This window comes from Planosporangium spinosum (assembly GCF_049999945.1).
Lineage (GTDB): Bacteria > Actinomycetota > Actinomycetes > Mycobacteriales > Micromonosporaceae > Planosporangium > Planosporangium spinosum.
In genome coordinates this window covers 169,537-227,207 of the sequence record NZ_JBLYUB010000008.1, presented here as the reverse complement: position 1 = coordinate 227,207, position 57,671 = coordinate 169,537, and the positions used below count along the sequence as shown (strand labels likewise).

Below are 57,671 nucleotides of genomic sequence, written 5' to 3'. Positions count from 1 at the left end.
TCCTCCTGGGCGCGGTCGCCGTTGGCGTGCACGGCCAGCTGAAGGCCGGCCTCGGCCGTGCGCCGCAGCGCCTCGGCGAGCTGCTCGGCGCTCAGCGCCACCGCGCCGCAGTGGTGGCCGTGCGGGTCGAGCGCGTATGGCCGTTTCATGGCGGCGCTGGCGGCGGAGTACCCGCCGTCGGAGAACATCTTCACCCCCTGCACCCGGATCAGGTCTTCCGGCGAGTCGAATCGCAGCCACGAGCGGTGGTCGCACGCCTGGTCGAGCGAGACGGTGCCGGGCACCCACAGGTAGAAGTGCATGCGGGCGGCCAGCGTCCCGGCGGCGAGGTTGGCGTCGTAGTGGCGCATGCCGTCGACGGTCTCGGAGATCTCGCCGATGGTGGTCACACCGTGACGCGTGAACAGTTCCGTGATGCCCTCGGCGATGGCCGTGCGCAGTTCGTCCGCGCCGAGGCCGGGAAGCGGCAGGAGGTTGTCCATCTCCTTGACGATGCCGGTTGGCACGCCGCCCGCGTCCCGCTCCACCGTCGGCATACCGGTGATGCTGTGTGTCACCGCCTGGTAGTCGGCGTCGATGCCGGCGAGCTCAAGGGCCCGGCTGTTGAGGACGGTGAGGTGCCCGCCGCAGCGCAACGCGATGGCCACGGTACGGCTGACCGAGTCGAGCTCGGCACGGGTCGGGAAGCGCTTCTCGGCGAGCTTCTGGTCGTAGAACAGGTTGGCCTCGCCGACGAGCCAACCGTCACGCGCCTGCGGCAGCGCGTCGGTGAGCGTGTCCAGGACGTCGGAGATCGTGGCACACTCCGGGGCGCGGCAGTCGACGGTGAGGTACCGGGTGCGGGCCGCGACCTCGCTGTGTGCGTGTACGTCGACGAAGCCCGGCATTATCGTGCGCCGCCCGGCATCGAGGACCCGGGTGCGCGATCCGATGTGGTCCCCGGCGCGTTCGCGAGGGACGACGTCCAGGATCCGCCCGTCCCGGATGGCCACGGCCGCCGGACCGGAGATCTCCCGGCCGCCCATCGTCAGCACCTGGTCGGCGAAGATGACCTCGTCGGCTGCCTGCGCGTCTTGCTGCATCGATCCTTACCTGTCTTTCGAGATGTTCGGGTGTTCACCGCACGCGCGAAGCCGGCGGTCCGAATCCGACCGCCGGCGACGCGTGCGAACTGTTCGCCTTACAGCGCCACGACCTGGCGCTCCGCGCCCGAGCCACGCTGGTAGGACTCCGTGGCCCGAAGGTTCCGGCAGATCAGCAGGTACAGCACCCCGGCGACGAGCAGACCCACCACGAACGAGAAGTCCGCGCCGCCCAGCGCCTTCGTCACCGGCCCGACGTAGAAGCTCAGCGAGAAGAACGGGATCATGGCGATGAACCCGGCGAAGTACGCCGTGAGCCCCCGCCAGGACCACTGGCCGTACGCGCCACGTGGGTTGACGATGTCCTCGACGCTGTAGTGGCCGCGCCGGACGAGGTAGAAGTCCACCAGGTTCACCGCGGTCCACGGCACCAGCAGGTAGACCATGATGCCGAGGAACGTGTTGAAGGCGCCCAGGTAGTTCGCCGGCATGACCAGGGTGAGCACGGTGCCGATCACGCTGACGATGAGCAGGCCGACGATGCGCATCCGCAGCGTCGGATGCACGTGCCGGACACCGTCGACGATGGTCGCGCCGGTCAGCATGGCGCCGTAGGCGTTGACGCCGGAGGTGCCGACCATCGCGGGGATGGTGCTCAGCGCGATGATCGCGCCGAAGCCGGGGAACAGGTAGTCACCCACCTGGTGCAGCGCGCTGATCGCGTCCGGCTCCTTGATGTAGGCCCCGATCAGCGCCCCGAGGCAGCCCATCCAGCCGGCACCGACCATCGCGCCGACGAAGGTCCAGCCGATCAGCTTGCGCTGGGGAGTCTCCTCGGGCAGGTACCGGGAGTAGTCGGACACGTAGATGGCGTAGCTGATCTGGTACCCGCCCGCCGCGGCGAACTGCACCAGGAACGCCTTGAACGACCAGCCGCTGGCCACCGGGGTGGCGCCGTGCACGGGGTAGTGCACGATCATGACGATGGTGAGGATCGCGAAGACGACGATGATGAAGTAGCTCGACCACCGCTGGAAGGTGTGCAGCAGGTCGTGACCGACGATCGCGATGACGAGCGCGATGACCGAGAAGACGACGTACCAGACCTTGCCGCCGGGCAGCACCACCGAGATGGCGTCGCCGCACAGGATGAAGTAGAAGACGTTGTAGCCGATGTAGATGAAGACCGCCACCAGCATCGGGAACATCGCGCCGCGGGCGCCGAACTGGGCCCGGGACTGGATCATCTGGGGCAGCCCCAGGAGCGGGCCCTGGTTGGCGTGCAGCGCCATGAACAGGGTACCGAACGCCATGCCGGCGATGAGGGCGAGCAGCGTCCAGCCCAGCCCGAGCCCCATCGACGGGCCGATGAAGCCGATGAGCAGAGACGGCAGGACCATGCCGCCGGTCATCCAGAACGGCCCCTGCTCCCAGGCCTTGCCGTGGCGTTCGTTCAGCGGGATGTAGTCGATGGATCTGGTTTCGACACCCGAAATCCCCTGCTGTGCGCCCGGTCCGTTACGTGCCATCTATGTGTGCCCTTCATTGGTAAGAGTTGCCGCTTGCTTGGCCCGCGTTCACGACTCGCCGGTGTCCCGACGGAAGGTCTCCCGACGGCAAGATTCGCTAGCCCCACTCCAGTGAGCCGATCTCCCAGCCGTCCAGCCGGCGCGGGCGGCCGCGATGAACAGTCGCCGGGCCTCGGTGACGGTGATCCGCTCGTCGGCCTCGACCTCGGGGTTCGGAGTGGCTGCGCCGTGCCGGGCAGGGACGCCGATTACGCCCAGAGGCGGATTCCGGCGCCGATTCCGCGCAGGTCCCGCCCGCGCTCGGTTACGCTGACCGACCAGGCACGGTGTGCCAGCGCGGTCGCTACCGCGAGCCCCGTCAGACCGGCACCGGCGACTTCTACGTGCCCTCGCGTACTCAAGGTCAACTCCTGATCTTGGCACCGCCGGGACCGGTTGCCGGCCGCCGAACTGTAGTTCTACTTCAGTTCTCGAGAAATTACTTCAGTGAACTGACGCACACAAGACCCGCAACGGCCGAAATTTCCCGCATCCGCCGCGGGGGTGAAAAAGGCGCGCCGACCGGCACCGGCCATCTCGGGCGCGTGCCGCGTATCCGGCGCGGCGCCGGCGGCACTATGGTCGAATTGACACTCGCGTACCCCGACAGATCGGCTTCCCCTTGACCAACCAGACCCGTGGCCCTGCCCAGACGCTGGGACAGCGCATCCGCGAGGTGCGCCGGCGTAAGGACGTTACGCTGCGCAAACTCGCCGACGAGGTCGGGGTGTCCGAGAGCTTCGTCTCCCAGGTGGAGCGCGGCGTCGCCAACCCGTCGATGGCGACCCTGCGCCGGATCGCCGACGCCCTGGGCGAGAGCGTCGCCTCGCTGTTCGTCGGCACCGAGACGAGCGGAATGGTGGTCCGGGCCGGAGAGCGCAAACGGATGGCCCATCCGGCCGGCTCACTCGACGACTACCTGCTGACGCCGCCGGGCGCCAAGACGTTGCAGATCGTGTACTCCGCCATCGCGGTGGGCAAGGGTTCGGGCGACGAGCCGTACACGCACGCCGCCGACGAGGAGTGCATCATCGTTCTCACGGGACAGCTGGACGTGGGCGTCAACGGCGAGTCCCACCGCCTCGCCACGGGTGACGCGCTGCTGCTCGACCCCAAACTGCCCCACACGTACCACAACCCGGGGCCCGAGCCGACGACGGCGCTCTGGGTGATGACCCCGCCGGTCTACTGAAACCGCGGTTTACCGCACCCCGAGCAGGTCGACGACGAAGATGAGGGTCTCGCCGGGCTTGATGACGTTGCCCGCGCCGCGGTCGCCGTACCCGAGGTGCGGCGGGATGGTCAGCTGCCGGCGCCCGCCGACCCGCATTCCCTGCACGCCCTGGTCCCAGCCGGCGATGACCCGGCCGCCACCGAGCGGGAAGGTGAACGGTGAGCCCCGGTCCCATGAGGCGTCGAACTGCTCCCCGGTCGAGTGCGCCACGCCCACGTAGTGCACCACCACCTGGTCGCCCGCCTTCGCCTCGGCGCCCTCACCGACGACCAGGTCCTTGATCTGCAGCTCGGTCGGCGCGTCGCCCTCGGGGAAGTCAACCGTCGGTTTGGTCATACCGCCCACCCTAGATCACGAGCGGGTCGGCCGCCGCGAGCCGCCCTCTGGTTGCCGGGTCGGGCCGCGGGGCGCACGCTCGACGCATGGCGGTTTGCGAGGTATGCGGCAACGACTACCGGATGTCGTTCGAGGTCCGCACGGGATCCTCGGCCCGCCGGTCACCAAGACCGCCGCGCAGTGGAGCGCGGACGCGGGCAGCGGCAGCTGGACCAGCTACTGGGTGACCTCGAACGAAGACGTGGGCACCATCACCGACAAGGTGCTGTTCCACCCGTTCGTGTTCAAGGCCACCTACCAAGACAGCGGGACAGCGCTATCCAGCGACCACTTCATTCGGTGCGACTCCGCCGACTACTTCGCCGGCCGGCCGAAGGCGTACGTGATGTGGGACGTCGTGCCGCACCTGCAGTACCGGATCAACAACACGGACAGCACGCCAACCGACGTGCACGCCGTCGCCGAGCACATCAAGTTCGCGTTCGAGCATCCCAACGACACCTACCCGCGGATCCCGGGCCGCGACAAGCGCATCCCCGGCCGCTACGTCGGGAATCTGGACAACAACTACCTCGAACGCGTCTCGTACAACAGCCCGGATCGGCTCGCCAACAGCGCCGAGAAGGACCGGGCCTGCCAGCGGACCGCCCCGTGCCAGGACACCGGACTCCCCCAGCCACCCGGTCCCGGTGAGCAGTGTGACGAGTTCCCGTTCGCGTCAACCAAGCAGGGCGCGGCCAGCCCCGACTGGGACTTCTCGGTCCGCGCCGTACCGACTGGCAACAACGGAAAACAGGTATCGCACTGCGCATGTACTACAACGACGACCGTATCCTCTATTACGACAACGACTTCTTCTACGTCGAGATCAAGGACAGCTGAGCGTGACCGCCGTCGCCGGCCGCGTCGACTCGGATACGTCCACCGGCGGCGGACCAGGTCCCGATGCCAGCGCAGCAGCGTGCCCGGCCACACGAACAACCCGTCCCACAATCGGCGGGGCAGCAGCCGTGCCAGGCCGGCCCGCACCGCCCGGTCGGCCCAGTCCACCCGCGGCCGAGCGACCTGACGCCGCAGCACCACCACCTCGTGACGCAGCACCAGAAGCTCGACGTCTCTGGCCGCCGAGTCTCGGGCCAGCAACACCACCCACTGCATCAGCCGCGAGAACACCAGGTAGACCAGTCGCAGTGCCACACCCCGATCATCCCGACAAGCACCGGCCCCCGAAACCAAGCTCAGCTGCGACGGACGACTTTCTGGCACCCACAGGCCGAGCAGGTCGTGCTGTGCGAGCATGACCACAGCGGGACCAACCCGGTCGCGCCGGCCGTTATCGCCGCTACCGCTCGGACCGCGGATACCACGTCATTCTGGAAGGCATCCTCATACACCGGGTGGACCACGTCACGGGGACCCAGTCACCGGCGCTGCTCGGCGACGACAAGGACGCCTACGAGGCCGAGCTACGTCAGGCGTTGGCCGCAGCAAACCCGTCCGGCCGCTACACCCAGGTGATTCGGACCGAGGCGATCATCGTCACCAGGCCGGGATATCAGGCGTCACCCGACGCGGCACGTATGGATCTTCGCCTGATTGGCGTTGGCCTTGGAAGTCCACGCGCGTGATAGCCACTGGAGACTTCCAAGGTCGCGCAATAGGACCGGGGCCGCCTTCGCGTGGAAGGCGGCCCCGGCTTGCGCTTCCGTCGGATCAGCCGACGCTCTTCCACGGGCCGTTCGGCTTGCCGGGGAGCTGATTACGGGTCCACCACTGCGCGACGTACTTCTTGCCCTGGTAGACGACGGTGTCACCGGTGTCGAAGATGCGCGACGCGGTCCAGATGGCGGTGCCGTCAGCGGCGGTCGCCATCTCCTGCCACGGGCCGTAGGGGTCGCCCGGGGCCTGGTTCTGGGTCCACCAGAGGGCCTGCCACGTGGAGCCCTCGTAGGAGACCTTGTCGCCGGTGTTGTACACCTTCGAGGCGCTCCAGGCCGGCACGGGCGGCGTCACCGGCGCGTTCAGCCCGACGACGACCGGGTTGTGGTCCGACGCAGAGAACGGGTCGCTGCCGTTGAACAGCAGGGTGGCGTTGTAGTTGTAGCGGCTGTAGCCGTAGGCCACCGCCTCCTGGGCGTTGACCTGCCACACGTCCGCCCCGGTGACCAGCGCGCGTGCGGCCGCGCTGGCCAGCACGTGGTCGAGCGAACCCTGCAGACCGTTGTAGCCGTACGTGTACTCCGACGGGGAGAGGGTGGAGCCGAGGTCGGTGTAGCCCTTGTCGTACAGCACCCGCAGCGGGTCCTCGTGCGTGTAGGCGTTGAAGTCGCCGACCAGGAAGATCCGGTCCGTGCCCAGGCCTGCCGCCACCTGCGCGGCGAAGGCGGTCGTGTCCTGCGCCTCACGGACCCGGGTCGCGTTGTACGAACCCTGGTTCACCGCCGGCGAGGACGTGTCCTCGATGTCGCCGTCGTACAGCGGGGTCCCGCTGCCCTTCGACTTCCAGTGGTTGGCGACGACCAGGAACGCGTCGGCGTCGGTTGCGCCGGCCTTCTTGAAGGCCTGCGCCAGCGGCTGGCGAGCGATCGAGAACGGCTGGCCGGGGCCCGAGTCACCGGTGAGCACCACCGACGACCCGACGAGCGCGACATCCGCCGGCTTGTAGATGAACGCCATACGGATCACGTCCTGTTGGGAGAGCGGCGGCAGCTTGTCGTCGGCCGGGGAGGGCACGTACGCCCACACCTTCGAGCCGGCGGCGGCGTTGAGCGCGTCGACGAGGCCGGCGAGCGCGGCGTCCCGCGGCTGGCCGAACTTCGCGGCGTTCTCGACCTCCTCTAGCGACACGACGCTGGCACCGAGCCGGTTGATACCGGTGACGATCTTCGCCTGCTGCCGCTGGAAGTTGGCGTCGTTTGCGGCGCCGCGCGGGCCGGCGCTGTTGCCGGGGCCGCTGCAGGTCTTCACGGTGATGCGGTTGCCGGCCCGGTCGGTGTAGTAGGTGCAGGTGCCCAGGCCCTTGGCGACGTACGCCTCCCCGGTCAACGGGAAGTAGTTCTGGACGTTGAACGTCGCCAGGTGGACGTTCCCACCGACGGCGGCCGGCTGCTGGTTCGCCGCGCGGGTGTCGCTGAAGGTAGCGACCGCGTGGCCGTCGTCGGTCACCTGCTGGGTCGGCTGGAGGTTCCACAGCGAGAACCGGTAGTCGAGGATCAGCGGCTGGTGGAAGGTGACCTTCGAGCCGACGCGGACGGGGTTGTTCTGCGTGAGCCACGGCAGCGGCACACTGGTGTACGTGCTGCTGCTGTAGTTCCAGCTCGAGCCGTCGTCCAGGGTCACCATCCGGGCGGCGTTGTCCGCGACCACGGCCTGCGCCTCGGCGCTTCCAGCGGCGCCGACGTCGGTGGGCTGGCGCAGCGGACTGTCACCCGCGGCGAGGGTGAAGGAGCCGTAGTAGTTCGCGTTGTAGTTGTCCGCTATGGTGAAGTCGCCCTGGGGCGCGATCAGTTCGCCCTCGTGCGCCTCCTTCTGAGCATCCGTCGCGAGGTGGGACCACGCGATCACGAGCGGCTTGACGGGGGGCAGCGCCTTGGCGAGCTTCGTGACCGTCGGGAAGGTGATCTCGGTCTCGCCCTGGTACTCCGCAACAGTTCCGGTGACCTGGACGCTGTCGCCGATGCTGACCTGGCCGGCCGAGTCCGAGCCGAACACGAAGATCGCGTCGGAGGCGCCCGGCGTGGCGTCTTCCGCCTCGGTGCCGCCGGCGCCGCCAGTCTGCATGAAGAAGCCGTTGAACCCGCCGGTGGCATAGACAGCCGTCACGACGCCTTCGGTCGTCACGGTCTTGTCGACGTACGGCGACGTGTCGGTGTTCGTGCCCTGGACCTCTGCGATCGGCAGGACCTTCGTCTCGGACGCGACGTTGAAGTCGAATGACGCCGAGCCGCTCGCGCCGGTCGAGTCGGTCGCGGTGACCACGACCGAGGAAATGCCGGCCGCGGTCGGGGTGCCCGAGACGACCCCGGCCGAGGAGATCGCCAGGCCCGCGGGCAGCCCGGTCGCCGTCCATGTGTACGGCGCAGTGCCACCCGAGGCGCTGAGGGTCAGCGGCGCGATCGAGGCGCCGATCGCCGCATTCTGGGTGCCGGGGTTCGTCACCGTGACGGCCGCCGTGCCGCCGTCGGACGCCGCGTTCTGCGGCGTCGGGGTGGCAACGTGGAAGTCGGCAGCGTTGTTGTCCGTGTCCTTACCGGCCGCGTCACGCTGATAGCTCAGGACGACCGAGTTACCGGTCGCAGCGGTTCCCTCCGGGGAGTTGCTGTTACCCCAGCCGATCTTGTCGATGACGGTGATGTCGGTGGGGAGCACGCCCGAGGTGCTGGCCGCGATGAAGAGCGTGCCACCGGCCGCGCCCGGGTTGATGCTGCCGCCGGTGTTCAGGTCAGGCGCCGGCAGCGATTCGCCGCCGGCGCCGTTGCTCGGCAGTTGGATGAGGAAGTGGCCGTGCGCGGCCACCGTCCCCGACAGCGCGAACACCTGCGCACCGCTCGGCACGACGGTGCTCGTGGGGGCGCGGTACTGCAGGGTGTCGCCGGTGAGCGAGATCGCGCTCGACGTCGGGTTGTAGAGCTCGATGAACTTGTTGATGTAGCTCGCACCGGACGAGCCACCGTTGACGTACGCCTCACTGATGACCAGACCCGTCCCCGCCGTGTTGGCGGACGCCGCGGCGGCGAACAACGGGCTGGCTAAACCAGCTGCTGACAAGGACAAGGCGACGGTGACTCGCCCTATGAGCGCACGGGGCATGGGCTCGGACCTCCAGGTGGTGGGGATTCGGCACCGATGTTTGCGGGCCGACCTACGGAAGCTAGGCGTCCGATATTGACTCATGGCCAAATTTAAGTCGATCACCGGGTGACGAACCCAAGCAGCTTCGCGGAACTGATCTCAGCCCGCAACCCCCGCGCGACGACTTGCCCCGTTCGCCCCCGACAATCCGCTGTCGACCGCGGCACCGATCGAAGTCCCGACGCTGGCGCCATGATCAGCGGATACAGTGCCGTCGCGTCGATTTCCCGCGCATGGATGGCTTCGTGGATCGGCAACAGTGGGAGACGATCCACGGTGGACACCGCCGTCGGTCAGTCGCGCCGGTTCTCGCGCTCCCGGCGGCGCAACTCCTCCTCACGCCGGCGTAGATCCGCCTCCCACTTGGCGAACATCTCCTCGTCCTCGCGCCGGAGTCGAGACACGCTTTTCAGAAAGTCCGGGTCATCGTCGGGACCGACGGAGCGCGGTCGCTCGTACTCGGGGAACCCGTTGCCCGGTCGCCACTGACCGGCGCGTCCGACGCGACGGTCCTGCGGGCGCCCGGCAACGAACCAGACAATCGGGCCAACCGGCGAGAACAGCAGAACGATGAAGACCCAGGCCACCTTCGGCAAGTTGCGCACAGCATGCTCATCGGTTGAAAGGCAGTCGATCAACGCAACCACCGTCAGCACGAGATCGACAACGAAGAAGAGCCCGTAGAGACGAATCACGGTCCGATAATGCGGCAAGAGCGCAACCCTGTCCGCCCCGTGCGCGGGGAGCGGATGGGGAGCACGCGGCCGCCCTGAACTGCATGGAACTGCTCCGAACGGCGTCGAACTGCTGCGAACGGATGGCGCCGACCTGCACCGCCTCGCACTCGCCCTGGTCACAACACCGCAGCGTCCACGTTCGCACCGAAGAGGTCACTGGTTCGATCCCAGTATCGCCCACCAGCATTTATACAGGTCAAACGCCCGCTACCGGAGGCCCGGTAACGGGCGTTTCCCATTGTGTCCCTTATGTAGGGAGCAAATGGGAACACAAGATCATCTAGGGAGCGATGTAACCGGCTGCCGCAGGATCGTCCCCGTGCGCGGTGGTCATGCCGCGGCGGCCGGCCGCCCCCGCTCGGTCGGCGTTGACCGCAGGGACTCCCAGCGCCGTTGCAGCGCCTCGGTCAGGCGCTGCCGCATCGCCGGGGTGACGTGGCTGTAGATGCCCCGCGCGCCTGTGGGGCTCGAGAATCGGGTTACCTCGGTTGACCTGCAGTCCTATGCGTGCTTAACGTCTACGTAGCCGACACGATGGAGGCCATGAACGCGTCGCTTGTGTACCTGCTGATCCGCCAGATACTGCAGATGGTGACGCAGCTCGCCCGCGACGACGGTGCGGGGTTCCAGAACCCCGTCACCGCGGCTGACGTGGGAAAATATGGCGCTCAGGTGCGCCGTCAGGCGTCATCGTGACGCGTGTCGCTGCGCCTGATGTACCTCCTGTTCTTCCGCATTACCGGCTGGCTTGCTCTTCTGAGCCGTAACAGCGTGGCCAAGGACGTCGAGATCCTGGTTCTCCGCCACGAGAATGCGGTCCTACGTCGCCAGAACCCAAAGCCGCGCCTGGACTGGGCCGACCGAGCGGTGCTCGCCGCGATGATCAGGCTCCTGCCCCGGGGCCTTAACGATGTATCGGCTCGTCGCGCCGGCTACGGTCATGCGTTGGCATCGGCGACTGGCCGTCCGGCACTGGACCTTCCCCCACTGGTCCGGCCGGCATCCGATCGCCCCGGCCATCGTCGCCCTGGTCGAGCAGCTGGCCCGCGACAACCCCGGCGCCGCCAACATCACCTCGACGAATCAGGCCGGTCCGACGTCAAGCCGAACCGGCGGTCGACGTGCTTACCGGGTTCGATTAGCATGGCTGCGGCGTCCGGCGGGACCGAATATGAGGACACGGTGCCGACCGCGATGTCGGCCGGCTTTTGCGTCTCTCGACCATCGAGACACAATGGACATACGGGGGAGGATGCCGACATGGTCGAGGGCGTGGATTCGATTCATCGCCGGGTGGCCGTGGTGACGACCCTGTTGGCGGTGTGCTCACTCGCGTTTCTGATCGACGGAGTCATCGCGCTCGGGCGGCTTGCCAAGATCAGCTCGGTCGCGCCCGCAGTGCGTGCCGCGGCCGACGGGCGAGACAGCGAGGCGATAATCGCCTCGGTCCGGTCGCACATGGTGTTCAACGTCGCCGTCGGGATCGTCGGACTGGCCGTGTTGGCGGTGCTCGCCATGGCGGTCCGACGGCGTGCGCGACCCTCTCGGGGCGGCGTCTGGCTGGCCGCCGCGGCGTTGTCCTTCGGACTGATCGGCGGCGCGGCCGTCAGCGTGGACACGATCGCCACACCGGATGCCACCGAATCGGCGCCACTTCGAGCCGCTCTGCAACAGCTGATGCCGTCCTGGTACTCCCCGACGCACAGCCTCATCACCGGCATGGTGATCATTGGTCTGGCCGTCGCAGCGTTCCTGTTGGCACGCACCAGCGACCTCGACTTCTACGGGTAGACGGGTGCGTCGGGTGCCCGTAGACAAGCCCGAAGCACGGTTCGAGGAGGACCGCACTCGCCTCGTCCCGCAGCCCACCATGCTGATGCGAGAGGATGCCCCGGATCTGCCGGCGAAAGGTCTCCGCACCGGCATCTGACCGGCGCGCGCACGGGCACCGAACTCGGCCAGGTGATCAACCTCCCGCCGGCGGTGCGTTCCCCGGGGAGCAGCCGGGGAGCATGCGGTCTGCGTGAACCACGGTGAACAACGCCGAACGGTATCCATCTGCAGTGAACGAACGGGATTGATTTGCACCGCCTCGCACTTGTGCTGGTCAGCGCGCCGCAGCGGCCACGTTCACACCGAAGTGGTCAATCAGAGCTTCAGGATCTTGGCATCAAGGTATTTCCGCAGGCCACGCTGGCATGCGGACTGCCGCCATCTCGACGGAAGTGACATCCTGGGGAGCAGATGGGGAGCACTGAGTTGAGTTGATCCGGGCTGTGCGCCTGTTCGCAATGGTGGCGCCATGACCACGAACCCGAACCGTCGGACGCCCGCGCAACCGAGCCACCCGGCGAACTCAAACAAGCTACCAAGTCGCGGGCACTCCCCTATGAGTCGCACGGCGTAGGCACCGGGTAAGTGTCCCCCTCGGGCACGAACCTTTTCCCCAGATGGGTCCGCGTTGGGGGTGTGCCTGGACGCGGACTTTCTGTTCTTCGGGGTGGTAGGTCAGGCGCAACCCGAACTGCCGGTACACCTCGGCGGGGTCGGCCTCGCGTAGCACGCCGGTGATCGACGGCTGGTACAACACCCGACGCATCCAGGCCGGCCTGGGCGACCGCAACCCGGACGAGTATGAGGCCGCCCGGTACGCCGCCAACATCGACCAGTCGGCCCCGTCCGGCACCACCCTGCAACCAACCGGCGCCAGGTAACCCGGGGAACATCACCCGGAAGGCGAAATACACGAACACAACGAGAGCACGGCCGCGCGGGCGCAGTTCGGGGACCGGCGGCACGACTGGCCTGACGAATGGGCAGGTACTCGTGATGCCCTGCTTGATGTCGCCGATGATTAGTCCGGTGGTCACGACCCGCTGACCGGGTCACTGCGCGTTTGACGGTGGTCCCGCCGCGGCCCCTCGCATGGAGCGCGGCGGGACCGCATGACCTACTTCTTGGCCACCCAACGCACCCGGCGGGTGCGCCACAGGGCCGCCATGCCGATCAGGTTCAGCATGATGCCGGCCGCCGCGATGGTGAAGATGGGCGCGCCGGTGATCGGTAAGCCGCCACCCTGGCCGCCCGCGGTGCCGCTCGGCGCCGGGGTAGCCTGGTTCAAGCCGACGAATTCGGGGATCTCGTCAGAGCCGCCCAGGTAGGCCTGCTTCTCGTCCGAGGTCTTGGTGACCTCGGTGAGTGACTTGTCGACCGTGGTCGGCAGGGTCGCGTGCTGTTCCTTGAACGTACTGTCGTTCAGCTTGGCCGTCTTCACCGGCTGGGTGAAGTCGACGCCGCCCGTGGTTACCTTCACGCCGTTCGGCAGGTCGTACGTGGTGCCGTTGAGTTCCTTCAGGTACTGGTTGAAGACGTCGGTCGGACTCCAGTCGTCCTCCCGTTCCAGCGTGGTGACGTCGTTGCTGTCGATACCGGCCTCGGCCGCCCGGCCGTCGGCCGTCATCCGGTCGCGGTACCACTCGGCAGCCACCCGGCTGATGTAGACACGGCGCAGGTCCTTGAACTGGGCCGCGTCGTTCACGGCCTTGTTCAACTCGGGCAGGAGGACGTCCCGGTAGACGGCCATGGACGGTTCCGGATTGGCCGGGCACTTGAAGTTCGGGTCGCTGGGAATCGTGAAGTCGAACGCCTCGGCCTTCACCTCGAGCGGCGCGTCGAGGATGTAGAGGCGGTTCCCCTCCTCGCGGATCGTCGCGGTCTTCGGCACGATCCACTGCCGGATGCAGGCCCCGCTTAAGCCGGTCATCCGGTTCCAGTACTCCCGGCCGACCGCCGCCTTCGGGTCCTGGGATCGCGTCCAGGCCCGTTTCAACTCCAGGTCGGCCTCGAGCAGGATGCGACCGACCTCGGTCTGGCCGAGGTAATCGTCGATCACCTTGTCCGGCTGACTCGGGTTGAGGTTCACCCAGAACCGCGAGGGTTCCACGGCCATCCAGGTGTTCAGGGCCTCGTCGGCGTTGTAGATCTGGTCGGTGCCGTCCTTCGACTCCTGGCCCGGAGTGGTCACCGTCTCGAACGAGTACGTGTCACCGCTCGATCCGCCGCCGTCCGTGACGTACCGCAGTTGGACCGACGAGAAGTCGATGCCACCCGGCCGGATCGGTCCCATTTGCTTGCCGGCCGCCTTGCTGACCGCGCTGCCCTTGGCCAACTCCTCCGGCGTCTTGGGGAGGATGGGACCCGAGACCCTCGTCTCGTTCAGCAGTGTCCGGACCGCGACCTGCTTCGCACCGGTGTTGCGGTTGTTGGTCTGGTCGTGGAGCACCTTGCGATCCTCGCCCGGACGGGGGTTCCACCGGTAACTGTAGGTGAACTTGTCCCGGACCTTGGCGGCCTTCAAGGCCGGGTTGCAGGTCGTGGCACAGGGTTCGATCTCGGAGTAACCCTCCTTGATCGGCGAGGCCTTGGCCGCCTTATACGACACCTTGCCGGTCTGCGGGTCAAACTCGATGCGCGGAGCCTTGCCCTCCATCTGTTCGATCAGCCGGATCTCGGCATGCTTGTTTGTGTCACTGTAGCCGATGATGTACTTGCCATCCTCCAGCTGGGCGATCGCGTAGTTGCCCCGGACGTTCGTGTACAGCTTGTCGGTGGTCTTCGGCGGTCGGTTGTACCGAAGATCCAGCCGCGCCTCCTGCAGGTAGGTGCTCAGTTTGGTGCACCCGTAACCGACCAAGCCTTCCGGCGTGACCGGAGGACACCGGGAATCGATGATCGGCCAATCCGCGACGACCCGCGACCCCGCGTGGGCGGAGGCCGGCGCACCGCCGATCACCGACCAGATCAGGACCAGGACCGCCGCGAGTCGCGTCAGTACCGCGATCCGCGAACGTTCCTTGATGACGTTGCCCATGAGATCCGCTGCCCCCTTGGCACCGCGACACAAATAGGCCCCCAGCGCGCATTGAAGACCGCGCCGAGGCCATCCGGTACGTCAATGTCAACCGGACCTCAGAGATGCTAGATGGTCAATTTCCAGTGAGTAACCCCGACGGACATTTCGGAAAGCGACTAAAGGTTTGATTGGTCACCATAGTTACCGGTAGCGATGTCCCATGAGAGGGCGTCCCAGTAGTTGTCCCCGATCATCGCCGGCGGATCCCACTCCGCGATGACCCGCTGCATCTCGTTCATGGCGTCTTCCCAGGCTTCTGGGTCGCCACCGACGATCGCGGGCGCAAGACCGGCGACCAGGCGTAGCGAGCGGGCGTACAGTTCGACCGACGAGTTCACGAACCTCCATAACTGGTTGTAATCAAAGACCTGCACGGCGCCAGTGTCCGGGTCAAGACAGAATTCGCCGCCATGCGCATCCGTGCCATAGCCGAATCGCAACATGCCATCCCGAAAGATCAAATCCGGGCCGAGTCGAAACAGGTCGCAGTCGTCGAGTCGTAGCGATTCCGGCAGGTCGGCCGCGGCCAGCCGGTCCCGCAACTCCGGCGACAGCGACTCCCACCCGTCGAGGTTCTCCAGTGCAGACATGGCGACCAATCTATCGAGGGCCGACCAGCAGGGCTGGCCTCGGCCGGGACGGCCCGGTCGCTTGCGCATGAAACACGGCCCAGACCGGGTCGGGTCACTGGCCATGGGCCATGCGCGGGAAGGCGCCATTGAACGCCTTCCCGCTCGTCCTCGAGGGCAGGCTCACCCCGGCCAACCACTGACCGTCCAACGACCACGATCAGCCGCTAACTCGACACTCCCCCACTCAGTGGACGGCAGCGAACATGATCGACTCCTCCGTCGCCTCGTCACCCGAGAACTCCGCGACAACCCGTCCACCCCGTGCCACCAGGACGCGGTCCGCCAACGAGAGCACCTCGGGCAGGTACGAGGAGATCACGATCACGGCTACACCTTGTTCGGCGTAACCCCGGATCGCGGCATGGATGTCCTCGATCGCACCGACGTCGACTCCCCGGGTCGGTTCATCGAAGATGACCACCTTGGGCGTCTTGGTCAGGCCCTTGGCCAGCAGTACCTTTTGCTGGTTCCCACCCGAGAGTTCGACGAGTTTGGCCTTGCCCGGGTTGAGCGTGCGCACGTGGAACCTCTCCACGAGCGCGCTGCCGATCTCCCTCAGCTTCTTCGGCCTGATCCAGGGCGGCATCGGATGGGCCGTGCCGAGATGGCCGATCGAGATGTTCTGGTAGATCGTCAGGTCCGTGAAGATGCCCAGGTTCTTGCGGTCCTCGGTGATGTAGACGACGCCGTGCCGGATGGCTTCCCGCGGCGTGCGGAAGCGAACCGGCTTGCCGTTGAGGCGGATCTCACCGCCGCCGATCCGGCGTCGCTTGAGTTCGCCGCACGCAATCATCGCCGTCTCGGTACGACCTGCGCCGACGAGGCCCGCCAGCACGACGACCTGCCCGGCGTAGGCGGAGAACGACATGTTCTGTACGACCCGCCCCATCGTGACGTTGTCGATCTCGAGAACGGGGTCCACTCCGGGCTCCGCGGTCCCACTGTGTCGCGCGTATTCCACGTCGCGACCGACCATCAACCTGACGATCTTGTCGCGTGTCATCTGTGCGGTCGGTTCGGTCGCTTGTACGACCCCGTCGCGCATGACGGTGATTCGGTCCGCGTGCTGTAGCGCTTCTTCGAGATTGTGGGTGATGAAGATGATCCCCACGCCGCGCGACTTGAGCGTCCGCATGGACAGGAAGAGCTGCTGCGCCTCTTCCGGGGTGACGGATGCCGTGGGCTCGTCGAAGATGATCAGCCGGGCCTCCTGATGCACCGCTCGGGCGATCTCGACCATCTGCTTCTGCGCGGCCCCCAGGTTGGCCACGATCGCCGTCGGCTCGATGTGGAAGTTGTGCGACTCAAGCAGGTGGCGGGCCTTCACATTGAGCGAGGCGATGCGGTTCACCACGCCGGCGTTGCCCAGGAACAGGTTCTGAGTCACGGTCATCGCGTCGACCAGGGAGTTCTCCTGGTACACCATCGCGATTCCCGCCGCCGAGGCATCGACCGGCGCGCCGAACCGCACCGATTCCCCGGCCACCCGCAGGTCACCTTCGTCAGGCTGGGTCACCCCTGCGATGATCTTGGCGAGGGTGGACTTGCCCGCACCGTTCTCACCGAGAAGGGCGTGCACCTCTCCGGGGTGCACCTCGAACGTCACTCCGTCGAGGGCAAGCGCGCCGCCATAGCGCTTCGTGAGGCCGTAGGCACCCAGGGTGGGCGGGGTGCTGGACGTCGCGGTCACGAGCCATCAACTCCTAGCGTGAGAACAGCGCCGGCACCCCGACAGACGACGACCAGCGAACCGTCCGGCATCGGCTGGACTCCGGTCACGCCATGCCTGGCGCCGTCCGCGCGGGAATGAGCGCTCTCGATTACCCGACCGGATTTGGCGAACTTGAACACCAACCCGTACGTCCGGGGCGGGGCCCAGGGCTTGATCTCGCCCAGGACCCGAATCTGACCAACCTGCAACGGTGCCCGGAAGTGGTTCTCCACGCTGAGGCGGGGTACGAGCCAGGAATCGGGCTCCGTCTTGTTGACCATCTCCTCCAGGAGGTCGTCGTCCTCTAAAAGCAGCTCGGTCGCCCGGTTGCGCATGTAGGGCGCTGCGACCCACCACTCCCCCGGGACGTCGGTCGCCCGGATGCGCCCCGGACTGGCGGGCAGGTTTCCGAGCACCACCTCCGGCTTTCGGGACGAGGCCAGCGAGCGACGCTCGATCCGGTAAGCCGCACTCAAGGAGAGGTAGAAGCCGTCCTCGCCGTCCGCGGCAACCCCGGCCGGCCACGCCAGCTCGGTGGCAACCACCTCGGTGTTCCCACCACTGACCCGCAGCAGTTTCCCGGTCGCTCGCCTGGACACGAGGTTGCGGGCCCAGTCCGTGGTCTCGGTCGAGCCGATGCAGACCAGCAGAGAGCCGTCCACCAGGGCCGTCATCGCGGTCACGCACCCGGCCAACCGGGTATCCGTGGATACCGCCTCAGTGGTGCCATCCGCGAACACCCGAACCAGGCCCAGGCCGTCGACGGCCACCACCACCCCGTCCGGAACCGGCGTGATCGCACCAGCCCGGTCAGGCAGCTCAACGAGGGCGACGAACCGCTCACCGTCCCAGCGCAACACCTTGTTCGCTGCGGTCACGACGAGGTCGTTCCCCAGGAGTGCGACGTCGTCCAGCATCAAGGGGTCGAACGGACCACCCCACTGAGGCGCCCGGTCCAGCCGGTCGTCCGGTCGCAGCCCGGCCTCCAAAGGCGGGATGGCTGAGCGTCGGACGCGACCGGGACTGATCCACTCGAGGAGATCCCTCCGCCACTGGCTCATGCTGGCACCTCCTCGACAGGGTTCGACACCGGCCGGGACGTACCCGGGATCGCATACGGGTCGATCGGGCCCACTTCCTCCGGGGACAACTTGATGCGTCCGATCCGGTTGTTCTCCAGGCCACCGAGATACAGGTAGCCGCGGTGCTCACTCATCGACGTCACCATGGGATGCCGTTCGCCGGCCTGGTCCCAGAGCACCCGGAGGATCTCCCCAGATTCGGAGAACTTGACCACGCAGGAGATGTTCCACTGGGGAACGATCCAGTCATCGACCGGAAGGTGCTTGGTCATCCGGAGACGGAACTCCGGATGCCTCAGGACCAGGTCGGAGAACGGCGTACGCATCCCGACGAAACTGAGCCAGTAGTTGCCGTCGGACGCCCGGTTGATGTTGTCGGGGGCGCCGGGCAGGTTCTCCAGGACCGGTTCGAGCTGGCCCTGCTTGGGTCCGCTGATCCAGAGCCGGTCGACCCGGAAGGTCAACGTGCTGGCGATCAGGATCGACCGGCCGTCGTGCGACGTGGCGATGCCGTTGGCGGCTGCCAGCTTCGTGACGACGGTCTCGACGGAGCCGTTGTCCGGATCCACCCGGAGGACCCGGCCGTTGGGCCGGTACTCCGCCACCAGAGAATGGTAATTGGAGGTGTCGACCCGTGTCGAAGCGTCGCTGAAGTAGATCGAGCCGTCCGGCGCGATGTCCAGGTCGTCGGCGAAGCGCAGGGCGGAGTCGTCGTACAGTTGGAACCTGGTGCGCGGTGCCCGCGTCGCCACCCACTCCACCCCTCGGTCGGGATTTATCCGGCAGACACCGATCCCACTGACCGCCACGACGAGGTTCTTGTCCGCGTCCCAGACGTGCCCCAAGGGCGTGCCGCCGGTGCGCGCATAGATTTCCGCGTGCTCGTAGTCCTCGCCCGAGAACTTCCAGATCCATCCGCGGCGATCGCCGCAGTAGACGCTGCCCTCGTCGTCGACTACGCAGTCCTCGGCCCCCTCGATCTTCCCGAGACCGATGGGCAGCGCGTCGGAGAGTGCGTCGTTGACCGCCCACTTGCTCTTCTGGTCCGTGACGTCCTCGAGGGGCCCGGGCTTGTAGTAGAAGGGCGAGATGGCCAGCTTGCCGGCAAGGGTGTTCCGGTGCTTGCCCCACTTCAGGTCCAGCGCGGCGAAGACCAGCAACAGCAGCGCCATGGCGATGGTCTCCATCGAGCCGTCCCAGCCCTGACGGAAGACAGCCTGCCCGAGCAGCGCGACGATCAAAGCCCCGGTGACCGCCCGGATCACGGAACCACGACCGCCACGCAGGCTGACGCCACCCAGCACGACGGCGGTGAGCGCGATGATCTCGTAGCCCGAAGCGACGTTGGCGGAGGTGCTCTCCTGGCGGGCGGCCATGAACAGCCCGGCCAACGCACACAACAGTCCACTGGCGACATAGCTCAGGAAGGACATCGCGTTGACGGGTATGCCGTTACGACGAGCTGATCTCCGGTCGCTGCCGATGGCCGTCAGCCACCATCCCCACTTCGAGCGGGTGAGGATCAGGTGAGTGAATACGAGGAGCAGAGCCAGCCAGAAGAAGCTCGTCGGGATCCCGGCGACCCTACCGTGCCCGATGAAGATCCAGTTGATCTCGCGCCGGGGTTGCAGCAGGTCTTGGCTGTAGTGCCCCTGCACCAGCTGGATCAGGGCGCGGAAGGTCAGAGCGGTGACGAGCGTGGTGATGAACGGTCTCGTCTTGATGACCGCGATCAGGAAGCCGTTGATGGCGCCGAGCGCCATGCCGCCGAGGAGCGTGGTGGCCACGACCACTTCGACCGGTAACTCGTAGACCCGGAAGAGCACCAGGCTACCGATGGCACCCATGCCCATGATGGCGCCGACGGACAGGTCGAAGCCACCACCGATCAGAACCAGGGTCAGGGCGATGGCCAGCAGCCCCGCCTCCGCGAAGCGGGAGAGGATGATGGAGCGGTCACCGCCCGCGAGGATCTCCGGCGTGGTCCCCACGACCACGAGCCCGAGCACGAGCGCCAGGACGACGGGGACCGCGCCTTCCATCCACGGTTTTGCCAGCAGGTCGCCGACCGTCCGCTTCGGGGCGAACCGAGCCAGTGACGGACGGCCGGTCAGGGAGAAACCGTCGATTCTTCTGATCGCCAACGTCACCACCCCGCCTGGCCGCTGGACGAGCTCTGCCGAGTCGCGTCATTTGGCGCCATAGCAGGCCCCCGGTGCTGTCGTGTAGTTCTTCTTGTCGACCAGGACGTGCGGTACGTAGCCCATGACACGTCGCGACCCGGGCGGGTTGCCCACCAGGAAGAGCTCCTGCGCGGCGTAGGCGGCGGCCACCGCGATCCCTGAGGCGTTGTACGCGGCACCCACCGTCACCCGTCCGTCGGCCAGCGCGTCGCACCACACGCTGGAGGCATCGAGGTTGTAGACGCCTACCTTGCTCTGCGCACCCGCGGACTCGATGGCCTTGGCGACACCGAGAGACGTGACATCGAAGATCACCGCAAAACCACACAGGTCGGGGTGCTGTTGCAGCACAGCCGTGGCGATCTGGTTGGCCTTGGTGGAGTCGTAGTTGCTCTGCTGCTCGGAGACGACCTGCAGCCCGCGCGCCGCGAACACCGGCAGCCATCCCTTGTCGGCGTCGATGCTGTTGGAGTCGGTGGCGAAGCCACTGACGACGGCGACCTTCTTCTTGCCGGCGGCTGTGCAGTCGTCCGCCATCCGTCCGGCGAGGTCCTTCGCCATGGCCGTGTAGTCGGCGCCCACATAGGCGTCCGAGGACTGGTTGCCCTGGACGTTCACACTGATGACGTAGATGCCCTTCTCCTGAGCGCGCCGCACCTGTTGCGACAGCACCCCGACGTCCGGGTTCTGGATGATGAGCATGTCGACGCCGTCGTCGATCCTCGAGTCGATCATACGGATCTGGGCGTCGACGTCGTTCTTCGCGTCTTCCTGGGAGTACTCGGCGCCGAGCGTGCCGAATATCGCGCGGAACTGCTCGCCCCACAACTTCGTCAGTTCGAACTGCAGGGTCATCGGAATGTAGGCGATCTTCTTGCCCTTGACGCTGCCGTGCACGAGGGAACGAGCCTTGGCACCGTCGACGACGGTGGGCAGACCGCCGCTGTTTCCGTCGCCGGCGGCCCCCGCGTCCCGCACGGACGAATCCGCGCTGACAGTGCAGCCCGTGGTGCTCAGGGCCGCCGCGAGAGCGATGATTGCGGTTATCATTCTTAGTTTCTTCATGGCCGTCCTGATGCGATATGAGTGTCGAGCAGGTGGAGGAGGAGAATCAGAGATCGTCCGACTTCGCCGTTTCCTCGTCCCGGGGATTGAGCCAGGCATCGAAGGCGAGGGCGGCGAGCAGGATCAGTCCCTGGACGACGACGCTCGTGACGACACTCGCGTTCAACAGCGTCATGAGGTTCACGAAGACCGAGATGAAGGCGGTGCCGGCCAGCACCCCGAAGATCGTCCCCTTGCCGCCGGTCAGCGAGACGCCCCCGATGACCGCTGCGGTGATCGCGTTGAACATGAGTTCCTGGCCCGAGCCGTAGGCCTTGCTGTAGCCACCGTTGATGCCGAGTACGAGCAGACCGACGAGCGCGGCGAGCAGGGCTGCGATGACGAACGCCGAAACCACGAGCGGACGGACCGGAACACCCGTCAGGCGGGCAGCGGCGGGGCTGTCACCGATCGCGCGCAGCAACTGACCGTGGGAGGTGTGCTTGATGAAGGCCCAGCCGCCGACGAAGACCAGTGCGGCGACTGCGATCGGCACGTACCCGTGTCCGATCCAGGCCAACAACGAGGAGTCGCGGGGAAGTATGTAGTTCTGGTTCTTCAACAGGGTGACGTTGAAGACGCCTTCGAAGAGCTTCCAGGTCCCGAGCGTCACGAACAGCGCGGGAATTTCGACGTATGCGACCAGCCAGCCGTTGAGCAACCCGATGACCGCGGCGATCAACACGACCGTCAGGACAGCCGTCAGCTCACTGAAGCCGTACCTGCTCCAGAGGTGGACCGTGGCCATACCCGCGATGCCCACGACCGCGACGACCGAGAGGTCGACGTTCTTGGTCATGATGACGATCGCGGAAGCCAGGGCGAGGATCCCCAGCGGAGCGCTGAGGCGGGCGAGCGTGGCGAAGTTGTCGACAGTGAACATGCCGTCGACGAAGATCCCGCTGACAATGATCATGCCCACTGTCAGGCAGGCGATGAGATTCCCCTGGCCCAGCGCGGCAAGTCGCTCCCGAACGGTGGGTGGCGAGGTAGCCGCCTTCGGGATCGGCGGGGAGTCGATGGTGGATGTGGAAACGTGGCCCATACGGCCTCCTGGCTGCCCGGCAAGGCGCACGCCGGCGATCCGCCGCTTGAGGACAGGACAGCCTCAACGCCTTGCAACAAGGTGGTTGCTGTTCGAGAAGTGCGTCGCGCCCGGTTCAGGGCGGGCCCGGTAGCGGTCCCGGTGCGCGAAAGTCACGCCGATGCGGCATCGTAGAGCCCGGCCATGACGGCGGAGTCGATGTCGAGGTCGATGACATGCACGCTGTCGTGCTGATTCATCGGTTGCCGCTCCCGTTCGGATGCGCTGTTCGGTAGCGCGCTCCAGGAGGGCCGGACCTGCTTCATCGCCTCCCGGTAGACCGTGTCCAGGTACCCGGTCAGGTCGTCGGCGAAGGCCTTGTGCCATTCCTCGATCGAGGCACCGAACGGCACACCCGTCCCAGCCCCGGCCGAACCGCCGCTTCGCGCGGTCTGCTCGGCGAAGCCGGCCAGCGCCATGACTGCGACCGCTGCGGGGGCGGAGCCCTTGACCCAGCGCCGGGCCAAGCCATGCGTGCTCATCCGAGGATGCCTCCTGACCTGTCGAGACTGCGCCTCCGACGGGGACCTTGGCTGCTCGTGCCGATCGCGTGTTCGGTGTGACAGCCGTTACAGGCGAGAGTCTGTGCGCTGGGAGTCTCACTGTCAACATTTCTCATGATATTAATTTGCGCGCCGCAGAGGGGACATAGACCAATGCACCCGGGTCGGCGACCAATGACCACCGGCTTCGTCGATGGATTGTCAGCACCTCGGCCGGGGGCCCGGCGTTCGGCTTCACGTGAGGTGATGCCGACCTCGCCACGACGATGGCCCCGGAGGCCCTGGCCCGGGTGCCGGAGCGACCGGGAAGCACCGCGGCGTGGAGGCGACGACGGCGCACGTACGGCGACCCCGGCTGGGGACGCGCAGCCTGGCGTGTGCCATGGCGGGCAACGCGAGCATGTCGCCGAACTTCACCATGATCGTTCCGGTCACCGTCACCTACCCGGTCGGGAGATTCGACGCATCGCTGCCGGCGACCGGTCCGGCCACGGGCTCGTACCTCGCGGGCGCGTGGGATCCATCGGTTCATCGACGTCCGCGTAGTTCCGCTCGGGGCGGCCATGTCGCTCTTCGGGCTGGCGTACTCCGCACACATGCTCGCCATACGACCGGTGGTGGGCAGACCGGCCGATCGGCGCGGCACGCGACCGCTGCTGTACGGGGGCCTCGTCCTGATGGCGGTCGGCATCGTCCTAATGGGACCGGCGATGGACACCATGGGCTTCGCCCTGATGGGAGCGCTGTGCGGAGCAGCCAGCGGCAGGGTGCGCCAGGTGGGTCCGGTGATGGTGCTGCGGGGCGTCCCGCCGTCGGACACGGCGGCGACTGCCGCGACGTACTTCCTGTCCGTCGAACTCGCGGCGGGTCTGGGGCCCTGGATCCTCGGCGGCGTGATCCCTCTCGTGGGGTACGGCCGGCGGTTCGACCTGCTGTCGCTGGTCTCGCTCGCGATCCTGGCTGCGTTCTGGCTGCTCACTCCGTTACTCCGGGACGACCCGTCGGCATCGAACCCGTCGTCCCCAAACGAGCGTCCAGCCGGCCTCGAACAGCGGCTTGATCCGCCGCTCAACGAGGTTCAGGGGCCGAGCCGAGCGGTTGCTGCTTGTTGGCCTGAATGCGGGTCCTGGCTGCCGATTCTGCGCCAGAAAGAACGGGGCCAGCGCTTCGCGCGAGCCTCCCGGGAGTGGTCGCGGGCCGAACCTCGGGGCGTTGACGCGACCCTGACGTCTTTTTATTATGAGGAAAATGACTTGATCGACCGAGACGAGTGAGGACGCTGATGAACATGGACGTTGGCGCTGGAGGCGGCGTCATCGGTTCGGTTGCAGACGCCGGCCTCCCGGACGAGGTCGACGTTGTCGTGGTCGGATCTGGAGCCTCAGGACTCATGGCCGCCCTGAGTGCCGCAGTGCGGGGCGCCCGCGTCCTGGTGCTCGAGTCGGAGCCGTTGCTCGGTGGCACCTCGGCGATCTCGGGTGGAGCCGTGTGGGTGCCGAACCACCAGTACTCCTACAAGACGCTGAAGACGTCGGACTCGCCTGAGGCGGCACGCACCTACATCCTCGGTCAGGGGCGCGACCAGATCCTGGACCCGGAGGTCGTCGACGCCTTCATCGACACGGCTCCGAAGGTCGCGCGTTTCGTCGAGGAGCGGACATACCTCAGCTGGATCCCCGTGGTGTGGCCGGACTACACCTCGGACATCCCAGGGGCGTCCAACTACCGGTCCTTGTTCCCCGGACCATTCCCGCCTGAGGTGCTGGGTGAGGCTGCGGCGCTCGTACGCCCTCCGAAGAAGTCCGGCATGGCACGCAACCCGCTGCCGCTTTGGGTCATCAATGGGATCCAGAACGTCTGGATGGCCGGCTACGCCATGGTCGGCGCCTTCCTCGAAGGATGTCTGCGGGAGGGGGTCGTCGTGCGCACTGAGGCTCGTGCGACGCGGCTCCTTACCGGCAAGGCAGGAGTCACAGGCGTGGCCGTCGACTCCGGTGGCCGGGAGCAGATCGTGCAGGCGTCCAAGGGAGTGATCCTCGCCAGCGGTGGGTTCGAAGGTTCGGGCGACTTCACGGCGAAGCACCTGGGGGCCTCGTTCCCCATCCAGATCAGTCCCAGAGGCCATTACGGAGACGCGCTGCGCATGGCCGAGGAGGTCGGCGCCGACCTCGTCGCCATCGACCAGGCCTGGTGGATGCCCGGCATCCAGGTGCCCGGCGAGGAGATGGAGGGGACGCCGATCAGCCGTCTCGTTCAGGGCGAGCGGGCGCTGCCACACACGATCATGGTGAACAGCAGCGGCAAGCGGTTCGCCAACGAGGCGGTCTCGTACAACGACCTGGGTGCCGTGATGCGGCAGGCCGACCCCACTACGGGGGAGATGCCGAACGCATCGGTCTGGATGATCTTCGACGAGTACTACCACCAGCACTACAGCTTCCTGAGTGCGCCTCCCGGCGGTAGCTACCCGCCGAATGTGGTGCGCGCCGACACTCTGGAGGAACTTGCCCGCAAGTGCGGGATCGACCCCGAGGGCCTCGTCGGAACGGTCCGGGAGTTCAACCCCGAGGCCACCCTGGGACGCGACCCCTGGTTCAACCGCGGCACAAGCACGTTCGAACGTTTCTTCGGTGACCACAACGTCTTCCTCGGCACGTACTCCCCGAGCGCCTGGGCCCCGTCGAGGGCCCACCGCGCCCGCCTGGCGATCGCCAAGGCGATCGGCCCCATCGCCGGCCGTGTCATGGGGCGCATCGCGCGGGCCCGCAACCCCGAGCGGATGCGCAAGCAGCTCGTGCCAATGCTGACCAGGATGATGCGACCGTGCCTCGACAACCCGCCGAGCGGGACTCTCGGCCCGATCGACACGCCGCCGTACTACGCGGTTAAGGTCGAGGCGAGCGCCATCGGCACCATCGGAGGCCCGCGAACCGACGCCAAGGGGCGCGTGCTCGACCCCCGGGGCGCCGTCATCCCCGGGCTCTACGCCGCCGGTAACGTCGGAGGTGCGGCGACCAACGGCTTCTACGGTGGCGCCGGCGGTACGATCATCCTCGGAGTCACCTTCGGTTACCTTGCTGGGCAGGACGCCGCCGCGAGATAGGCGCCCGTCGGGGAGGAGCCTTGAGCCACGAGGCTGAAGGCCCGAACTGCTGTGGTCCCGCCCGCGAGCCACTTCCCCCGGTCGGGAAACGCTCACCGGCCGCAGGCGCCCGTGCCGAGCGGAAGCCTGCAGCCGGTGAGCTGGGACCGCGCAACTCACACTCGTTGTCGATACTGAGCCAGACCTCGAGTCGTCGGCGCGGGCTTGAGCGCACATTGGTACGCCGCCTGCGCTCCCGGCAGGTCGTAGACGTGGGTCACCACCGCGTCGAAGCAGGCTCCGTTTGGTACGGCAGCCGCAGTTCGTGACCTCGGCAGGCCGGGCGCGCACGGAGACGGTCACCGCATGATCATCAGTGACATGTGGCGTCACCTAAAGATCAGGCGGTCCCGACGGACCCAATTCAGAAATCACCGGCGCCGCGGCGCATCTCGGTGAGTACCGCGATCAGCGAGCCGACTCCCGTCGGCGAGATGCCGGGTGTGCTGAAGACCTCGGCATTGAGTTCTTCGGTCGCCTTCATGGCCAGTTCCCGCCCGTTGTCGAGGAGTTCGACGAGCGTGGCGCGGCGGTCGGTCGGGTGCGCGGTGCGCCGCACGAGTCCGGCGGATTCGAGCCGGTCGACGGCGTTGGTGACACTGGTCGGGTGCACCTGGAGGCGTTCGCCGATCTTGGCCATGGGCAGCGACCCGGCGCGGCTGAAGTACAGCAGCATGAGCACCTCGTAACGGGCGAAGGTCACGCCGTGCCGGCGGAGGACCGACTCGACGCGGGCGAGGGCGATCTGCTGGGCACGCATGAGCGACGTGACCGCCGCCATCCCGTCCGCGGCGTCCACCCAGCCGTGGGCGATCCACTGGCGGCGCGCCTCGGCGATGGGGTCCATGGGCAGGCGGTCGGGAGCGGGCACGGGGCAATCCTAGTGGACACGTCACATTTCGTGGACATCATATATTTGGCCGTCCTACTATTTCGCCATCCCGCGCCACCTCGACAGCCCCGGTTCAGGAGTGCCATGAGCGAGTCGAAGCCGCCCTCCCCCGCCCTACACGTCCCGGTGCACCCGGTGCGCTTCGTGACCGCGGCCAGCCTGTTCGACGGGCACGATGCGGCGATCACGATCATGCGACGCCTGTTGCAGAGCCAGGGCGCCGAAGTCGTCCACCTCGGCCATGACCGCAGCGTGGAGGAGGTGGTGACCGCGGCTCTGCAGGAGGACGCGCACGGCGTGGCGGTCTCCTCCTACCAGGGCGGCCACGTCGAGTACTTCAGCTACCTGGTCGAGCGGCTGGCCGAGCGCGGGGCCGGGCACGTCCGGGTCTTCGGCGGTGGCGGCGGGACCATCGTGCCCGACGAGATCGCGCTGCTGGCCGAGCGCGGGGTGCGGATCTTCAGCCCGCAGGACGGCCAGCGCCTCGGCCTGCCCGGGATGATCAACGAGCTGATCCGCGACTGCGACGTCGACCTGTCCGCTCACCGTCCCGAGATCGACGCGCTGCTGGCCGGCGACGACGCCGCACTCGCCCGAGCGATCACCGTGCTGGAGGCCGGCGCCGACGCCGACCTGGCCGCCGCCGTGCGGCGCGCCGCCCACGGTCGCACCGTCCCGGTGCTCGGCCTCACCGGCACCGGCGGATCGGGCAAGTCGTCGCTGACCGACGAACTGGTGCGCCGGCTGCGCCGCGACAGCGAGGACAAGGTACGGGTCGCCGTCCTCGCGGTCGACCCCACCCGCCGCCGCGGCGGCGCACTGCTGGGTGACCGGATCCGGATGAACAGCATCACCCCCGGCGTGGCCTTCTTCCGCTCGCTGGCCACGCGTACCCCGGGCGCCCAGGTGCCCGCGCACCTCGACGACATCGTCGCCGCCTGCAAGGCCGCCGGCTACGACCTGGTCATCGTCGAGACCCCCGGCATCGGGCAGGGCGACGCCGCGATCGTGCCCTTCGCCGACGTGTCGCTGTACGTGATGACGCCCGAGTTCGGCGCACCCAGCCAGCTCGAGAAGATCGACATGCTCGACCTGGCCGACGTGGTGGCCATCAACAAGTTCGAGCGCCGCGGCGCCGAGGACGCGCTGCGCGACGTGGCCCGCCAACTGGTGCGCAACCGCGAGCAGTTCGGCACTCCGTGGCAGCAGATGCCGGTGTTCGGTACCAGCGCGGCCCGCTTCGACGACGACGGCGTGACCGCGCTGTACCACCAGCTCAAGCACCTGCTCGGCCAGCACGGCCTGCCGGCGTTCACCGGCGTGCTGCCGACGGTTGCCGGGCGTACGTCGACCGGACTGCGGTCGGTACTGCCCGCGGGCCGGGAACGGTACCTCGCCGAGATCGCCCAGACGGTACACGGCTACCACGCCACCACCGCCGAGCAGGTGGACCTCGTACGGCGCCGCCAGCACCTGGCCGCCACCCGCGACCTGCTGTCTACGCAAGACCCCGAAGCGGCGAAGTCGGTGGAAGCGCTGCTGGAGCGCACCGAGGCCAGCCTGCACGGCGACGTGCGCGAACTGCTGGCGCAGTGGAAGGCGGTGCGCGCCCGCTACGACGGCGACGAGCAGGTGTACACCGTCCGCGGCAAGGAGATCCGCACCCCGCTCACGCGCACCACCCTGTCCGGCACGAAGGTGCCCCGGGTGGCGCTGCCCCGCACGGGCGACGAGGGCGAACTACTGCGCTTCCTGCGCGGCGAGAACCTGCCCGGCTACTTCCCGTTCACCGCCGGGGTGTTCCCGTTCAAGCGCACCGAGGAGGCGCCGGCTCGGATGTTCGCCGGCGAGGGCGACGCCTTCCGTACCAACCGCCGCTTTCACCTGCTGTCCGCCGGCCAGCCGGCGACCCGGCTGTCGACCGCGTTCGACTCGGTGACCCTCTACGGGCGCAACCCCGACAAGCGCCCCGACATCTACGGCAAGATCGGCACCTCCGGGGTATCCATCGCCACCGTCGACGACATGCGCGAGCTGTACGCCGGCTTCGACCTGTGCTCCCCCACCACCTCGGTGTCGATGACCATCAACGGCCCGGCGCCGGCGATCCTGGCGATGTTCTTCAACGCCGCCATCGACCAGCAGGTACAGAAGTTCGTCGACGAGCACGGCCGCGAGCCGGGCGAGGAGGAGCGGCAGGCGATCGCGACGCGGACGTGCGCGACGGTACGGGGCACCGTACAGGCCGACATCCTCAAGGAGGACCAGGGCCAGAACACCTGCATCTTCTCCACCGAGTTCGCCCTGCGCTGCATGGCCGACATGCAGGAGTGGTTCATCGACCACCAGGTGCGCAACTTCTACTCGGTGTCCATCAGCGGCTACCACATCGCCGAGGCCGGGGCGAACCCGATCAGCCAGCTCGCGTTCACGCTCGCCAACGGGTTCACCTACGTCGAGGCGTACCTCGCCCGGGGCATGAACGTCGACGACTTCGCGCCCAACCTGTCGTTCTTCTTCTCCAATGGGATGGACGCCGAGTACACCGTCATCGGCCGGGTCGCCCGCCGGATCTGGGCCATCGCGATGCGCGACAGGTACGGCGCCGGCGAGCGCGCCCAGAAGCTCAAGTACCACGTCCAGACCTCGGGCCGCTCGCTGCACGCGCAGGAGATGGACTTCAACGACATCCGCACCACCCTGCAGGCGTTGTGCGCGATCTACGACAACGCCAACAGCCTGCACACCAACGCCTACGACGAGGCCGTGACCACTCCGTCCGCGCAGTCGGTGCGCCGGGCCCTGGCCATCCAGATGATCATCGACGCCGAGTGGGGCCTGTCCGACACGGAGAACCCGCTGCAGGGCTCCTTCATCGTCGACCAGCTCACCGACCTCGTCGAAGAGGCCGTCCTCGCCGAGTTCGACCGCCTCGCCGACCGCGGCGGCGTCCTCGGCGCGATGGAGACCGGCTACCAGCGCGGCCGCATCCAGGACGAGTCGATGCTGTACGAGCACCGCAAGCACGACGGCTCGCTGCCCATCATCGGCGTCAACACCTTCCTGGCCGAGGACACCGACAAACCGGTGCAGGCCATCGAGCTGGCGCGCGGCACCGACGCCGAGAAGCAGTCCCAGCTCGACCGGCTCGCCGACTTCCACACCCGGCACGCCGACCGGGCCCCCGCCGCCCTCGAACGCCTCAAGACCGCGGCCACCACCGGCGGCAACGTCTTCGACGCGCTGATGGACGCCGTCCGTTACTGCTCACTCGGACAGATCAGCGAAGCGTTCTTCGAGGTCGGCGGCCAGTACCGCCGCAACGTCTGAGGGGGTCCGTCCGTGCGCACGGCCCGGTTCGACCTGTTCCACCTGCCCGACGATTACCACGACCTGCGCGCCGCGGTCCGCGTCGTGGCGGAGAACAAGATCGCCCCGTACGCGGCCGACGTCGACGAGCGGTCCCGGTTTCCCATCGAGGCCTATGACGCGCTGCGGGCGACGGACTTCCACGCGCCGCACATCGCAAAGGAGTACGACGGTGTCGGCGCCGACGCGCTGGCAACCTGCATCGTCATCGAGGAGATCGCGCGGGTATGCGCGTCCTCCTCGCTGATCCCGGCGGTCAACAAGCTCGGGACGATGCCGCTCATCCTCGCCGCCTCGGACGAGGTCAAGCGGCGCTATCTGCCCGCGGTGGCACGCGGCGAGGCGATGTTCTCGTACGGCCTGTCGGAGCGCGAAGCCGGCTCGGACACCGCGAGCATGCGCACCCGCGCCGTGCCCGACGGCGACGGGTGGGTACTGACCGGACAGAAGTCCTGGATAACCAACGCGGGCGTCTCCCACTACTACACGGTGCTGGCCGTGACCGACCCGGCCGGCCAACGGGGCCGCAACATCACCGCGTTCGTCGTGGAAGAAGGAGATGCGGGCTTCACCTTCAGCGAGCCCGAGCGCAAGCTGGGCATCAAAGGCTCCCCCACCCGCGAACTGTTCTTCGACAAGGTCCGCATCGGCGACGACCGCCGGGTCGGCAAGGTCGGTGAAGGGCTCAAACTCGCTCTTCGCACCCTGGACCACACGCGCGTCACGATCGGCGCCCAGGCCCTGGGCATCGCCCAGGGCGCTCTCGACCACGCCGTCGCGTATGTGAGGGAGCGCCGCCAGTTCGGCAAGGCCGTCGCGGAGTTCCAGGGCATCCAGTTCATGCTCGCCGACATGGCCATGACCCTCGAAGCGGCGCGGCAGATGGTGTACGCCGCCGCCGCCAAATCCGAACGCGCAGACCCCGACCTGTCGTTCTTCGGCGCCGCGGCCAAGTGCTACGCCTCCGACGTGGCGATGCGGATCACCACCGACGCGGTGCAACTGCTCGGCGGCTACGGCTACGTCAAGGACCACCCGCTGGAACGCATGATGCGCGACGCCAAGATCACCCAGATCTACGAGGGCACCAACCAGATACAGCGCATCGTCATGGCCCGCCACCTCCTGGGCGCATGACTGGCCACAGGGCGCCTCACGAGGCGACCTCACGGTCGGGAAACCGGCTCGGCCACGACGATTGTTCGCCGCGACGAGGCGCGCATGGACGCGATCGGCCGGCCCGAAGAGGCCAGGCTGCCGCTGCCGTACGGCCGGTAGACGCACGCCGGCGGCTACTCACGGGAAACGCCATAAGGGTCGACGCCGACACGGTCCGAGTGCTCGGCGACTGCTGATACACCCACGGTCAACGGATGGAACGGTACAGGAGAAGGGCGAAGGCAATGCATATCTTCGAAGGCACCAGCGGGGAACTCCTCGCCGGGAGCGCCCCGGTCATCGGGGTCGTCGACGACCGGACGGCGGTGAAGTGATGCGCGCTGACGGCAGCGTCGCGCTCGTGACCGGGGGCGCCTCCGGGCTGGGGGCCGCGACCGCCCGGGAGCTCGCCGGAAAAGGATTCTCGATCGTGGCACTGGATCTGCCCGCTGCGATTGAGAAGGCGGAGCCGGCCGACGGTGTGACCTTCGTGGCCGCCGATGTCACCGACGAAGACCAGGTACGGGCGGCGGTGGACCAGGCGGCGGGCCTCGGGGCGCTGCGGGTGGCGGTGAACTGCGCCGGCATCGCGACCGCCGCGCGCGTACTCGGCCGGTCCGGGCCGCACGACATCGGCCTTTTCCGCCGGGTCATCGAGGTCAACCTGATCGGTAGTTTCACCGTTGCCTCCCGGGCAGCGGCGGCGATCGCGCAGACCGAACCGGACGCCGACGGGCAGCGGGGAATCATCGTGAATACCGCCTCGGTGGCGGCCTTCGAAGGCCAGATCGGGCAGGCCGCCTACGCCGCGTCCAAGGCCGGCATCGCGGGCCTGACCCTGCCGCTGGCCCGCGACCTGGCCAGCACCGGCATCCGGGTATGCACGATCGCTCCCGGCATCGTGGATACCCCCATGCTCGCGACCATCGGCGACGACTTCCGCGCCAGCCTCGCCGCCGGAGTACCGTTCCCGCAGCGGCTGTGCCGTCCGGAGGAGTACGCCCGTCTGGTGTCGATGATCGTCGAACATGACTATCTCAACGGCGAAACCATCCGGATGGATGGCGCCTTGCGGATGGCCCCCCGTTAGACCGGCGCTCCGCGAAGGGGCGGCTGCGCGGGGTACGAGTCGTCGAACAAGCCGGCCCGTGCCCCGCCGGTGGGTGCCGGACGGTCGGTCACGCCACGCGGCCTGCGTGCGTTCGCCCGCAGGCCGCGGAAACGACCTCTTAGGCCTTTGCCGGTGAGGCGTGCCAGCAGATGTGTCGCACGCTCCCATTCTCGCGTGTCCAGACAGCGCTGTAGCGCACCACGGACGTCAGTGCCGCACCGCTGGCCTCCGTGTCTATCACGGCATGTCCCGTCGCCACCGCGACGTCACCGAAGAGCCGCACCCGCTGGTCAGACGGCCGGATCGAGGTGTACCGGAGGGCTCCGCTGGCCAGTCGCTCGATCACTCCCTGCTTGGTGTCGACCATGCCGTTGGAGTGCGTGTAGACAAGACCGTCGGACAAGAGCTGGTCGAGGTGCTCGACGCTGCTACTGAGCAACGCCTCCCACCGACGCGCTTCGAGCTCCGTGACCTCGTCAGCGAGATTCGTCATGTGTCTGGTCCTTTCCACGGCTGTTCGATGGTGCTACGAGTTCTTTCTCCGGTCGGACGTGTGTGTTCCGGCGGACGTGTCGCACATGCTGCGGTGCGCGTCAGAGGTTCAGTCGGCCCGGCGGTGCTCCTGCTTGTAGGACGATGCGACGGCACGGGCATCCAGACCTGCGAGAGAGTCCTGCGAAACCTCGGCGTTATGGGCGTGCGCAAAGTGGTGGAGGCCGAAGACCGAGTCCATCCCGACCCGGAGACCCTGGGTGTCCTCGGCCTGGTTCACGGCCTTCTTGGTGAGGGCGAGCCCGAACGAAGGCATCTCCGCTATGCGGGCAGCGATCTGCAGGACGGTTGCCTCGAGCTGATCGCGCGGCACCACCCGGTTGACCATCCCCAGCTCGTAGGCGCGTTGGGCGTTGAACCGGTCTCCGGTGTACAGAAACTCTTTGGCCGCTCGCGGGTTCATCACCCATGGATGAGCGAAGTATTCGACCCCGGGGATCCCCATCCGCACGACCGGATCCGCGAAGAACGCGTCGTCCGAAGCGACGATGAAGTCGCATGCCCAGGCGAGCATGAGGCCGCCGGCGATGCACGCTCCTTGCACCATGGCGATCATGGGCTTGGGAATCTCGCGCCACCGCCGGCACATCCCGAGATAGACCTCGGACTCGCGGGCGAACCGTTGATCCCCACCTTGACGGTCGGTGTGATCCCACCAGATCACCGCGCGCCGGTCGAAGGTCTGGTCGACATCGCGGCCCGGGGTGCCGATGTCGTGGCCGGCGCTGAAATGGTCGCCGCTACCACCCAGCACGATGACCTTGACGTTCGGGTCATCGGTCGCCCGTTGAAACGCGTCATCCAGGGCGTAGGTCATCCGGGAGTTCTGCGCGTTCCGATATTCCGGCCGGTTCAGGGTCACCCTGGCGACCGGACCCTGCACCTCGTACGTGACAACTGCGTTCTCCGCCATACCGGCTCCTCAGTGAATTCTGCGCCTGCCTACGAGTGCCACCTCGTCACGAGAGGCGCTCGAGGATCATCGCCATGCCCTGTCCGCCACCCACGCACATGCTGATCATTCCGAGCTGCTTGTCATTCCACTGCAGCGCGTTGACCAGGGTGCTGGTGAGACGGGCACCCGTCATGCCGAACGGGTGACCGAGAGCGATCGCGCCACCTTTGACGTTCACCTTGTCGAGGTCGATGCCGAGTTCCCGCGCCGACGCGATCACCTGGGACGCGAACGCTTCGTTGAGTTCGATCAGGTCGATGTCGTTGATGCTCAGGCCCGCGTGATGCAGGGCCTTCTCGCAGGCTTCCACCGGTCCGAGACCCATGATCTCAGGGGAGAGCCCACTGACTCCGGTGGCGACTATTCGCGCCAGTGGAGCGATCCCCAGCTCAGCAGCCTTGGAGTCCGACATGATCAGCAGTGCGGCCGCACCGTCGTTGAGCGGACAGCAGTTCCCAGCGGTCACCGTGCCGTCAGGGCGGAACACAGGCTCAAGCGCCGCGAGCCCGTCCAGGGTGACACCCTTGCGCGGGCAGTCGTCGGCTGCGAGGACACCGCCGTCCGGCAGGGTGACGGGCGTGATGTCACGGGCCCAGAACCCCTCGGCGATCGCGGCCTGGGCGAGATGCTGACTGCGCGCGGCGAATTCGTCCTGCTCCGCACGGGTCACCCCGCTGACCTGCGCGACGTTCTCGGCGGTCAATCCCATTGCGATGTAGATGTCGGGGAGCACCCCCTCCTGACGGGGGTCGCTCCACGCCTGTCCGCCTGCTGCCGCCCGGCGAGTCCGTTCCCGGGCCTCGAGGAACACCGGGTTGTGGGTGTCCGCCATGCCGTCCGCCTTGCCGTTCACGTAGCGGCTCACGGTCTCCACTCCCGCGGAGATGAAGGCTTCACCCTCACCCGCCTTGACCGCGTGCAAGGCCATTCGACTGGTCTGCAGACTTGACGCACAGTATCGGTTCACGGTGACGCCCGGGAGGTGGTCCAGGCCGGCCAGTACGCTCACCACCCGGGCCAGGTTGTACCCCTGCTCGCCCGCAGGCTGTGCACAGCCGAGCATCAGGTCGTCGAGGTCACCGGGGTCGAGTTCAGGAACCTTGGCCATCGCCTCACGTACCATGAGCGCGGCAAGGTCATCCGCACGGACGTCACGCAGTGAGCCTTTGTTGGCCCGGCCGATGGGCGAGCGGGCCATCGAAACGATTACTGCCTCGGGCACGGGGTATCCTCCGTCTATTGTGGCTCATCCCATACAGAGCGGGGTGTCGGAACTCTCCTGTTGGACAACAGCCCGCACGCACCGCGCATCACCCGCGCACGCTCCGGGACCCGTCCGGGCCTGACCGTGGGCGTGGAGGTTCCGGTTCGCGTCGACAACTAAGTGGACGGTGCGATTGTCACGGCACCATCACGCGGACGGTCTCCGCGACGCAGGCCGGCTTGTCCTGCCCCTCGATCTCGATCACGTACCGGACGATGCCCTGAACTCCGGCGGCAACGTCTGCGACCTTGACGAGTGTGGCGACTGCCCGGATCCGGGAGCCGGCAGTGACCGGCTGCGGGAATCGAACTTTGTTGACGCCATAGTTGATCGCCATCCGGAGGCCGTCGACCCGGAAGATCTTTCCTCCCAGCACCGGGATCAGGGAGAGTGTCAGGTATCCGTGGGCGACCGTGGCGCCGTACGGCCCCTCAGCCGCCTTCACCGGGTCCGCATGAATCCACTGCCGGTCCTCAGTGACCTCGGCAAAGCCGTCGATCCGCGCCTGGGTGACCTCCAGCCAGTCACTCACGCCGAGCAACTGCCCCTGGGCGGCACGGAACTCATCGATGGTCCGGAAGACCTTCGTCGCTGTCGCCTCCCCTGTCATGGCCGAGGCGCCCCGTTGATCTGGCTGTTCTTACGTGCCCGGGCCACCAGATCGGGAAGCACGGCGCCGAGCTCCGTGGCCTCCCAGCGGCCGTCCCTGGCGACGGTGGGGCCCTTCACCCAGGTTTCGGCGACGCTGATCTCACCGCCCTTGACGGTAAATACACGACCGGTGATGCCTTGGCACTCCGCACTTCCGAGCCAGGCCACGATCGGCGAGATGTTGGCGGGTGAGCCTACGTCGAAGCCCGTCCGGGCGCTCTCCTCGCGCACGCTGGCGACATATGCGTCGAGGCCTGCGGTCATGTCGGTAAGGGCCGTCGGCGCGATGGCGTTGACGGCGACACCGAGCTTCGCGAGTTCGTCGGCGACGATCACGGTGAACGCCGCGATGCCGGCCTTGGCCGCCCCGTAGTTGGATTGTCCGACGTTGCCGAACAGGCCGGAGGGCGAGGACGTGTTCACCACCCGCGGGTGTGGCATGGGGACGCCGGCCTTGGCCCGCTCCCGCCAGTACGCCGCGGCGTGCCGGGTGACGCAGAAGGTGCCGCGCAGGTGGACCTTGATCACTGCGTCCCAGTGCTCGATCGGCATGGTGACCAGCATCTTGTCCCGGAGGATTCCGGCGTTGTTCACGACCGTGTGTAGCTCGCCGAACTCATCGAGCGCGGCCCTTACGAGAGCTTGGGCGCCGTCCCATTCGGAGATGTCGTCATTGTTGCCAACGGCTTCACCGCCGAGGGCAAGGATCTCCTTCACCACCGAGTCGGGCGAGGTGACGTCGTTGACCACCACCTTGGCGCCCTGTCGGGCGAACTCGAGGGCATGCTCGCGCCCGATGCCGGCCGCAGCGCCGGTGACGATGACGACGCGGTCCTCACAGATTCTCATCTTTCCTGCTCTCCTCGATGCCTGAAGTGCGCTCACCCGGCGCGCACTATTCGGGGACCTGCGCTGTCACCCGGACGACGCGGCAGTGAACTCGGCCCGCAGGACTCGACGCAGCAGCTTGCCGGTCTCGTTGTAGGGCAGCTCTGAGCGGAAATGGACAGCCGCCGGCACCCGGGTGGACCGAAGCCCGGCCCGTACCCATTCCTGGAGCTCGCGCACGTCCGCCTCCTGGCCCGCTGCCAGGACGACGAACGCCTCCACGCGCTCGCCCCACTCGATGTCCGGGACACCCACGACACCCGCCTCCGCCACCGCCGGGTGCGCCACCAACCGATCCTCGATCTCGGCGGGCGAGAGGTTCTCTCCCCCGCGGACGATCACGTCGTCCGCCCGTCCGTGCAGGAAGAGGAAGCCGTCGGCGTCGACATGACCATGGTCCCGGGTGGGGTACCAGCCGTCGGCGTCGATGACCGTACGGCCGAGATACTCACCCGACACCTGCTCGCCACGCACCCAGATCTCGCCGACCTCGCCGGGACCGAGCACCCGGCCACGTTCGTCGCGGATCTCGATCTCCACGGTGGGAAGCGCCCTGCCGACCGAGGCCAGCCGCGCCCGCACGGCGGGGTCATCGCTGGCGGCCGCCGCGCGGTGGTCCTCAGGGCTGAGCAAGGTGATGGTGGAGCTGGTCTCGGTCAACCCGTAGGCGTTGACCAGGTCCAGGTCCGGCAGCAACGCCATGGCACGTTCGACGACAGCGGCGGGCATCCGGCCTCCGCCGTAGGACAGGTGCCGCAGGGCCGGCAGGCCCTCCCCGTCGGCCTCGACGACGTCAAGGATCCGGTTGAGCATCGTCGGGACCACCATCGCCTGCGTGATGGCCTGCTCGCGTGCGACGCGTACCCACTCCACCGGGTCGAACGCCGCCATCTGAACCATGCGGCGCCCCGCGTACACCGACGTGAGCACGGAGCTGATCCCGGCGATGTGGTACGGCGGGACCGACACGAGGATCGCCTCGTCCGGCGAGGCGTTGTGGAACTCGACGGTGCCGATGACGTACGGGACGAGGTGGCGGTTGCGCAGCACCGCGGTCTTCGGAGGGCCGCTGGTGCCGCTGGTGAAGAGGAACACGGCGGGCGACTCGTCGTCGGTATCGACCGGCTCCGCACGTGGCCCGCCGGTGGGGACGTCGAGCCACGAAACGCCGGCCGACCACGGTATCCGGGAGGCGCACTGCTGATCCGTGACCACGGCGACCGGGGTGATCTGCTCCAGCGCGGCCGCGATCTGCGCGTCCGTCCAGCGGTAGTTGACGGGCACGTACGGCATGCCCGCCATCGCGGCCCCGAACATGAGGGCGACCGCATCCGGCGAGTTCACGCCGACGTAGGCCACGGCACGAAGCCCGCGTCGCTGCAGCGCCGCGGCGTACTCCTGGGCCCTCGCCGCCAACTCGACATAGGTGAGGCGGACATCCCCGGAAACGACCGCCACCCGCTGGCCGTCGGCCTGGGCAGCCATGTCCAGAAGCATCGTCAGGTTCATCGAGCGACCTCAGTCGGAGGAAGGAAGCTGCTTGTGGACGAGCTGCTCGAGCCGCGCACCGCCCACGGTGAGGGTGCCGACGCCGGGCTTCACGCACAGCACCTGGAGCCCGGACTCCGCGTGCGTGTAGCGCTTGCCCAGTTCGGTGCCACCGCCCAGACCGGGTGCGGTGGCATCCCCGCTGCGGTCCGCTCCGGCCTCGACCATGGGGCTTCCGCCGCACTCGAGGACCACATCAGCTCCCTTGATCACCATGACTTCAGTGGTGCACACGACGCTGACGAGTCGCGTTCCAGTCTTCATTGGTCTTCTCCTCGGTGACTCCGGCCGGTCCGGAGAGGGTTCGCGGTTTGGGTTTCGGTGACCTCAGGAGAGGCCCCCGAGGAGGGCGAGAGCTCGTCGCGCCAGCGGCGCCACCATTTCCCCCCGCTGACGCATGCGCTCGTCAGGCGTTTCGCCGCGGACGCTGCGCGCATACAGCTGTTGCAGAATGACCGCGGTCTTCCAACACCCGAACGCCTCGTACCAGTCGATGTCGGTGAGGTCGAGCGTGCTTGTTCGCGCATAGCGCGCCACGACCTCGGCTCGGGACGGCAGGTCGAGGTTGCGGGTCGCCGACGCGGCGATGAACACACCCGCGGAGTCGGCGGGCAGGGTGTGGTCGGGCCAGTAGTTCAACAGGGTGCCCAGGTCGCACAGGGTGTCGCCGGTCGTGGCCATGTCCCAGTCGAACACCGAGGTCACCCGGTCCGGGTCACCGGAACTGAACTGACAGTTGTCGATCTTGAAGTCGTTGTGCACGATGCCGGCCTTCTGGCTCCTGGGCTTTCCGGCGAGCAGCCGGGCGGCGACCTCACGCATCAGCGCGGTCGTGGCCTCGGCATCGGGGAGGAGCGAGTACTCCTCCACGGCAGCCCAGCGCTTCTGCCAGCCGGCGAGCTGCCGGTCAAGGTAGCCGTCCGGACGGCCCAGGTCCTGGAGCCCGCAGGAGGCGACATCCACGGCGTGCAGGTCCGCCAGCGCATCGATGACCGCAAGGCCGACGCGCCGGCTGGCGTCCGGGTCGGCACTGAGCGCGGGAGGGACACGGTCCCAGACCACGATCCCCGCGCGGTACTCGGAGACGAAGAACTCGGCTCCGATGATCGAGGAGTCCTCGCCGTACAGCAGCGCCCGTGGCGCCCGTGGGTATGCCCGGTGCAGCCGCGACAGGACGCGGAACTCACGACCCATGTCGTGAGCGCCGGCAGCGACGTGGCCGAACGGAGGGCGGCGTACGACGAGCCGCTGTTCGCCGAGGCGAACCTGGTAGGTCAGGTTGGCCGAACCACGCGGGAACTGGAACACCCTGAACTCGCCGGAGAGCTCCGGAAGCTCACGACGCAGAAAGACCTCCAGCGCGGCCCAGTCGAGCTCCTCTCCGGGACGCACCGGGGCGACGTCGGCGTCCGCACCGGGTGTCGGGTTGGGCGTCACGATGACCTCCGGTCCATCTGTGGTGAGGCAGGCATCGAGGCCGCCGAACTGAGTTCACGGTAATTTCTCATGATGAATAAGTCAAGATACTCCGGCCACCACTACCGGAGGGACCGCTTGTCGAGGTGACTATGGCCGGCGATGCAACGCCCCTCCCGTGGCCGGGCGTTGTCGGTTCCCCACTCTGCGGGAGCCTGGGCGTGGATGGTGATGTGGTCGACGTGATCGGCTGCTGCTCACTACCCGGAGCACGATGCGCTGTAGGCGACGCCGGCGTCCTCATCACCGTGAGCGCCGGCTCCACTCTCCGCGCAACCAGCCAACGCGTCGCCAAGCACCGCCGGTGAAGCAAGGCCGATCGCAAGCGTGATACCGGAACCGACCCTGCAGGAGCTGGGCGGCTATGCGGGTATGAACGTCCCCGCGCCGGAAGCCGACAACCCGCGAGGATCGACGACTGTGGACAGCACTCCTCCGGTCAGGATTCGACCATCACGCCGGCATACGAATCCGGAAGGCCCAACGATGCGCGAAGCTGGTGGGCGGCGAGCAGGAAGAAGCTCGGTCGTTCACGCCACACTTGACATCCTCCTCGTCCTAAAGGGCGGGGATTCCCTGGGTCGCCCCAGAGTTTTCCTGCTTCACCGCCGACCGCCCCGTCCGGGAGGACTCCCGTTGAGGTCTTACACCGGCTCCACAGGCCGTCACCGCCAGCCCGGCGGCCAGAAGGTTACGCGCCGCGTTGACGTCGCGGTCGTGGGTCGTGCCGCACCGGCAGGTCCACGTCCGCACGGTCAGCGGCATCTTGTCGGCCAGCGCCCCGCAGGCCGAGCACAGCTTGCTGGACGGGAACCAGCGGTCGACCGCGATCACCTCGCGGCCGTACCAGGCGGCCTTGTACTCCAGCATGGTGCGGAACTGCCGCCACGCCGCGTCCGAGATGGCGCGGGCCAGGCGGTGGTTTTTGACCATGTTGCGCACGGCCAGGTCCTCGATCACGATCGTTTGGTTGTCACGAACGAGCCGAGTGGTCAGCTTGTGCAGGTGGTCGCGCCGGCGGTCGGCGATCCGGGCGTGGATACGGGCGACCGTGAGCCGGGCCTTGGCCCGGTTGGCCGAGCCCTTCTGTTTGCGGGCCAGCTCCCGCTGGGCGCGGGCCAGCCGGGCCCGGTCGGCGCGTTCGTGCCGCGGGTTGATGACCTTCTCCCCGGTGGAGAGGGTGAGCAGGCTGTCCAGGCCGGCGTCCACGCCGACCGCCGCGTTCGACGCCGGGACCTGCTCGATCACGTCGGCGCAGAGCAGGGACACGAACCAACGTCCAGCCGCGTCCTGGCTGACGGTCACCGTGGACGGTGTCACTCCCTCAGGCAGGGGACGCGACCAGACGATGGCCAGCGGGTCGGTCATCTTCGCCAGGGTGAGCTGGCCGTCGCGGTAACGGAACGCGCTGGTGGTGTACTCCGCCGACCGGCGCGACTTCTTCTTGCTCTTGAACGTCGGGTACCGGGCACGCTTGGCGAAGAAGTTCGTGAACGCCACCTGCAGGTGCCGCAGCGCCTGCTGCAACGGCACGCAGGACACTTCGCCCAGGAACGCCAGCTCCTCGGTCTTCTTCCACGCGGTCAGCATCGCCGAGGTGGCGTTGTAGTCGACCCGCTCGCGGCGCAGCGTCCACGCCTCGGTGCGCGCGGCCAGCGCCAGGTTGTAGACCTTGCGAACACAGCCGAACGTGCGCGTGAGCTCGGCGGCCTGCGCGTCGGTCGGGTAGAAGCGGAACTTGAACGCCCGCTTCACGGTCCTGGCCACGGACCACAAGATAGCAAGCTATCTATCGAATCTGGCGGTGACATGCGGGTACCCGCCGAACCGCCTTGGCGGCGGATCGGCTATCCCTGCCCTACTCCGCAGGCGTTCCGTTTCCTCCCCCGCCTGAAGGCGGGGGTATCCACGGAAGGAGTCCGATGACGGGCGAGGCCGGTGGCGGGATCGATCAGGCGACGACCACAGATCAGCAGCTGATGGTATGCCTCGTCGACCCAGTCCGTCCGGCCGACGATCCGTCCCCACATGGCCAGTGCGCCGCACACCGGGTAAACCTCGTCGATCCAGACCTCCGATGCGGCGGCGTTCATGCACAGGAACCCGCCGCTGGTCCGCGGCCCGGTCTGCACTGCCTCGACCTAGGCGAGCGCCGCGCGCCGGTAGTGCTCGTCGCCCGTCCGTTCGTAGAGCATTCCCAGCGCCGGGGTGACCTGGAACGATGCAGTCGCCGCCGCGGGGCGTACCGGCACGGCCGCCACGCCCCACAGACGGAAGGAGGCGTGGCGGCCGTGACGTCGGGCGCCGAAATTGGCCGGTCAGTGTCCGATGACGACCTTGTCCGGGTCGACCTTGATGTCGATGAGCACCGGACGATCCCGCTGGGGCAGCTCCGCGAGCACGGCGTCGAGCTGGTCGAGGTTGCGCACGGTGTAGCCCTTACCGCCCAGCGCGTCGGCGACGGGCGCGAAGTCCGGCCAGTCGAACATCGACGGCGTGGGATCCATGCCCTTGTTGCGGAACTGGATGTGCTCGGCGCCGTAGGCGCTGTCGTTGAACATCACCACCACCAGGTCCAGCTTGTGGCGTACCGCGGTGTTGAACTCCGCCAGTCCGCCGAGCATGAATCCACCGTCGCCGGTGACCAGCAGCGTGGGCCTGCCGGATCCGGTCGCGGCGCCGATGGCGTTGCCCATCCCCAGGCCGATGGAGCCGAAGTTGCTGGTGTGGATGTAGTCGTTGGGGTGCTGCACGTGGAACCTCGTGAAGCAGTTGAAGATGAACCGCCCGGCGTCGAAGACCAGGACCCGGTCCTGCGGAAAGACCTCGTCCACGCGATGGATCGCGCTGCGCACGTCGACGGTCTCGTCGGTGCTCAGATCCTTGAAGTTCTTGTCGGTGTACGCGGCAAGCCGTTGCGCGAGCTCTGGCGAAGCGAAACCGGTGGGCTTCACCTCCGCCTCGTCGAGCAGCTCCACCATCGCATCCGCCACCGCGCCGGCGTCACCCGTCACGGCGGCGTTCACCGCCTGGAAGCGGCCCAGCGCCTCCCGCTCGACGTCGACCTGGACGACGGCCTTGCCGTCGAGAACGGAGCCCTCCGCGGTCGTCCACTTGTTCAACCCGGCGCCGAAAGAGATCAGGCAATCGGCCTTCGTCAGCGTCTCCAGGGCGATCTCGTGCGACAACGTGCCACAGATGCCGAGGTTGTGTGGTTCCCCGCGGAACAGATCACGCGCGCGCAACGTGGTAGCCACCGGCGCTCCGATCCGATGTGCCAGGCGCAGCAACGCCGCGCGCGACTCGGGGTCCGCCGCGCCACGACCGGCCAGCACGACCGGCCGTTGGGCACTGGCGATGATGCCCAGGGCGGAGTCCATGGCCGCCGGCGACGGCGGCACCTGCTGCGGCGCCACCCACCGCTCGCCACGCAGCGGGGTGTACTCCGCCTCCTGCCACTGGAAGTCCGCCGGCACGTTGAGCACGATCGGCCGCTTCTCGAGGTAGGCCCGCCGCACCGCGACCGCGACGTCCTCACAGACCGTCGCGGGAGAACGCACCTGCTCGAAGCCGGCACCGGTCGGCATCACGATGTCGCGCTGCGAGATGTTCTGGAAGTTCTCGCGGTCGACGACCGCCGTGTCGCCGGCCACCACGAGGATCGGGGTCCGCTCCCGCACCCCCTCCACCAGCGGAGTCACGATATTGGTCAGCGCAGGGCCGTGGGTCACCGTCGCGACGCCGATCCGCCCGGTGGTACGGAAATAGCCGTTCGCCGCCAGCACCCCACCAGCCTCATGCGACACCGACAGGAACCTTCCGCCGGCATCGCGCTCGAAACTGTTCATGAGGTAGAGGTTCGCGTCGCCGAGCAGACCGAAGACGGTGTCGATGCCGTTGTCTGCCAACGCACGGGCAATCGCTTGGTGGAAAAGCATGTCTCTCCTAATCTCGTACGTCAAAGCCCGCGCGCAGGCGCCTCAGAGCCACTCGACGGGCCCCTCCACCAGCTCACCGAGCTGCTCCCGATTGATGGCGATCACGTGGTTGAGGTGCCTCTCCATGAGGTCCTCAGCAAGCTGTGCGTCGCCGTCGGCGATCGCCTGCGCCAGCTTGACGTGGTCATCCGCCAGGGCATCGCCGATCAGCCGCGGGTCTCCGACGGTAGCGACGTGATGCGCGACCAGCAGACCGTAGGCCCGGAAGGTCAGCTGCAGAACACGGTTGCCGGCGAGAGCGGCCACCGCGCTGTGAAAGCCCTCGTGTCCCTGGACGAAGTACTCGAGGTCCTCGTGCTGGTCGAGATGGGCGTTGCGGTCGAGGTACGGAGCCATCGCCTCCCGCCGGATCTTCTTGCTCCGGTTGCCCGCGGCCAGCCTTGCCAGTGTGCTCTCGGCGAGCACCCAGGCGGCGAAGAGTTCGTCGTAGGTTGCGCCGGCCAGGTGGAAGAAGAGGGCCTCGACTCGACCAAGGTTCGCCGGGTCGATGCTCCCGACAATGGGGCCACCGCCCGGTCCGCGACGGATGGAGATCATCCCCTGCACCTCAAGGAGCCGAAGCCCTTCGCGCAGCGACTCGCGGCTCACGCCGTACTTCTTCAGCATGACGGCCTCGGAGTCGAGACTGTCGCCTGGCTGCAGCCGCTGGGCGCTGATGTCGCGCACGACCTCGCGGGCAACCACTTCCGACGCCTTCAGTGGACGCAGGACCGCCCCTTGGGCCGCGATGGGGAGGCCCGGTAGCTCGTTCTGGACAGGTTGTGCAGATCGTCGGTTCGGCACAACTACCTCACTTCGGGTCGCTTGTTCTGGGGTCGGTGCTTACTGTCGACTTCCCCGCTGTAGCGTCGATGGCGCCGACGCCGTCCTGGCGGCTCAGGCCGAGGGCCGCTGGCGCGAACCGTCACCGCGGCGCACCACATCCGTGAGCCGCTCCTCACGTACCATTATTCATCATGACGTTTCACGACAGTTTCGTACCGCTCAGACCATCCAGGTATCATCGCCGGTGATCAGCCGCTGCGCCGCGACAATACCCTCGATCGACCCTGGCGTCGGCCCGCTGACGCGTGCGCGGACCCGGTCGTCGTACGTGGCCCGCCGGACGGAGCGCAGCACTCCCGTGACGACGTGCCCCAGGTCCTGGTCGGACAACCGCGCGAGCGCGTAGGCGTACTCCGGGTCGTCCGTTTCGGCGTCGTGGACCACGATCTCCTCCGCCGGCACCAGCGCGGTCGACGCGACCTCGAGCCGGCTGCCGGCGCGGATGACGCAGTACTCCCCCTCGGCCCCGAACACGACAGGCTGCCCGTGCCGCAGCGGGATCAGGCGCTTCTCCGCGCCTTCCTTCCGGAGCACGTCGAAGGAGCCGTCGTTGAATATCGGGCAGTCCTGGTAGATCTCCACCAACGACGTCCCTCTGTGCCGCGCGGCGGCCTCCAGGACCGCGCCCAGCCCCTGCCGGTCGGAGTCCAGGGCCCGCGCGGCGAAGGTGGCCTCTGCGCCCAGCGCCAGTGCCAGCGGGTTGAACGGGTGATCCACGGAGCCGGCCGGGCTGGACTTGGTGATCTTGCCGGTCTCGGACGTAGGCGAGTACTGCCCCTTGGTCAGGCCGTAGATCCGGTTGTTGAACAGCAGGATCGTCATGTTGACGTTGCGGCGCAGCGCGTGGATCAAGTGGTTGCCACCGATGGAGAGCGCGTCGCCGTCCCCGGTGACGACCCAGACCGAGAGGTCGGGGCGGGAGACGGCGAGACCGGTGGCGATCGACGGCGCGCGGCCGTGGATCGAGTGCAGGCCGTAGGTGTCGAGGTAGTAGGGGAACCGGCTCGAACAGCCGATACCGGAGACGAACATGATGTTCTCGCGGCGCAGGCCCAGGCTCGGCAGGAAGCCCTTGATCGTGGCCAGGATCGCGTAGTCACCGCAGCCCGGGCACCACCGGACCTCCTGATCGCTGCCGAACTCCTTGGCGGTCTGCGGACCGTCCGCCTTCGGCACCCCGTCCAGAGCGCTCAGGCCGAGGTCCACGCCTACCAGTGTGGGAGTGGTGGTCATGCGACGTCCTCCTGTCCCTTGCCGTACGTCATCGGCCGCACCCGCGCGACCGCCTCGGAGAACTTGGCCGCCTCGAACTTCTCCAACGACCCGTCCAGGGCACGCCCGAACGCCTCGACCAGTTCGTCGGAGAGAAAGGCCTCGCCCCGCACCTTGGTGATCGGCTGCACGTTGACGAGATATCGCGCCCGCAGCAGCGTGGAGAGCTGGCCGAGGTTCATCTCCGGGGCCACCACGGTCCGGTAGGACCGGAGCACCTCCCCCAGGTTCGCCGGCAACGGATTGAGGTTGCGCAGGTGCACGTGCGCGACCGCGGTACCGGCCGCGCGCATCCGTCGGCAGGCCTCCCCGATCGGTCCGTAGGAGCTGCCCCAGCCCACCACGAGCAGCTCGGCGGCGCCCGACGGGTCGTCCACCGCCGCGTCGGGCACCGAGATACCGGCGATGCGGGCCTGCCGGACCCGGACCATCAGGTCATGGTTCGCGGGGTCGTAGGAGACCGCACCGGTGCCGTTGGCCTTCTCCAGCCCGCCGATGCGGTGCTCCAGACCGGGGGTGCCCGGCAGGGTCATCGCCCGCGCAAGCGTCCGTGGGTCACGCGCATAGGGCGCGTACGTCGTGCCCTCGGGCACGTCCGTGACGTAGCCAGGGTCGATGCGCCGCGCGGAAGCCAGGTCCGGGATCCGCCACGGCTCCGAGCCGTTGGCGATCGCCCCGTCGGACAGCAGCAGCACCGGGGTGCGGTACTCGATCGCGATCCTCGCCGCCTCGACGGCCGCGGCGAAGCAGTCCGCCGGGGAGCTCGGCGCGACCACCGGCACCGGCGACTCGCCGTTACGACCGAAGACCGCCTGCAGCAGGTCCGCCTGCTCGGTTCGCGTCGGGAGCCCCGTGGAGGGACCTCCCCGTTGGACATCCACGACGACCAGCGGGACCTCGGTCATCACGGCCAGCCCGATCGCCTCGCTCTTGAGCGCCAGCCCGGGACCGGATGTGGTGGTGACGCCGAGGCAACCACCGATGGAGGCACCGATCGCGGCACCGATCGCGGCGATCTCGTCCTCGGCCTGGACCGTCGTCGCACCCAGCGAGGCCAGCTTGCTCAGCTCGTGGAGGATGTCCGACGCCGGGGTGATCGGGTAGCTGCCGAGGAAGAGCGGCAGGCCCGACAGTTGGCTGGCCGCCACCAGCCCGTAGGCCAGAGCGCGGTTACCCGACACCTGCCGGTAGGTGCCGGACGGCAGCTGGGCCGGCGCGACCTCGTAGGTGTGCGCGAATGCCTCAGTGGTCTCCCCGTAGTTCCAGCCCGCCCGGAAGGCCAGCACGTTGGCCCGGGCGATCTGGGGGACCTTCCTGAACCTGGTGTTCAGGAACTCCTCGACCGCTTCGGTGGGGCGGTTGTACATCCAGCTGACCAGGCCGAGCGCGAACATGTTCTTGGCCCGCTCGCCGTCCTTCTTGCTGACCTCGGCCGGCACCGTAGCGGCGAGCGTCAGCGTGGTCATCGGTACGGCGTGCACCGAGTACTCCGCGAGGGTCTCCCCCTCCAGCGGACTCTCGTCGTAGCCGACCCGGGCGAGGTTGCGCTTGGTGAACTCGTCGGTGTTGACGATCACCGTGCCGCCCGGGCGCAGGTCCCCGATGTTGGCCTTGAGTGCCGCCGGGTTCATCGCCACGAGCACGTCCGGACGGTCGCCCGGCGTGAGGATGTCGTGATCGGCGATCTGGATCTGAAATGAGGACACGCCGGGCAGAGTGCCGCGGGGGGCCCGGATCTCGGCGGGAAAGTCCGGCATGGTCGCCAGGTCGTTGCCGAACGCGGCGGCCTCACTGGTGAACCGGTCGCCGGTCAACTGCATGCCGTCGCCGGAGTCACCTGCGAACCGGATGACCACGCGGTTGAGCGCGACGGAGGGTACGGCGGTCACGAAACGCGCCTTTCTTCTGATTCGGGCGTGGTGGTCACAGGGCGGTCCTCAGCGAACGAATGGCCTCGGCGTCGATGGTGCGCCCGTCCTGGATCGCGGCCCGGGCCTGCACCATGGACCTGGGGAACCCGACCGACAGGTGCGCGGTGAGCCGTCCGTCCGGCGCCACCCAGGCGACCGCCCACTTCTCCGGGTCCTCGTCCTCGCGGAGGATTACCCGGTCCGCAGCGCGGTGCTGCCCGACGTACTGCACCTTGCGGCCGAACTGGTCGCTCCAGAAGTACGGCACGTCGTCGGCGGCCTTCGGGGCACCCATGATCGCCGCGGCCACGGCGGCAGGGCCGTTCGCGGCCTCGTCCCAGTGTCCGCTGTGGACGCGCGCGCCGTAGCGGGCTGACCAGCGGGCCGCGACGTCGCCGACGGCGTAGACGTTCGGGTCGGACGTGCGCCGGTCGGCGTCCACCGCGATACCGCCGTCGATCTCGAGACCGGAGTCGGCGAGCCAGCCGAGGGCTGGACGCGCACCCACCCCGGTCACGACGACGTCGGCGGCGACCGTGCTCGCGTCGGCAAGCCGGACAGCGCCGTCAGCGACCTCGACGACCTGCACCCCCAGCCGGAGGTCGACCTCGCGCCACCATGGCAGGAACCGTCGACCGACGGACGCGCCCAACTGGGAAGCGAGCGGCGCTTCCGCGCTTTCCAAGCAGACCACCGAGCACCCCTTGGCCAACGCCGCGGTGGCGACCTCGGCGCCGATCCATCCCGCGCCGATCAGCACCACCGCCGCCCCGGGCACCAGAGCGGCACGCAGCTCCGCCGCATCATCGGGGCCGCGGAAGCAGACCTGTCGGCCGGTACCGGGCAGCCGCACCGGGTCCGCGCCGGTGGCGACCACCAGCACGTCGTAAACCACGGTGCCGGCGTCGGTGGTGAGCGTGCGGTTCGTCCGGTCCAGTCCGACGGCCCGCTCACCGAGCCGCACCTTGACGTTGAGCGCCGGGAAGTCGAGGTCGAAGGTGGTGTCGATCTCCTCGCGCAGCGCGGCCTTGGTCAGCGGCGGCCGGTCGTACGGTGGCCGGCTCTCCGCGCCGACCAGCACGATCTCGCCGGTGAACCCGGCAGCGCGCAGCGCCGCACAGGTTCGTCCGCCGGCCATCCCCGCGCCCACCACGACGACGGTTCTCGGGTCCGCGGTCATCTCACGTCCCCTCGACCTTCAGGACGCCGATCTCGGCCAACAGCCGGTCGGTGTAGAAGGACCGGTCGCCCAGCAGCACCGCATTGCTGCGGGCCTTGCGGAAGAACAGGTGTGCGGGGTGCTCCCAGCTGAAGCCGATCCCGCCGTGCACCTGGACGTTCTCGCCGCTGACGAAGCAGGCGGCGGCGGAGGCGGCCAGGATCGCCATCGCGGCGGCGGCACGCCGCCGCGCGGGCTGCTCGGTCGCCGCCCAGACCGCGTGCTCCACCAGCGAGCGGGCCAGGTCGGCCGAGGTCGCCAGGTCGGCCAGGAGGTGCTTGACCGCCTGGAACGAGCCGATCCGACGGCCGAACTGCTCGCGCTCCTTGGCGTAGGCGACCGCATCGGCCAGCGCCTGCTCGGCCACGCCCAACTGCTCGCAGGCCAGCGCGGTCGCGGCGACGTCGCGCAGTACTTCGGTGAGCTCGACGACGTCGGAGCCCACGTCCACACGCTGGGCCGGCGTCTGCTCCAGCACCACGAGGCCGAGCTGCCGGGTCAGGTCGAGGGTCTCCCGGCGCTCCCGCCGTACGCCCTCCAACGGCACGGTGAAGAGCCGGAGTCCGTCGCCCGTAACGGCGGGCAGGATCAGCAGGTCCGCGGTCGGCCCGTCGATGACCAGGTCGACCGTGCCGGACAGTCGCCATGAGTCCCCGACGGGGGCAGCGACGACCCGGGTGGCAGGCCACGCGAAGGCACCGGCCGTGCCTCCGGACACCAGGTCGGGGACCCACCGCTGGCAGGCCGCCGCGTCGCCGGACCGGACCAGTGCTTCGACGGCGAGGAACGTGCCGAGCAGCGGCACGGTCGACAGCCGTCGGCCGCCGGCCTCGAACAGCACCGCCACCTCGGCGATCGTCGCGCCGGTGCCGCCCCACTCCTCCGGTACCGCCAGACCTACGGCACCCAGCTCCTGGTTGAGCCGGTTCCACAGCTCGGTGTCGATACTCCCGGCCGCCGCCGCGTCGGCTCGGTGCACCACGCCGGTGGCCGGCGAGATCCGGTCGAACATGGCCTCGACGACGTCGCGGAGCTCGTCCCGGGCGGCGCCTGCGTCCACATCGTTGAGGATCATCGCGCTCCCACCCCGGCGATCGCTTCCTGGTCGGCGGCGACGGCATCGAGGACCGCCGCGAACTTCGCCCGGGCGGCGGCGTCCAGGCGCAGGTTGTGCCGCGACGGGAACAGGTCCGGAGCCGGCTCGACGCCGCGCAACAGCTGCTTGGCGACCTGCTGCTTGTGCAGCTCGGTGGCGCCGTCCGCGATCGCCATGTGGTAGCTCTCCAGCACCCACTTCCCGAGCGGCAGCTCTGTGGAGATGCCGAGCGACCCGTGGATCTGCAGCGCGCGCGAAGCGACGTCGTGGAGCACCTTGGGCATCGCCATCTTCACACCGGCGATGTCCTTGATGACCTTCTTGTAGTCCTGGTATCTGTCGATCTTCCAGGCCGTCTGCAGCACGAACAGCCGGAACTGCTCGAGCTGCACCCAGGACTCGGCGATCATGTCCTGCACCATCTGCAGATCTCCGAGCCGCTGGCCCCGCGTCTGCCGCGAGACCGCCCGCTCGAGCATCATGTCCAACGACTTCCGCACCAGGGCCACGGTGCGCATCGCGTGGTGGATGCGGCCGCCGCCGAGGCGGACCTGCGCCACCGTGAAGCCGTCGCCTTCCGCACCGAGCAGGTGGTTCGCGGGGATGCGGACGTCGGTGTAGCGGACGTAGGCGTGCGTCCCCTCGTGCCCGGCGTGCCCGGTGACCCCGACATTGCGGATGATCTCCACTCCCGGGGTGTCCGCCGGTACGACGAACATCGACGCACGCCGGTGTCGCGGCGCCTCCGGGTCGGTCACCGCCATCAGCACCAGGAACGAGGCGAACTTGGCGTTGGACGAGAACCACTTCTCGCCGTTGACGACGTAGTGGTCACCGTCGCGGACCGCGCGGGTGGTGAAGCCGGTCGGGTCCGAGCCGCCGCTCGGCTCCGTCATCGAGAAGCAGGAGGCGATCTCACCGGCGAGTAGCGGCTTGAGGTAACGGTCCTTCAGCTCCTCGCTGCCGAAGTGCGCGAGCACCTCGGCGTTGCCCGAGTCGGGGGCCTGGGTGCCGAAGACGACCGGGCCGCTGAGCGTCGTACCGATACGCTCGTTCAGCAGTGCCAGCTTGAGCTGTCCGTACCCGGGGCCGCCGAGCTCCGGACCGAGATGGCACGCCCACAGGTCACGCTTGCGTACCTCGTCCTGCAGCGGCTTGATCAGCGCGTTGCGGACCGGGTCCGTCATGTCGAGCGGATGGACGATCAGCCGGTCGGCCGGCTCGACCTCGTCGCGGACGAACTGCTCAACCCAGTCGAGCTTCTCCTGGTACTCCGGATCGGTCTCGAAGTCCCATGCCATGGTGTGGCTCCCTTTGTTGTCATGGTCGACCGGCGGGCGGCCAGTCCGGAACGGTCAGTCCTTGTCCAGCTCCCAGTTCGGGAGCGTCACCCCGTCCGCGACCGGCTGGAACACGACGCGCAACCGGTCGCCGACGGCGACCTCCGGCCGTCCGGGGAGGTGCCCGAGGAAGCGGACCGGCTTCTCACCCTCGTCCGGCACGACATCCACGAGCACCACCGTGTACGGCGCGGGGAACCGCGGGTTGATCTGGTGCTCGACCACCGTCCAGCTGTGCAGCCGCCCGGTGCCGGGGACATCCCGCCATTCCAGCGCCGCGCCGTGGCACTCGACGCAGCGAGGCCGCGGCGGCTGCTGTCGGTTCCCGCAGTCGGCGCAGGTCTGTACGGCGAGCCGGTGCTCGGCGGCCGCGGCGAAGAATCCACCGGTGTCCGGGTCGTCGACGACCGGCACCAGTCCCATGTCCGCGTTCACGCCGCCACCAGCAGCATCGCGCTGGCCCCCGGCGGCGGAGCCGACGTCACCAGCGACACCTCGGCTCCGTCGACCTGCCCGGTGGAGGTGCCGCGGATCTGCCGGACCCCCTCGACGATGTGGTTCATCCCGTGGATGTAGCCCTCGGACAACTGCCCCCCGGCGGTGTTGACCGGAAGGGCGCCGCCGAGGTCGAGAGCGCCGCTCTCGACGAAGCCGACCGCCTCCTCCGGCTTGCAGAACCCGTAGTCGGCCAACTGCAGGAACAGGGTGATGGTGAAGCAGTCGTAGAACTGCGCCACGTCGACGTCCTGCGGCCCCAGCCCGGCCCGGCCGAAGAGCCGGTCGGCTGCGTGCCGGGACGACATCTCGGTGAGCGACTCGCTCATCAGGACGGGGTACATCTGGCCAGGACCGATGCGCGGCTTGATCGCTTGCGCCACCGACCGGATCAGCGCCGGCGGCTGCGCCAGGTCACGGGCGCGCGGCGTCGAGGTCACCACCACCGCGGCCGCACCGTCGGTTTCGAGGCAGAAGTCGTACAGGCGCAGCGGCGACGAGATCATCCGGGCCGCGAAGTAGTCCTCGAGCGTCATCGCCCGGTCGTGCATCTGCGCGGCCGGATTGGCGTTGGCCCGCCGGCGGCACACCATCGCGATCTCGGCGAGCGCCCGCTCGGTCAGCCCGTACTCCTCCATGTGGCGACGAGCGACCATCGCGAAGAACTGTCCGGGAGACGTCATGCCGTAGGGCGCGAACAGCTCCAGGTACGTCGATGCGCCACCGATCCCGGTGGTCGCCGGGACTCCCTTGCCGAGCCTGCGTCCGGATCGGCCGTTGAGGGCCCGGTAGACCAGCACATGCCTGGCCTGGCCGCTCTGCACGGCCGCCACCGCCTGGCCGACCATCGCGCACGGGGCGGCACCGCCGGCGCCCGTCTGCCCCCAGTAGGAGAGGTCCCGCAGACCGAGCGTGTCAGCCAGGGCCACCGGGGAGGTCTCGTCGTAGTCGCTGCGGACCAGCCCGTCGATGTCGGAGGGCTGCAGTCCCGCGTCGGCGATGGCGTTCAGGGCGGCCTCCGCGGCCAGCGCGGTGACGCTGACCCCGGAGGCCCTGGTGTAGGCCGTGGCGCCGATGCCGACGATCGCGCAGGCGTCGGGAATCCAGTCGTAGGACGGCTCAGACACGGGAGACCCCGGCGAACTCGGCCAGCACCTCGTCGGTGTGCTCGCCCAGCCGCGGCGGCCGGCCCGGTCCACCGTTGCCGTAGGAGAAGCGGTACGGGCTACCCGGGAAGAGAGCCTCGCCGCCGGTGGGCAGCTCCACGGGTACGAAGAACGCCCGCTCCCGCAGGTGCTCGTCCTCGAGGAGGTCCTCGGGCGCGAGGATCGGCCCGAGGGGAAGACCACGTTCCTGGGCCTCCCGGTAGACCGTGGCCGAGTCCTGCATCAGGAAGAACGACTCCATGATGTTCTGGATGTAGGAGAAGTGCTCCTGGCGGTAGGACAGCGCAAGGTACCTCTCGTCGCGCAGGTCGACCGCCAGACCGAGCGAGTCCAGCCAGTCCACCAGCGTCTGCCAGGTCCGGGCGTCGCTGAGGATGAGCGCGAAGTAGACGCTGACCCCGTCCGCGCACTCGAACAGTGCCGGTTGGGTGGGCGACGGCTGGGCGTGCCGGCAGGTCTGCCGATGCAGAAGCACCCGGGGATAGAACCAGTACGGGTTCGCGAGCTCACCGCTGACCGCGATCGCCTCGTGCATCGAGACGTCGACCAGCTGGCCTTCACCGGTAGCCTGCCGCTCGAGCAGGGCGAGCAGCAACCCGGCGTGACCGAAGCTGGCCGCTGTCTGGTAGCCCTGGTTGCCACCGGGCCGGATCGGCGGGAGCGAGTGGTCGTCGTAACCACAGCTCATCAGCGGGCCGCCCACGGCCAGCCCGACAAGGTCGCTGGTGCGGTAGCCGGCCCAGGGACCGGTGAGCCCGAAGGGCGACACGGACAGCGCGATCAGGCCCGGGTGCGCCTCGACGAGCGCGTGGAGGTCGAGACCCTGCTCGGCGAGGTCGGCCGGTCCCGCAGTCGTGATCAGCACGTCCGCACTGGCGATCAGCGCGTCGCGGCTGGCCCGGTCTGCCGGGTCGAGGATGACGCTGCGCTTTCCGGTGTTGTAGGTCCAGAAGTGCAGACTGCCGTCGGGGTCGTTGTCGTCGTCTCCGGCGAAGGGTCCGATCCTGCGTCCCGTGCAGCCCTGTGGCGGCTCGATCTTGATGACATCGGCACCTTCGTCCGCGAGCAGCTTGCCGACGATCTCGCCTTGCGGCTGGTCGGCGATCTCCACGACGCGGAGGCCGCTGTAGGTGCGCTCTCCGGTGGGTCCGTCCCACATGTCAGATGACCCCCTCTGCCTCGAGGTCGGCGATCTCGTCGGCGTCGAGGCCGAGGATGTCCCCGAACACGTAGTGGTTGTCCTCGCCGAGCAGCGGTGCCGAGCGCCAGGTGTGCTGCACCGTCTTCGAGAACGTGATCGGCGTGCCCTCGAAGCGGGCCGGTCCGATGACCGGGTGGTCGAGCTCGAAGAAGGTGCCCCGTTCGGCCAGCTGCGGGTCGTACTCGTTGAGGTCCTCGGCGGTCTGCGCCGCACCGGCGGCCACGCCTGCCCTCTGGAGCAGCTCCATGGCCTCGTGGGGGGTACGCTGCCGGGTCCACTCGCTCACGTACCGGTCGAGGGCGTCCTGGTGCGCGTGTCGCGACGCCTGCGTCGCGAACCGCTCGTCGGAGGCCCACTCCGGGTCGCCGAGCGCGTGGACGAACCGTTCCCAGTCGGTGTCGTCGCAGACGGCGATGGCGACCCAGCGGTCCTCGCCCGCCGACGGGTAGACGCCGTGCGGCGCCGCCTTGGGGTCGTCGAGGCGGTTGCCGCGCGGGAAGCCCGGCCGGCGGGTGACCGCCTTGTTGACCGACACGTCGAGCAGGTCCGGGCCGATCATGCTGATGCCCACCTCGACGGCGGACACGTCCACCTCGGCACCCTTGCCGGTCTTGTTGCGCCGGAGGATCGCCATCATCAGCGCGGCCGAGTTGTAGTAGGCCGCCTGGTTGTCCATGTAGGACAGACCCCACCCTGACGGTTCACGGTCGGGGAGCCCGCTGATGAAGGACAGTCCGCTGACGGCCTGGACGATCGGGCCGTAGCTCTTGTAGTGCGCGTGCGGGCCGCTGTGACCGAAGCCGCTCATCCGGCCGAAGATCACCTCTGGCGAGAGCTCGTTGAGCCGCTCGTAGGTGAGCCCCCACCGCTCCATCACGCCCGGCGCGAAGTTCTCGGTGACCACACTGGATGCCGAGATGAGCCGGTCCACCAGTTCACGCCCGCGCTCGGTCTTCATGTCGACGGTGATGCCGAGCTTGTTGCGACTGTAGTTGTTGTGCAGGCCACCCCGGTTCGGGTCGGCGTCGGCGACCTCCTCGCCGTAGTTACGCACCTCGTCCTTGTAGATCGGCAGCATCCGGGGCCGGTCGATGCGGCGCCGGTTCTCGATCTTGATGACCTCGGCACCGAAGTCGGCGAGCATGCGGGTGGCCACGGAACCGACGCCCATCCAGCAGAAGTCGGCGACACGCACTCCGGCGAGCGGCCCGACTCGGGGTACCGGGCGGCGCGAGCCCTCAGGGGTCTCGCTGCGCTCTTGTGCGGCGAGCATGCGCTCCTCCGTTTCGTTTCGTCGTGGGTGACAGACCGGGCGGCAGGGACGTCAGGGCATCGAGGTCCGTCCCCCGTCAACGGGGAGGACCGTGCCCGTGGTGAAGCTGGACAGATCGCTGCCGAAGTAGAGCGCGGCACCGATGATCTCGTTCGGTTCGCCGGCGCGGCCGAGCGGGAATGCCTTGGCCCGCTCGCGCCACTCCGGCGTATACCACGCCTCGCTGATCTCGGTGAGGAACGGGCCCGCCATGATCGTGTTGCAGCGCACCGTGGGCCCGTATGCCTGAGCCAGGCCGTGGGTCAGCGTGTTGAGGCCGGCCTTCGCCGCGGCATAGACGAGGTCGGTGGCCTTCGGCCGGACCGAGGCGATGCTGCTGATGTTGATGATCGAGCCGCCGCCACCGTCCACCATGCGGGGAGCCGCCAGCGTGCTGAGCCGGAACGGTCCCTTCAGGTTGACGTCGAAGACCTTGTCGAAGAGAGCCTCGGACACGGCCTCCAGGCTGTCGTAGAGAGGCGCGATGCCGGCGTTGTTCACGAGTACGTCGAGCCGGCCGAACTCGTCGTACGCCGCATCGAGCAGCGCGCCACAGCCGTCCCACTCCCCGACGTGCGCGCCCACACCCAACGCCTTGACCCCGGTCTCCGCCGTGATCTCCTCGGCCGCCGCCACACAGGTCTCGGCCTTGCGACTCGCCACGACCACGTGAGCGCCCGCCCGCGCGAACGCCCGCGCCATCTCCAGGCCGAGTCCCCGGCTTCCTCCGGTGACCAGGGCAACCCGTCCCCGGAGGTCGATGGTGACGGTCATCAGCGCTTCTCCTGCGTCGGACGTGGCTCGGGCGGAAGGCCGAGGTGCCGCTCGGCCACGATGGTGCGTTGGATCTGGTCGGTTCCACCGGCGATGCGGTAACCGGGGGTACCGAGCACGTGAGCCGTCCAGCCGAAGGTGCCGGGCTCGCCGGTGTCCGCGATGAGCCGGTCACCGAGGAGCTCCTGGGAGAGCCGGGCGACCAGCGTGAGCTTCTCCACCCACTGCAGTTTCCGCATGGATCCGGAAGCGCCGGGAGGGGCGCCGGTGTCGCGCGCTCGCTGCTCACGGTGCATGGAGACCTCGGCGGCCTGCTCGCGCAGGTGGACCTCCGCGAGCTGTTGCCGGATGTCGCGGTGCCGCAGGGCGTCGGTCCGGCGGGCGAGTTCGACGAGCTGGTCGAACTGACCGCCGACGCCCGACTTGTTGGAGGCGTTGGCGCGCTCGAACCCGAGCGTGGCACGGGTGACCTTCCAGCCGTCCCCGTCGGCGCCCAATCGGTAGCTGTCGGGGATCCGGACGTCGGTCAGGAACACCTCGTTGAAGCTGGTGCCTCCGGACATCTGCCGGATCTGCCGCACCTCGACCCCCGGTGCGTCCATGGGCACCATGAAGGCGGTCAGGCCGGCGTGCTTGGCGACCGACGGGTCGGTGCGGACCAGCGCCTGTCCCCACTCGGCGAACTGCGCCCCGGAGGTCCACACCTTCTGCCCGTTGAGGACCCACTCCTCGCCGTCCCGGACGGCCCGGGTGGCGACGTTGGCGAGGTCCGACCCGGCGCCCGGCTCCGAGAAGAGCTGGCAGGCCAGCAGCGACCCGTCGAGCATTCCGGGGAACAGCAGGTGCTTGAGCGCCTCGCTCCCGAAGAGCCGCACTGTCGGAGCGATCAGGTTCACCGTCACCGAGAACAGCTCGTGGCGGGTGAGCGAGACCGCCGCCGACTCCTCGGTCTTGAAGGCGTCGGCGTACTCCGACGGCAGTCCGGCTCCGAACAGCTCCTGCGGCCAGGACACCGCGGCGTAACCGGCGTCGAACTTG

General features: G+C 68.1%; 47 protein-coding genes and 1 pseudogene (2 of these 48 only partly in view). 11 read left to right on the top strand and 37 right to left on the bottom strand.

Annotation, left to right across the window (positions count from 1 at the left end):
- Together ACNTMW_RS13955 and ACNTMW_RS13950 are read right to left on the bottom strand one after the other, a co-directional pair.
- Nucleotides 1–1,082: the 5' portion of an amidohydrolase gene (locus ACNTMW_RS13955; protein WP_426633942.1), read on the bottom strand. 598 nt of this gene lie to the left of the window's left edge; only the first 1,082 of its 1,680 coding nucleotides appear in the window; the start codon lies at nucleotides 1,080–1,082; the stop codon falls past the left edge of the window.
- Between the two features lie 98 nt (nucleotides 1,083–1,180).
- Nucleotides 1,181–2,611, bottom strand: coding sequence for a purine-cytosine permease family protein (locus ACNTMW_RS13950; RefSeq protein ID WP_426633941.1), 1,431 nt, complete (start codon nucleotides 2,609–2,611; stop codon nucleotides 1,181–1,183).
- 661 nt (nucleotides 2,612–3,272) lie between these two features.
- On the opposite strand from ACNTMW_RS13950, the gene ACNTMW_RS13945 reads away from it, so the two are divergent.
- Nucleotides 3,273–3,842: a helix-turn-helix domain-containing protein gene (locus ACNTMW_RS13945; RefSeq protein WP_426633940.1), complete on the top strand. Its 570-nt coding sequence runs from the start codon at nucleotides 3,273–3,275 to the stop codon at nucleotides 3,840–3,842.
- Between the two features lie 9 nt (nucleotides 3,843–3,851).
- Here the strand turns inward: ACNTMW_RS13945 and ACNTMW_RS13940 are convergent, their stop codons facing one another.
- Nucleotides 3,852–4,229, bottom strand: a complete 378-nt coding sequence (locus ACNTMW_RS13940) for an FKBP-type peptidyl-prolyl cis-trans isomerase (RefSeq protein WP_426633939.1) — start codon at nucleotides 4,227–4,229, stop codon at nucleotides 3,852–3,854.
- A gap of 94 nt (nucleotides 4,230–4,323) precedes the next feature.
- On the opposite strand from ACNTMW_RS13940, the gene ACNTMW_RS13935 reads away from it, so the two are divergent.
- Both ACNTMW_RS13935 and ACNTMW_RS13930 read left to right on the top strand, forming a co-directional pair.
- On the top strand, nucleotides 4,324–5,289 hold the full coding sequence (locus ACNTMW_RS13935) for a NucA/NucB deoxyribonuclease domain-containing protein (RefSeq protein ID WP_426633938.1): 966 nt from the start codon (nucleotides 4,324–4,326) through the stop codon (nucleotides 5,287–5,289).
- 328 nt (nucleotides 5,290–5,617) lie between these two features.
- A complete protein-coding gene (locus ACNTMW_RS13930) occupies nucleotides 5,618–5,848 on the top strand; it encodes a hypothetical protein (protein WP_426633937.1) in 231 nt (76 codons plus the stop codon).
- An 85-nt stretch (nucleotides 5,849–5,933) separates the two neighbouring features.
- Here ACNTMW_RS13930 and ACNTMW_RS13925 read toward each other — a convergent pair whose 3' ends face one another.
- Nucleotides 5,934–9,029 (bottom strand): ExeM/NucH family extracellular endonuclease, encoded by a 3,096-nt coding sequence (locus ACNTMW_RS13925; protein WP_426633936.1) that lies wholly within the window; start codon nucleotides 9,027–9,029, stop codon nucleotides 5,934–5,936.
- Between the two features lie 335 nt (nucleotides 9,030–9,364).
- Nucleotides 9,365–9,766 carry a PLD nuclease N-terminal domain-containing protein gene (locus ACNTMW_RS13920; protein ID WP_426633935.1) on the bottom strand — a complete coding sequence of 134 codons (402 nt, stop codon included), beginning with the start codon at nucleotides 9,764–9,766 and terminating at the stop codon, nucleotides 9,365–9,367.
- A 585-nt stretch (nucleotides 9,767–10,351) separates the two neighbouring features.
- On the opposite strand from ACNTMW_RS13920, the gene ACNTMW_RS13915 reads away from it, so the two are divergent.
- The 3 genes from ACNTMW_RS13915 (at nucleotide 10,352) to ACNTMW_RS13905 (ending at nucleotide 12,522) form a co-directional block, all read left to right on the top strand.
- Complete coding sequence (locus tag ACNTMW_RS13915; RefSeq protein WP_426633934.1) at nucleotides 10,352–10,504, top strand: hypothetical protein; 153 nt, start codon at nucleotides 10,352–10,354, stop codon at nucleotides 10,502–10,504.
- 3 nt (nucleotides 10,505–10,507) lie between these two features.
- Nucleotides 10,508–11,599, top strand: a complete 1,092-nt coding sequence (locus ACNTMW_RS13910) for a hypothetical protein (protein WP_426633933.1) — start codon at nucleotides 10,508–10,510, stop codon at nucleotides 11,597–11,599.
- Between the two features lie 776 nt (nucleotides 11,600–12,375).
- On the top strand, nucleotides 12,376–12,522 hold the full coding sequence (locus ACNTMW_RS13905; RefSeq protein WP_426633932.1) for a hypothetical protein: 147 nt from the start codon (nucleotides 12,376–12,378) through the stop codon (nucleotides 12,520–12,522).
- Between the two features lie 236 nt (nucleotides 12,523–12,758).
- On the opposite strand, the gene ACNTMW_RS13900 is transcribed toward ACNTMW_RS13905, so the two are convergent.
- The 8 genes from ACNTMW_RS13900 to ACNTMW_RS13865 form a co-directional block, all read right to left on the bottom strand.
- Nucleotides 12,759–14,678, bottom strand: coding sequence for a hypothetical protein (locus tag ACNTMW_RS13900; RefSeq protein ID WP_426633931.1), 1,920 nt, complete (start codon nucleotides 14,676–14,678; stop codon nucleotides 12,759–12,761).
- 158 nt (nucleotides 14,679–14,836) lie between these two features.
- Complete coding sequence (locus tag ACNTMW_RS13895; protein ID WP_426633930.1) at nucleotides 14,837–15,310, bottom strand: SUKH-4 family immunity protein; 474 nt, start codon at nucleotides 15,308–15,310, stop codon at nucleotides 14,837–14,839.
- Nucleotides 15,311–15,536: 226 nt separating this feature from the next.
- Nucleotides 15,537–17,042: a sugar ABC transporter ATP-binding protein gene (locus ACNTMW_RS13890; protein WP_426633928.1), complete on the bottom strand. Its 1,506-nt coding sequence runs from the start codon at nucleotides 17,040–17,042 to the stop codon at nucleotides 15,537–15,539.
- Nucleotides 17,039–18,124: a hypothetical protein gene (locus tag ACNTMW_RS13885; RefSeq protein ID WP_426633927.1), complete on the bottom strand. Its 1,086-nt coding sequence runs from the start codon at nucleotides 18,122–18,124 to the stop codon at nucleotides 17,039–17,041. The genes ACNTMW_RS13890 and ACNTMW_RS13885 overlap by 4 nt, the downstream gene beginning before the upstream one ends.
- Nucleotides 18,121–20,289 (bottom strand): ABC transporter permease, encoded by a 2,169-nt coding sequence (locus tag ACNTMW_RS13880; RefSeq protein WP_426633926.1) that lies wholly within the window; start codon nucleotides 20,287–20,289, stop codon nucleotides 18,121–18,123. The genes ACNTMW_RS13885 and ACNTMW_RS13880 overlap by 4 nt, the downstream gene beginning before the upstream one ends.
- 45 nt (nucleotides 20,290–20,334) lie before the next feature.
- A complete protein-coding gene (locus ACNTMW_RS13875) occupies nucleotides 20,335–21,306 on the bottom strand; it encodes a sugar ABC transporter substrate-binding protein (RefSeq protein ID WP_426633925.1) in 972 nt (323 codons plus the stop codon).
- A gap of 133 nt (nucleotides 21,307–21,439) precedes the next feature.
- Nucleotides 21,440–22,477: an ABC transporter permease gene (locus tag ACNTMW_RS13870; RefSeq protein WP_426633924.1), complete on the bottom strand. Its 1,038-nt coding sequence runs from the start codon at nucleotides 22,475–22,477 to the stop codon at nucleotides 21,440–21,442.
- A 152-nt stretch (nucleotides 22,478–22,629) separates the two neighbouring features.
- Nucleotides 22,630–22,935 (bottom strand): hypothetical protein, encoded by a 306-nt coding sequence (locus tag ACNTMW_RS13865; protein ID WP_426633923.1) that lies wholly within the window; start codon nucleotides 22,933–22,935, stop codon nucleotides 22,630–22,632.
- 647 nt (nucleotides 22,936–23,582) lie between these two features.
- Between ACNTMW_RS13865 and ACNTMW_RS13860 the strand changes: the two genes are divergently transcribed.
- Together ACNTMW_RS13860 and ACNTMW_RS13855 are read left to right on the top strand one after the other, a co-directional pair.
- Nucleotides 23,583–24,293, top strand: a complete 711-nt coding sequence (locus ACNTMW_RS13860) for an MFS transporter (RefSeq protein ID WP_426633922.1) — start codon at nucleotides 23,583–23,585, stop codon at nucleotides 24,291–24,293.
- A 116-nt stretch (nucleotides 24,294–24,409) separates the two neighbouring features.
- A complete protein-coding gene (locus ACNTMW_RS13855; RefSeq protein ID WP_426633921.1) occupies nucleotides 24,410–26,122 on the top strand; it encodes an FAD-dependent oxidoreductase in 1,713 nt (570 codons plus the stop codon).
- A gap of 403 nt (nucleotides 26,123–26,525) precedes the next feature.
- Here the strand turns inward: ACNTMW_RS13855 and ACNTMW_RS13850 are convergent, their stop codons facing one another.
- Nucleotides 26,526–27,032, bottom strand: a complete 507-nt coding sequence (locus tag ACNTMW_RS13850; RefSeq protein ID WP_426633920.1) for a MarR family transcriptional regulator — start codon at nucleotides 27,030–27,032, stop codon at nucleotides 26,526–26,528.
- Between the two features lie 105 nt (nucleotides 27,033–27,137).
- Here ACNTMW_RS13850 and icmF point away from each other — a divergent pair, with 105 nt between their 5' ends.
- The 3 genes from icmF (at nucleotide 27,138) to ACNTMW_RS13835 (ending at nucleotide 32,670) form a co-directional block, all read left to right on the top strand.
- On the top strand, nucleotides 27,138–30,383 hold the full coding sequence (gene icmF / locus ACNTMW_RS13845; RefSeq protein WP_426633919.1) for a fused isobutyryl-CoA mutase/GTPase IcmF: 3,246 nt from the start codon (nucleotides 27,138–27,140) through the stop codon (nucleotides 30,381–30,383).
- Nucleotides 30,384–30,395: 12 nt separating this feature from the next.
- Nucleotides 30,396–31,559: an acyl-CoA dehydrogenase family protein gene (locus ACNTMW_RS13840; RefSeq protein WP_426633918.1), complete on the top strand. Its 1,164-nt coding sequence runs from the start codon at nucleotides 30,396–30,398 to the stop codon at nucleotides 31,557–31,559.
- Nucleotides 31,560–31,914: 355 nt separating this feature from the next.
- Nucleotides 31,915–32,670, top strand: a complete 756-nt coding sequence (locus tag ACNTMW_RS13835) for an SDR family NAD(P)-dependent oxidoreductase (RefSeq protein WP_426633917.1) — start codon at nucleotides 31,915–31,917, stop codon at nucleotides 32,668–32,670.
- Nucleotides 32,671–32,809: 139 nt separating this feature from the next.
- Here ACNTMW_RS13835 and ACNTMW_RS13830 read toward each other — a convergent pair whose 3' ends face one another.
- The 23 genes and pseudogenes from ACNTMW_RS13830 to ACNTMW_RS13720 all read right to left on the bottom strand — a co-directional run.
- Nucleotides 32,810–33,184 (bottom strand): nuclear transport factor 2 family protein, encoded by a 375-nt coding sequence (locus tag ACNTMW_RS13830; RefSeq protein WP_426633916.1) that lies wholly within the window; start codon nucleotides 33,182–33,184, stop codon nucleotides 32,810–32,812.
- A 108-nt stretch (nucleotides 33,185–33,292) separates the two neighbouring features.
- Nucleotides 33,293–34,156, bottom strand: a complete 864-nt coding sequence (locus ACNTMW_RS13825; RefSeq protein WP_426633915.1) for an enoyl-CoA hydratase — start codon at nucleotides 34,154–34,156, stop codon at nucleotides 33,293–33,295.
- Between the two features lie 46 nt (nucleotides 34,157–34,202).
- The gene (locus tag ACNTMW_RS13820; protein ID WP_426633914.1) at nucleotides 34,203–35,420 is read right to left on the bottom strand and encodes an acetyl-CoA C-acetyltransferase; all 1,218 of its coding nucleotides are present in this window, start codon (nucleotides 35,418–35,420) and stop codon (nucleotides 34,203–34,205) included.
- 178 nt (nucleotides 35,421–35,598) lie between these two features.
- Nucleotides 35,599–36,003: a MaoC family dehydratase gene (locus ACNTMW_RS13815; protein WP_426633913.1), complete on the bottom strand. Its 405-nt coding sequence runs from the start codon at nucleotides 36,001–36,003 to the stop codon at nucleotides 35,599–35,601.
- Nucleotides 36,004–36,068: 65 nt separating this feature from the next.
- Complete coding sequence (locus tag ACNTMW_RS13810) at nucleotides 36,069–36,998, bottom strand: SDR family oxidoreductase (protein WP_426633912.1); 930 nt, start codon at nucleotides 36,996–36,998, stop codon at nucleotides 36,069–36,071.
- A gap of 30 nt (nucleotides 36,999–37,028) precedes the next feature.
- The gene (locus tag ACNTMW_RS13805; protein ID WP_426633911.1) at nucleotides 37,029–38,510 is read right to left on the bottom strand and encodes a class I adenylate-forming enzyme family protein; all 1,482 of its coding nucleotides are present in this window, start codon (nucleotides 38,508–38,510) and stop codon (nucleotides 37,029–37,031) included.
- A 9-nt stretch (nucleotides 38,511–38,519) separates the two neighbouring features.
- Entirely contained in the window at nucleotides 38,520–38,813 is a 294-nt protein-coding gene (locus tag ACNTMW_RS13800) for a hypothetical protein (RefSeq protein ID WP_426633910.1), read from the bottom strand.
- A gap of 63 nt (nucleotides 38,814–38,876) precedes the next feature.
- A complete protein-coding gene (locus tag ACNTMW_RS13795; protein WP_426633909.1) occupies nucleotides 38,877–39,986 on the bottom strand; it encodes a phosphotransferase family protein in 1,110 nt (369 codons plus the stop codon).
- Between the two features lie 597 nt (nucleotides 39,987–40,583).
- Nucleotides 40,584–41,792 carry an RNA-guided endonuclease InsQ/TnpB family protein gene (locus ACNTMW_RS13790; protein WP_426633908.1) on the bottom strand — a complete coding sequence of 403 codons (1,209 nt, stop codon included), beginning with the start codon at nucleotides 41,790–41,792 and terminating at the stop codon, nucleotides 40,584–40,586.
- 80 nt (nucleotides 41,793–41,872) lie between these two features.
- Nucleotides 41,873–42,157, bottom strand: coding sequence for a glycoside hydrolase family 88 protein (locus tag ACNTMW_RS13785; protein WP_426633907.1), 285 nt, complete (start codon nucleotides 42,155–42,157; stop codon nucleotides 41,873–41,875).
- Nucleotides 42,158–42,343: 186 nt separating this feature from the next.
- A complete protein-coding gene (locus ACNTMW_RS13780) occupies nucleotides 42,344–43,963 on the bottom strand; it encodes a thiamine pyrophosphate-binding protein (RefSeq protein ID WP_426633906.1) in 1,620 nt (539 codons plus the stop codon).
- Nucleotides 43,964–44,005: 42 nt separating this feature from the next.
- Nucleotides 44,006–44,707 carry a FadR/GntR family transcriptional regulator gene (locus tag ACNTMW_RS13775; protein WP_426633905.1) on the bottom strand — a complete coding sequence of 234 codons (702 nt, stop codon included), beginning with the start codon at nucleotides 44,705–44,707 and terminating at the stop codon, nucleotides 44,006–44,008.
- A 300-nt stretch (nucleotides 44,708–45,007) separates the two neighbouring features.
- Nucleotides 45,008–46,081, bottom strand: a complete 1,074-nt coding sequence (locus ACNTMW_RS13770; RefSeq protein ID WP_426633904.1) for a 2-oxoacid:ferredoxin oxidoreductase subunit beta — start codon at nucleotides 46,079–46,081, stop codon at nucleotides 45,008–45,010.
- Between the two features lie 119 nt (nucleotides 46,082–46,200).
- A pseudogene (locus ACNTMW_RS13765) lies at nucleotides 46,201–48,009 on the bottom strand (2-oxoacid:acceptor oxidoreductase subunit alpha); the annotation flags it as partial.
- A 34-nt stretch (nucleotides 48,010–48,043) separates the two neighbouring features.
- Nucleotides 48,044–49,210, bottom strand: coding sequence for an NAD(P)/FAD-dependent oxidoreductase (locus ACNTMW_RS13760; RefSeq protein WP_426633903.1), 1,167 nt, complete (start codon nucleotides 49,208–49,210; stop codon nucleotides 48,044–48,046).
- A 1-nt stretch (nucleotide 49,211) separates the two neighbouring features.
- A complete protein-coding gene (locus ACNTMW_RS13755) occupies nucleotides 49,212–50,324 on the bottom strand; it encodes an acyl-CoA dehydrogenase family protein (RefSeq protein WP_426633902.1) in 1,113 nt (370 codons plus the stop codon).
- Complete coding sequence (locus tag ACNTMW_RS13750) at nucleotides 50,321–51,646, bottom strand: acyl-CoA dehydrogenase family protein (protein WP_426633901.1); 1,326 nt, start codon at nucleotides 51,644–51,646, stop codon at nucleotides 50,321–50,323. The genes ACNTMW_RS13755 and ACNTMW_RS13750 overlap by 4 nt, the downstream gene beginning before the upstream one ends.
- A gap of 54 nt (nucleotides 51,647–51,700) precedes the next feature.
- Nucleotides 51,701–52,120, bottom strand: a complete 420-nt coding sequence (locus ACNTMW_RS13745) for a Zn-ribbon domain-containing OB-fold protein (protein ID WP_426633900.1) — start codon at nucleotides 52,118–52,120, stop codon at nucleotides 51,701–51,703.
- On the bottom strand, nucleotides 52,117–53,307 hold the full coding sequence (locus ACNTMW_RS13740) for a thiolase C-terminal domain-containing protein (protein ID WP_426633899.1): 1,191 nt from the start codon (nucleotides 53,305–53,307) through the stop codon (nucleotides 52,117–52,119). Before ACNTMW_RS13740 ends, ACNTMW_RS13745 begins: the two co-directional genes overlap by 4 nt.
- Nucleotides 53,300–54,505: a CaiB/BaiF CoA transferase family protein gene (locus tag ACNTMW_RS13735; RefSeq protein WP_426633898.1), complete on the bottom strand. Its 1,206-nt coding sequence runs from the start codon at nucleotides 54,503–54,505 to the stop codon at nucleotides 53,300–53,302. Before ACNTMW_RS13735 ends, ACNTMW_RS13740 begins: the two co-directional genes overlap by 8 nt.
- A 1-nt stretch (nucleotide 54,506) precedes the next feature.
- On the bottom strand, nucleotides 54,507–55,820 hold the full coding sequence (locus ACNTMW_RS13730) for a CaiB/BaiF CoA transferase family protein (RefSeq protein ID WP_426633897.1): 1,314 nt from the start codon (nucleotides 55,818–55,820) through the stop codon (nucleotides 54,507–54,509).
- 51 nt (nucleotides 55,821–55,871) lie between these two features.
- Entirely contained in the window at nucleotides 55,872–56,633 is a 762-nt protein-coding gene (locus ACNTMW_RS13725) for an SDR family NAD(P)-dependent oxidoreductase (RefSeq protein WP_426633896.1), read from the bottom strand.
- Nucleotides 56,633–57,671: the 3' portion of an acyl-CoA dehydrogenase family protein gene (locus ACNTMW_RS13720; protein ID WP_426633895.1), read on the bottom strand. The gene runs 185 nt beyond the window's last position; only the last 1,039 of its 1,224 coding nucleotides appear in the window; its start codon lies off the right edge, out of view; its stop codon occupies nucleotides 56,633–56,635. Before ACNTMW_RS13720 ends, ACNTMW_RS13725 begins: the two co-directional genes overlap by 1 nt.

Bases quoted from the DNA above. Each gene is read 5' to 3' on its own strand.
- ACNTMW_RS13885 (WP_426633927.1), bottom strand. From the start codon at position 18,124: ATGAGCCAGTGGCGGAGGGATCTCCTCGAGTGGATCAGTCCCGGTCGC.
- ACNTMW_RS13805 (WP_426633911.1), bottom strand. From the start codon at position 38,510: ATGAACCTGACGATGCTTCTGGACATGGCTGCCCAGGCCGACGGCCAG.
- ACNTMW_RS13780 (WP_426633906.1), bottom strand. From the start codon at position 43,963: ATGCTTTTCCACCAAGCGATTGCCCGTGCGTTGGCAGACAACGGCATC.
- ACNTMW_RS13830 (WP_426633916.1), bottom strand. From the start codon at position 33,184: ATGACGAATCTCGCTGACGAGGTCACGGAGCTCGAAGCGCGTCGGTGG.
- ACNTMW_RS13770 (WP_426633904.1), bottom strand. From the start codon at position 46,081: ATGACCACCACTCCCACACTGGTAGGCGTGGACCTCGGCCTGAGCGCT.
- ACNTMW_RS13755 (WP_426633902.1), bottom strand. From the start codon at position 50,324: ATGATCCTCAACGATGTGGACGCAGGCGCCGCCCGGGACGAGCTCCGC.
- ACNTMW_RS13915 (WP_426633934.1), top strand. From the start codon at position 10,352: ATGAACGCGTCGCTTGTGTACCTGCTGATCCGCCAGATACTGCAGATG.
- ACNTMW_RS13750 (WP_426633901.1), bottom strand. From the start codon at position 51,646: ATGGCATGGGACTTCGAGACCGATCCGGAGTACCAGGAGAAGCTCGAC.
- ACNTMW_RS13725 (WP_426633896.1), bottom strand. From the start codon at position 56,633: ATGACCGTCACCATCGACCTCCGGGGACGGGTTGCCCTGGTCACCGGA.
- ACNTMW_RS13800 (WP_426633910.1), bottom strand. From the start codon at position 38,813: ATGAAGACTGGAACGCGACTCGTCAGCGTCGTGTGCACCACTGAAGTC.
- ACNTMW_RS13870 (WP_426633924.1), bottom strand. From the start codon at position 22,477: ATGGGCCACGTTTCCACATCCACCATCGACTCCCCGCCGATCCCGAAG.
- ACNTMW_RS13835 (WP_426633917.1), top strand. From the start codon at position 31,915: ATGCGCGCTGACGGCAGCGTCGCGCTCGTGACCGGGGGCGCCTCCGGG.
- ACNTMW_RS13730 (WP_426633897.1), bottom strand. From the start codon at position 55,820: ATGCTCGCCGCACAAGAGCGCAGCGAGACCCCTGAGGGCTCGCGCCGC.
- ACNTMW_RS13865 (WP_426633923.1), bottom strand. From the start codon at position 22,935: ATGGCGCTGGCCGGCTTCGCCGAGCAGACCGCGCGAAGCGGCGGTTCG.
- ACNTMW_RS13950 (WP_426633941.1), bottom strand. From the start codon at position 2,611: ATGGCACGTAACGGACCGGGCGCACAGCAGGGGATTTCGGGTGTCGAA.
- ACNTMW_RS13825 (WP_426633915.1), bottom strand. From the start codon at position 34,156: ATGGCGGAGAACGCAGTTGTCACGTACGAGGTGCAGGGTCCGGTCGCC.
- ACNTMW_RS13925 (WP_426633936.1), bottom strand. From the start codon at position 9,029: ATGCCCCGTGCGCTCATAGGGCGAGTCACCGTCGCCTTGTCCTTGTCA.
- ACNTMW_RS13855 (WP_426633921.1), top strand. From the start codon at position 24,410: ATGGCCGCCCTGAGTGCCGCAGTGCGGGGCGCCCGCGTCCTGGTGCTC.
- icmF (WP_426633919.1), top strand. From the start codon at position 27,138: ATGAGCGAGTCGAAGCCGCCCTCCCCCGCCCTACACGTCCCGGTGCAC.
- ACNTMW_RS13860 (WP_426633922.1), top strand. From the start codon at position 23,583: ATGTCGCTCTTCGGGCTGGCGTACTCCGCACACATGCTCGCCATACGA.
- ACNTMW_RS13935 (WP_426633938.1), top strand. From the start codon at position 4,324: ATGCGGCAACGACTACCGGATGTCGTTCGAGGTCCGCACGGGATCCTC.
- ACNTMW_RS13735 (WP_426633898.1), bottom strand. From the start codon at position 54,505: ATGTGGGACGGACCCACCGGAGAGCGCACCTACAGCGGCCTCCGCGTC.
- ACNTMW_RS13900 (WP_426633931.1), bottom strand. From the start codon at position 14,678: ATGGGCAACGTCATCAAGGAACGTTCGCGGATCGCGGTACTGACGCGA.
- ACNTMW_RS13760 (WP_426633903.1), bottom strand. From the start codon at position 49,210: ATGACCGCGGACCCGAGAACCGTCGTCGTGGTGGGCGCGGGGATGGCC.
- ACNTMW_RS13895 (WP_426633930.1), bottom strand. From the start codon at position 15,310: ATGTCTGCACTGGAGAACCTCGACGGGTGGGAGTCGCTGTCGCCGGAG.